Genomic DNA, 57,671 nt, shown 5'->3' with positions numbered 1-57,671 from the left:
CCGCAAGCCTTCTGAATTCACCGAGCGCTTTCCCCATGGAGCGCGCCAGTTCCGGCAGTTTGGCAGGACCGACGACAAGCAGGGCAACGATGACGATGATAACGAGTTCTGGTATACCTATACCAAACATGGCTAGAGTATTATAATTGCTCAGGCTCCAAAAGTAAATTGAGATGGTCCGTGGCCCGATATTTGCTTGTTATGCTACGGAGGTGCGTCCATGACTGGTGCAAACCGATTTGCCTGGAGACCCTTCATAGGCCTTCTTATGTTTGGAATTACGGCAGCTTGTGCCCTGAATATGGCTTCGTCGAAGCTCGCAGACAAAGACCGTATCTGGGTTTCGGGATTTCCTAAACGGGTGGGGGTTGCCACGATAGTGGGTAATCTCTCAGCCGGGCAGAATGCTACGGACCGTCTTTCCCGCGGCCTTGTTGATATGGGTTTTCACGTGGTGACAATTAACTGGGATGTAGACAAGATGCTGGGCCAATGGGGGCGCGGTGTCGATGAGAGCCTCCCTGAGACCACACGCAGAAGGCTGCAGGAACGGTACGGACTGGAGGGTCTATTTGTCGGAATGCTGTCGCAGGATAAGGGCAATTTCATCAACGATACCCGCCTGTCTCTCAGGCTGATTGGCGTGCCGGACGGGAAGCTCGTCTGGTCTGTCGACGTGAAGGGCGAAAGTCCTGCGAACTTAGGCGGCGGTGTCAAAGATACTGCGGTATCCGCTGTGGAGAAGGCTTTGCAGTCATTACAGAAGGATGTCTACAGGGATCACCCCAAAACCGCGCAGGAGGGCAACAGAACTTCTTCTTTCACGCAAGCGCAGAGAAACAGCCGGAACAGATCAGACTAAGATATCGAGTGCCGTACCCAGCATGCGATTTTGGGTTTGAAGAGCCTTGATATTCGCTTCATACCCTCTCTGCGCCACAATGCTCTGGGTCAGTTCTTCGGCGAGGTCCACGTTTGATTGTTCTGAAATCGTTCCGTCTGATTCCTGAACCAGGGGCCCCGGGGTGTCGATGCGCTTGAGGCTGAGCTCAGGCAACCCGGCGTCATCCTCCGTGATCACCGACTCGCTTTTCTTATAGTCCTTTGTGTTGCTGTTGGCGATGTTCTCTGCGGTGGCAGAAAGTTTTTTCTCGAAGGCTGCAACACCGGCCAGTGATGCTCCGATCCCGCTGATCATGTCTCATTATCGTCCCGATTTCTGAAATCTTGAGCCCCGGTCTGGCGCTTGACAATCGCCTATAAGGAATCGTATATTCATGGTGCCATGAAGGCGCGCTCGGTCTGAAGACCGCAGCCTTCGTGGTTTATTTTTTGCCGGGCCTGAAATGGCAGAGGAAGACAGGAAAACATTCTTTGATCGTCATGCAGCGTCGTGGGACAAACGGTTCCATGATGTCGGAGAGCATGCGCGGCTATCACAGCTGGTGGCTTCATTCGGGCTGGCTGTCGGAAATGCCGTGCTCGACGTGGGCACCGGCACAGGTGTTCTTCTTCCATTCCTTCGCGAGATTATCGGCTGGAACGGTCGCCTCGTTGCCATGGACTTCTCATTCAAGATGTTGCAACACGCCGCAGAACGAGGCCAATCTGCGGGTGCAGTGCTCTTGAATGCCAGTGTCGAATCGATACCTTTCTGTTCGCACCAGTTCGATTGTGTGACCTGCTTTGCTGCCTTCCCGCATTTTCCGGATAAAGAGAAGGCGCTTCTAGAGATGGTCAGGGTCCTGCGGCCGGGAGGGAAGGTGGGCATAGCCCATCTCAAGAGTGCCGAAGAGATAAACCGATTACATGGGCACATTGGCGGTGCAGTGGCCTGCGATCACCTGCCGCACGCTGAGGCGCTGCGGCTTCTCATGGAAAAATCTGGGCTCACCGGTATTTCACTCATCAACCAGCCAGGCCGCTTCCTCGCGGAAGGAAGGAAAGCCTGATGCATCATTCCATTGAGCTTTACGATATCCACGTGAAACTGGGAGACGCATGGGTGCTTTCGGGGGTGAGCGTTGAGGCAAAGCCCGACGAGTTCGTCGCGCTGGTGGGTGCCAACGGGACAGGCAAGACAACCCTTTTAAAAGTTGCCAACGGGATGCTCCGCCCGTCAAAGGGTATGGTAAAGATGCTGGGGCGGGAGTTGTGGCACGCAGCCAATGGAAATAACGGCGTACGAAAAGAAGTGGGATTCGTGCCGCAACGGTCTGCCTCCAGGCATTTCCCCATGCGCGTGGATGAGGCAGTGCTGATGGGGCGCTACGGCAAAATAGGGTTACTGCGTAAGCCATCCAGAGATGACCGGGACATAGCGCAAGAGGCTCTGGAAGTCGTCGGCATGCAGCGTTTCGCGGCTAAGCTGATCCACGAGCTTTCGGGAGGCGAGCAGCAGAAGGTGGCACTGGCGCGCGCGCTTGCACAGGAGCCCTCGATACTGCTTCTTGACGAGCCCACTACATATCTCGACGCCGATTCGCAGTCTGATATCATGGAGACGATCTACAGATTGCATAGGCAAAGGGGCCTCACCACCCTGCTCGTGACCCATGACTCCTACTGGGTCGAGCAGTACAGCAATAAGGTTTACCTTCTGAAAGACGGAAAGAGTCAGCTGATCAGGCAGAATACATGACCTGGTTCGGCTCGCTCAGCTTTCCTTTTATGCAGCACGCCCTTATGGGGGTCCTTTTTGCAGGGATAGCCTTTCCCCTGATCGGCGTATTTATCATCTCGCTCAACCTGATTCCGCTGCGTTTTGCCATGATGCACGTGGCGTTGCTCGGAGGAGCACTCGGCCTCTTTCTGAGGGTAGACCCCATGGTGGCAGGTCTGCTGCTCTGCGCACTTTCTGCACTGGCTCTGGGCCCGGTATCTGAAAAAACAAAGATAGGCCTGGGCACTATATCGGGTTATTTCATGACGTTGACCCTAGCCTTATCCTTCATATTGTTCTACAAAGGCAAGATCAACGTTATTCAGGCCTTCAGCATCCTCTGGGGTAACATCTTCGCGCTCACCGCCTGGGACCTCGTGGCCGTTGGGGGTGTGAGTCTCTTCGTTCTTTGCATCATCTTCCTCTTTTTTAAAGAGATACAGGCGATCCTCTACGACAGAGAGATAGCGCTCGCCGTAGGCATCCCCGAGAAGGCGCTTTACTATCTGATCGTTTTCATGCTGGGACTGACTATCGCAGTGTCGATGCGTATGATCGGCGCGCTGCTGGTTGATGCATTTGTGCTTTTGCCTGCAATGGCAGCGGGCATGATCGCCCGAAGCCTGAAACAGTCATTTATCCTTTCCTCGCTCTTCGGGCTTGTATCGGGTGTGAGCGGACTCTATGTATCCTTCCGCTTTGATATGCCCGCGAGTTCCACAATCATACTGGCGGCATCGCTCATCGTTGCTGTGTGTATGATCTTTGGCAGGGGGTTCAGCCATGCTTGATGCCGAGTCGTCTTTAACCGTATACCTTCGTTGCTGCTGCGTCGCCCGATCAAATCCGACTCGGCATCAACCTTCCACGAAATATTATAAAGGGCTTGCGCTCTTTTTCAGCGCGCTGGCTCTTCTTACGTTGTCAACCGTTGCGACGGCGGCGGGAGAGGTCGTCGTCGCCTCAACATCCCTCACCGGTGCAATTGCAAGGGCTGCAGGCGCGACTGAGGTGAGAGTGCTCACGCCTGCAAACGCGAGCCATCCGCCTGAATATGACCTGAAACCTTCAGATCTTTTGAAGCTTGAAGGCGCTCGTGTGGTTGTTTATGCAGGCTATGAAAGGATGGTGTCCCGGCTTGTCGAGACCGCTCGTGACAGAGGAATTATTGCCGTACAGGTCGATACGACTCTTTCGCCTGAAACATTGATCGCGCAGGTGCGAAACGTTGCGGCCGCCCTGAAAACAGAGAAGGAGGCAGGTTCGTGGGGAAAGGGTTTCCTTCAAGCACTTAGCGCACTTAAAGCAAAGCTGGCTCCGGTTGCCGGAAAGCGCGCCGTGGTGCACTGGCACGCCAGAGCTTTTTCTTCATGGGCCGGGCTTAACGTGGTTCAGGTTGTTCCTTTAGGAGAATTAACGCCAAAGGTCATAGCCGATTCAGTTGCCCAGAAGCCTGATGTCGTCGTGGATATCCTCCATTCGCCCGTCGCCAAAACGATCGCGGAGAACGCAAAATGCAAATACGTGCAGATAATAAATTTCCCGGGAGTGGAGAATACCGCAAGCCTCACGGACATATTCGAATACAATACGAACCAGATGCTGAAAGCCTTCGTTAGTAGCAAGTAAACAGTAAGCAGTAACAGCGAAAACGAACACTTAACCGATGTTTCGTTCTCCTACTGCCTACTGCCTACTGCTGACTGTTGACTAATGTTACTTTGCCGGGACCCACATCTGGTGGGACTGGACGTACTTGTCGCCCACCCACTGGCCGGGAACAGTCACCCATTCGCCTGGAGTAGACTGCTGGGTCTGTGCCTGAGGTACCTGCGCATAGGGCGAGGCCGGGCTTTGATACACGTAGCCCTGGGGCTGCTGAGGCGGATACGCATATACGGGTTGAGGATAAGCATAGACAGGCGCCGGATAAGCATAGACAGGCGCCGGCGGGTAATAATAGTACGGATAAGGATAGGGATAAGGACGGGAGATAGCAGCGCCGAACAGAGCACCGCCAAAGAAGGCCGCACCAGGCACCCACCAGTTGTTATAGTAATAGCTGTTAGCGTGGGCGCGTTGCGGCAAGCCTATGGAAAGAATAAGCGCAAGCACCAGCACGATAAGAATCGATTTCTTCATGCTAACCTCCCTGGCCGTCTCATCTGCCACTAACATAATAATCCGTCAGAGGGTTTGCCACTCTTCCAGAGCACGGTTGCATCGTCTCATTGGGCAAGCGATTTTGTATCTAAATATCGGTTGTCTCTTTCAGCGCGATAGCTGCGGTCCATCAGCACAAAGACGATACTTACCAGCAGAAAAACAGCCGCGAGTACCATGAACGAGAATTCGTCGTAATCGGTTCTTGTCGGATAAAAGAGGGGCCTTAGTTGACGCAGATTCACTGCCTGTACGAGCATGATGGCGAAACCCGCAGAGCAGAACCTCGCTACCCTTGCGCGTTCCTTCAACGTAACGCGGCTGAAAGAAAAACCCTGGAACAATCCTCTCCAACCCTTTAAAGAAGCTCTATCCGGAAACACCTGTGGAATATTGAAGCTGTCATCCTGAAATGAATCGCGATATTTAGAAGCGAGAAACTTTTCTTCGTTCCTTATGGTCGGCCCATACGCCCAGAAAAACAGAAGAGGATATGCTGCGATCAGGTAAGGATTGCCACTCAGAACACAGAAGCTTGAATCGATCAGGTAATTGGCAAGATAGTAAGGATGCCGGACTATGGCGTATATCCCCCTGTCGCAAAGAACCACATTGCGTATGAGCACGCCTTTGGCGACAATATGCAGAAAACAACCTATGGCAAGCAGGCAGAAACCGACAGCCTCAGCGGCGACACTAAGGTTGAAGATCGCAGATGATACGAAGGAACAGATAATAACTATATCCCGCAGGTTGCTCCTGGTAAGAAGATTCTTTTTGTCTTTCATAGGCAGCACCGTCCTAAATAGGGTTTGTTCTTGTCGAGCGTGTTAGAAGACCGCCCGTGGCACTCATTTGCCCAGGTAGACGAGATCGGTTGGGGCAAACTTGTCTCCCTTCTTCGATCTCGCCAACGACGCATCTGCGCCTACGAACTCTACGACCTCAATTTCTCCCCTGTAATCTCCCTTCATTTTTCCGAGGGAGGTCTTGGTTGTCGCGTCCACAACCTCACCACCGGACGCATAGACCTCGAGAGTGTCTCCTCTTTCCAGCCCGGACAACTTGCCTGCATTGATGAAAATTTTACCCTGTTGTGTCGAGGCAACACGTGCGTGCCAATCCAGCGAGGAGATGATTTTCGCAATATCCTGCGCTATCGGTTCGATGCCAAGGTCTATCACCTTGTTGCTCTCTGCAGGAGAAGTAGCGCCCTGCTCCTTTGTCAGGAAAGCGCCATTTCCCGTTAACTGCCTCAGAATCAACCCTGTTTCTGCATTGTAGATAGTAAATGAAATTTTCTTGTTCGCAGTGCCCGGCGTGTCAAAGACAGTGCCCTGCACGACGGCTTGTATACCCTGGACTTCATCAAGGCCCCTCATGGCTGTGGGTTGAGCAACGTCACCGCGAAACCCTATGGACTGGGGATCGATGCACAGGATGACGCCCGTGTTTTCCAGATTTACTATGAGTCTGGCGGTGACACGTTCAGCGATTTGTTGGGATTGAGGATCAGTCGCGCCAGCCATCGGTAAAACAAGCACGCGACGCTTCAATTTAGGAGCGGGATTGATCGAACCGGGCCGTGCGACTCCTCCAATTGAAGCAGTGCTGACGGAACCCGCCGCAGACCCTTTGGGCGGAGTTGGCTGCGAAGGTATCCCCATTTTCTTATTGTACTCGGCCTCAAGCTTGTCAAGCCTTGCTTTCAGGGCATTTTCCTTTTCTGAGGGAACCGGTGCCCGAAATGCAAAATCATCGAGTGTATCAGGTCCGTACTGATCTCTGCGCAGCCACACATACAACGGTTCCTGTGGATTTTGCATATACTTCGGGTTTTTACCGTAGATATACTCGACACCGTCTATGACCCGTACGTCACCCTTTTGAGGCTCTGGTGGAAAAGGGGTTTTGCAGGATACGAGAAGAAGAAGGGCAAGCAGTGGGATCAGAATGCGCCGGCGCTTCCCATTCCGGGACCCAACAAACGTCAACCAACCTGAACTGGTCATATGCAGCTCCTTGTCATGCTTTCGCCGGGCACCGCGGCCAACCGGCGCCCGGAAATTATTATAGCATATTACCGGTGCTGCATTTCGGGTGAAGCAGTTTATTCGCTGCGGCCTGGTCCCATACCGCCGTACCCCATATGCGGCGCCATCATTCCATGTCTCATTCCGTCACCCATTCCGCCTCCCATTCCATGATGGCCGGTTACGGGTAGAATACTGTCGAGTTTCTGAATCTGCTCCGCTGTAAGGATCTTTCTCCACTCGATCTTCATCTGCGCTCTTTTGTCCATGAGTTGTTGTGTCAGCGAGCTTATTTCTTTCTGCTTTGCCATGAGCGTCGCTTCGTTTACCTTAGGATCTGTAAAGAGTTTTCGCATCTCCGTTCTTTTTATAGCCAGATCATACCTCAGGTCGTGTGTTTCGTTCCGATAGCGGCCCCTCAGTTCCCGCATCTTGTTTATCTGTTCCGGCGTGAGGCCGAGGTAGGATACCATACGCTGCCGTGCTCCAAATCCAGGGCCGCGCCAGCCATGCATAGGCCCAGGCGGAGCTTTGGGGGTAGCGTATTGACCCACAGGAGCCTGGCCGGGAGGCGTCGGACCTGTATCAGTCGGCGCTGCAAAGACACCGGTCACAAAAAAAGTCGAGAATAGCACAGCCGCAATCAGAGACCACGTTTTCATGTTTCCCTCCTTATTTGAATTCCATCGTACGTTTTCTTCTCTTCCATCTTCCGAGCCTAAAGGACGGGCTTCCCCCCTTCGGGGACTTCGCATCTTCCAAGCGAGCGGTCTGCCCTCTTGGTCTCGAAGCCGGACGGCACGGGCGGTGACGGTATCGATAAGGGTTGGGGGGGTGTCACCGCCCGATTGCCGGAAGGGTCCGGTATGTGTAATCTCGGTGTTGAATATTGTCGCTCGTTGGACCATATACTTCATTAAGTCGTGGGCGATTAGAAAAAGGTTACAACCATGATTGGACGTACTGTTGTAACTTTTCTCTTTTGGTTTGCGACTTTAGGTTAGGACACACGTAATGTCACGTTGTGTAACGTTACATGACGAATGAGCCGGAATCTCGAGAAGATGGAAATCGCTTCAACTTTGATGACGGGACTCGTGGTTTGAAGCGTCAAACCGATTCAGATAGAATGGTTTAGACGGGGTTGTCATGGCTATGCCGTGCAGAGTCGAGGCGCCCTGCGATGAGACTGAAAGGTACGGCGTGGTGATAGACAGCCGCAGTCCGGATGATGATGAACTGATAATACGTCAGGTTGTCGCCGGCAACGTGAACGCTTTTGAGAGCCTGATGAAACGATACCAGCACATTGTTCTGGCCATCGTTAAGAAACATGTACCTTACGATGAGATAGAAGAGACGATGCAGGACGTATTCGTGAGGAGCTTCCAGTCATTGCCGACATTCAAGGGCAAAAGCTTCGGCCATTGGCTCTCTGTGATTGCGGTCAGGACCTGCTATGATTTCTGGCGTGAGCATTACAAGTCCCGCGAACTGCCGATGAGTTCCCTCACGGAAGAGCATGAAGCATGGTTGAATGCGGCTCTGTACGACAACTCAAGCCGGTCCTTCAATGAGGCGGGCCTGCAGAAGGAGGCTCGGGAAGTGTTGGACTGGGCCCTGGATAGATTGTCTGCTGAGGACAGAATGGTACTTGAGCTGGTCTATCTTGAGGGGCATTCTCTCAAGGAAGCTGCCATCCTTCTGGGCTGGAGCACGGCAAACGTGAAAGTGCGGTTATTTCGCTCCCGCAAGAAGCTGCGGGCGTTGCTCACGGGGGCGGCCAAACACAAAAGGAGTGATACATGAAACTCTCCGGAAAGGAGCTGGAGAAGCTCACAGGAATATTGCGGGAGGCATACCGGGCGAAGGAAAGATTGCCAGTGGGAGAGCAATGGCAGGACAGCGTCATGGTGCGCATCCGCCACATGGGTACCTGTAGCTCTGCGCCCGGGTATCTGCCCACCTTCGAGCATCTTGTCTGGCGGCTTGCGCCTGCCACCTCATTATTAATGGCAGTGCTCGCTGCTCTTTCATTCGCTATGAATGCGCTTTTTGAGTATGATATCGTGCAGTTGGTTCTAACGGCGGTGGAAGACTCAGCACTGGTGCACCTGTTCGGGGTATAAGGAGGGCGCATGAATAAAGGGAAGCTCATAGTCGGGGTAGCGCTCGTGTTCATCGTCGGTGTTCTGGTCGGCTCAGTAGGCACCCGGCTCTATTTCCAGCGTCACCATTCTTTCTTTCCGGGCGAGCACGGCAGCAGAACGGCTTTCATCATGAAAAGGCTCTCGAAGGATCTCAGCCTCACGGAGGAGCAGAAAGTCGCGGTGCAAAAAATTGTCGAGCAGACAGAAGAGAAGCTCCGTGAATACTTTCTCCAGAGACGACCGGAAATAGATAGCATTATGGATGACGGCTTCTCGCAAATCAGACAAGAGCTTAATGATGAGCAAAAGAAGAAGCTCGACGAACTGAGGGAACGATTCGAGAGACGTCGCCACGCGAGAGAGGGAGCGTTCCTCAAACCGCCCCGAGAAAAGGATAAGTTCTAAATCCTAATCTCGAAATCCTAAAGAATATCATCACAATCCAAGATGGAATATTGTGGAGTATACTGCCTATCGGGTGAAGGAGAGTGGCCATTTAGTCATCAGGGGTTTCTTGGATGATGGTCTCTCTCTGTTTCCCCACCCTGGGGATGAGCGAACTCAGTAAAATAAGACCTGCTGCTCCAAGCAATACCGCAGAGATCGGACGATACAAAAAGACCGAGAAATTGCCGCGAGAAGCAAGCAATGACTGGCGCAATGCTGTTTCCATGATCGGACCGATAACCATGGCAAAGAGCAGGGGGGCGGGCTCGAAACCCGTCTTGCGCATCACGTAGCCGATCACGCCGAAAATAAGCATGATCAGGATTTCATAGGCGTTGTTATTCACGGTGTAGACGCCTATCAAACAGAAGAGCAGGATCAGCGGGAAGAGTATGCCGTAGGGAATCTTAAGGAGCCGGACCCAGACGGGAATAAGCGGAAGGTTGAGCACCAGAAGAATAACATTCCCTACATACATGGACGTGATGACACCCCAGAAGACTTGCGGATGCTCACTGACCAGAAAGGCGTTCGGCTTGATGCCGTGGATCATCATCGCCCCTATCAAGAGGGCCATGATGACATTGGACGGAATACCCAGAGAAAGAAGCGGGATCATGGCGCCGCCCGTGGCCGCGTTGTTGGCGGTCTCAGGGCCTGCAACGCCGGCTATCGCTCCATTACCGAAAGTCTCGGGATGGCGGGAGATACGTTTCTCTGTGGCGTAGGAAGCGAAAGAGGCCATAATAGCGCCACCACCCGGAAGAATGCCCAGAAAGAAGCCCATCACAGAACCTCTCATGATAGGACCGAATGACTCGGCCCAATCCTTTCGTGTGGGCAGGAGACCTTTTATCTTGCTCTTGAAAATGTCGCGGACCTCTGTCTGTTCCAGGTTAACGAACACTTCGGTTACGCCGAACAATCCCATCGCAACAGGAACGAGGCCCACACCGTCCATCAGCGTCAGTGTGCCGTAAGTAAAACGTTGTACTCCGTAAATGGTGTCAATCCCTATTGTTCCTATAAAAAGTCCGAGTCCCGCTGAAATAAAACACTTCAGCATGGATCCTTTGGAAAGGAACGTCAGGATGACGATACCGAGGAACATGAGCGCGAAGTATTCGGGAGGACCGAACCTGAGAGCAAAACGCGCAAGCAAAGGGCCAAGCAGCATCAGACCCACGACGCTCAGTGTTCCACCTATAAACGAGCCGAAAGCAGAGATGCCCAGTGCAGGCCCTGCCCTGCCCTGACGTGCCATCTTGTAGCCATCGAGGCAGGTAACTACGGACGATGCCTCGCCGGGTATGTTGACGAGGATGGATGTGGTGGAGCCTCCGTACTGCGCGCCATAGTAAATCCCTGCGATCATGATTATTGCCGCTTCCGGTCTCAGGCTGAACGTGATGGGCAGCAGAAGCGCAATCGTCGCAGCAGGACCGAGGCCAGGCAGAACCCCCACCAGTGTTCCGAGAAGAACGCCAATAAAACAGAAAAGAAGGTTCACCGGAAGGAGCGTGACACTGAAACCGAGATAAAGGTTATGCAGCAACTCCATAGTCAGAACCCGAAAACGCCTCGCGGAAGATTACTCTTAAGAAGCACCTCAAAGAGAAGATATGCCAAGCCTATGCAGACGAAAGCCGACGAGAAGGCCAGATACCACCGCTGACGTCCCACCCAGAAGAACAGGAAAAACATGAGAAGGAAACTGACGATGACGAAGCCCAGATATTCCAGAAGGAGAAAATAGGCGACGAGCGAGGCAAAGAGCAGCAGCATCCTTAGGACGGCTGAAAAAGGAACAGCATCTTCCTCGCCTTCCTTTTTCCCTCCCCCGATCATCAATATAAGTGCGAGAAGGACGAGCACTCCGGCGATAAGCGCAGGGAAAAAGCCGGGCCCCGGCGCATGCAGCGTGCCAATGGAAAGGCTCCGGCCCTGCCAGAAGATCGCGAATCCGAGAAGAAAGACTACAAGTCCGCTTAGTCTGTTCACAGTAATTTTCAGATGTCCGTTATGTGAGCACGATGTTGAATACGCATTGCAGGTTTCGCTTTTATGATCCCCTCTGCAATTGGCTAAGCAGCCTGCGCACTTTATCCTCTTTTTACACATGCTTGTCAAGGAAAATGAGCGGCAAAACGGACACAGGGCGAATGTCCTGAAGGACACCTGCAACAAAATCCCTGCAACAAAATCCGTTGACTGAGTTGGGTCAGTATGCTACATTCGCTCGATATGCTGTGCCAGGAGGCATAGCGGTTCGCTGAAGCTCGGAGAAAGGAGACAAAGAAGATGCTGCAGGTTACAAAGAATCTTTATGTAGAGACAGGCATGACCGCATGCAACCTGGGGTTCGTGACCACCAAGGCAGGGGTGGTCATGATCGACACGCCGATGAAACCGACGGACGCGGTAAAATGGCGTAACGAGGCTGTCAGCAAGGGAGAGATACGCTATCTCATCAACACCGAAGAGCACCCCGATCACTGGCAGACCAGCCATTTCTTCCCCGGCGTCCTGATTACTTCCAAGGCAACGAGGGACAAACTCGCGGAGGTGCCTCTAGCCAGAGTGCTCGATACGGTCAAGAATATGGATCCGGCAGCTGCACCTCTCATGGAAGGATACCGGGTGAGGCTTGCGGATATTGCTATTACTGACAACACGGATCTTTATGTGGGTGATCATACGATAAAACTGTTTCGTCTGCCAGGCCATTCTGACGGTGGTATTGGCGTGTATATTCCTGAGGAGCGAGCGGTCTTTACCACGGATATCGTATTTCAGAAGAAGAAATCATGGCTGCACGAGTCTCAACCCGAACAGTGGATTGCATCTCTTAAAAAACTCGGCGAACTGGATGTAGAGGTTGTGGTCCCCGGGCACGGTGAGCTTTGCAAGAAAGACTACCTTAAGGAGCAGTCCGGTATTGTGGAGCAGTGGATTGAAGCGGTGAAATCGGCCATCAAGAAGGGCTGGAGCGTGGAAGAGGCCGGTGAGAGAATAAGCTCGCCTGACCCCTACCCGAAACAGCCTAATACACCAATGACAGAGCCGGAATTGAATAGGGCGATAGTAGCTCGACTCTATCACCTTTACTCGTAGGGTTAATTAGCCTTCACGTGCATACCGTCGTTGTCGCTATGTCGCTCTTTTCCTCGACGTACTTTAGTACGCCTGCGGCAAGCTCCTCGCTGCCGCACGGGGTATCCAGGCGAAGGCTGGGTCGGGCCCATGAATTCTAATTAACCCTAGATAGGCCACGTGTACAGGGATACGGGACAGGTATGCAGCGACGGCGTATCATTATACTTGGCATAGGACACCTGGCGACCGACATCAGCCAGGGGGCTCTGCCAGCCCTCCTTCCCTTCCTTATTGTGCAGTATCATCTTTCGTACAGTGCTGCTGCGGGTATCGTTTTTGCCGCCAACATTTTTTCTTCTCTCATGCAGCCGCTTTTTGGCCATTTTGCTGACCGGCTTTCGAAGATTTGGCTTATACCGGCGAGCATGCTGGTTACCGGTGCCGGGACCGCGCTGATCGGTGTAGCACCCAGTTACTGGTATATTTTTGCGGTTGTCGCAGTGGTCGGGATCGGGCTTGCGGCTTTCCATCCGGAAGCAGCCCGCCTCGTGAATCGAGTTGCCGGTAAGAACAAATCAAGCGGGATGGCCATATTTACCACGGGCGGGCAGCTCGGGTTTGCAGCCGGACCGCTACTCACCACCACCGTCGTTCTCGCGTGCGGTCTCAAGGGTACGCTTTTACTCATTCTTCCTGTAGTCATAGCTGCCATATTCCTGGTGCCCATGATCAGTCGTCTGTCGAAAGAGGACCTGAAAAGAGCTGAGGCAGGCGCTCTCCCGCTGCGGGCAGAAGAGGCAGACCAGTGGAAGGCCTTTACGATACTCATGATAGTGATTATTATCAGATCTGTTCTCTTTTACGGACTTAATACCTTCCTGCCGCTGTATTGGCTCAATGTCCTTCACCAATCCAACGCTGCTGCAGGTACCATACTCACCGTCTACTTTTCCTGTGGCGTGTTCGGTACTCTGCTCGGCGGCAGGCTGGGGGACCTGATCGGCTATCGCAGGATAGTCCTGATCAGCCTTATCGTCGTGACATTCGTGCTGCCTGTATTTCTGCTCCTGGGTGATGCGCGGCTGGCTACCATGGCAGTGATACCTATTGGCTTTATTCTTTTTCTCTCTTCCAGTACGGTGATCGTGATGGGGCAGTGGTACCTGCCCAATCATATCGGGTTCGCGTCGGGTGTAACCCTTGGCCTTTCCATCACTGCTGGCGGGACAGCAGCGCCTTTGCTCGGTAAAATAGCTGACCTCTACGGAATCCCATCGACCATGTGGACTCTTACCTGCCTGCCGGTGATCTGCGCTGTTCTCATGGCTCTTCTCCCGCGGTCAAAACCTTCGGTTGCCCATGGATAAATCCCCAGAGAAGCCTGTGTCGTTCGGCTTCAGAAAAGTCTCCGAAGCTAAAAAGCGAGAGCTTGTCGACAAGCACTTTGATTCTATCGCGTCCAAGTATGATTGGATGAATACCGTCTTGAGCTTTGGCCTGCATTACCTGTGGAAGAGGAGAGCAGTGCGTATGTCAGGGATAAAGGCGGGCGATTTCGTACTCGATGTCTGCGGCGGCACTGCAGACCTCGCACTCCTTGCAGCCAACATAGTCGGCAACGCAGGCCTCGTCACTGTCTACGACATCAACCGGGCGATGATGAAATTCGGACAGGTTAAGGTTGCAGCGCACGGTCTTTCCGGGCGCGTCTGCTTTGTCCAGGGAGATGCGGAGCGTATATCCTTTCCCGGCGATTCTTTTGATGCAGTCATGGTGGGCTTCGGGATACGCAATTTCGTCCACCTGGAGAAAGGCCTCGGGGAGATGCACCGTGTGCTCAAAAAAGGGGGCTGTTTTACTATCCTTGAGTTTTCCAGACCTGATCCTGCGTGGTTCAGGGCGCTTTACCATTTCTACTCCTTTGTCATAATGCCTCTCGCGGGACAGCTCCTGGCCGGGACGCGCCAGGCGTACACGTATCTGCCCGAATCTATCCGCCTTTTTCCGCTTCCTGATGAACTTTCGAGAATCCTGCGGAATATAGGTTTTTCGAACGTGACGTATAAGCGACTCACGAACGGTATAGCGGTAGTCCATCGCGCTGAGAAGGGACAATAATTTTATCGCAGATGTTCGCAGATGAAAGCAAAGAGAGATGTTCGCAGATGAGTATACCGTGGACAGCATTGCGATACTGCGGCAATGCTCTCCGCACTTCGTCGCTCCCGCGAGGTACCCCACACTCCCGCCGCGGCGGGATCGGGGTTGACCGGAGATGTCGTTCTATCACAGCTCCGGTCAAAAGGAACTATCCGCCTTTATCGCAGTTCTTATCCGCTCTTATCTGCGATAAAAATGAGGATTAGTTAAATGGGCAAAAGATGTTAACAGCCGAAGAGACATCGGCGAAGCTGAATTGGGGCGAGCGCCTTGCGGTGAATACTCCCCTACGCGTGCTGCAGCAGTACTTCGAAGTAAGCTGGATGGCGAAGGTGTGCTCTGCGAGAGGCTTTGCGCGGGCGCTGGAGGTGGGCTGCGGCCGCGGCGCAGGAGCGCGTCTCATAAGGAAGAGATTCGAACCAGCGGACCTTCACGTCACCGATCTGGATCTCGAGATGATGCAAAAGGCATCAACGTATCTCACGGAAGGGGAATTGGCGGGGATCCATCTCTGTGCAGCAGACCTGCTTGCGCTACCCTACCCCGCGGGTTCAATGGACGCTGTTTTCGGTTTCGGTGTTCTGCACCATATTCCCGATTGGCTCGCTGCCCTCAGAGAAGTGGCGCGCGTGCTGCATGCAGGCGGATTCTACTTTCTTGAAGAGCTTTACCCCACGCTCTATCAGAATTTTGTTACGCGCCATATCCTGGTTCATCCCCGCCGGAATCGTTTTGCAGGCGCTGATCTCAGGTTTGCCCTGGAAGAGGTGAAGCTGGCACTCATTGCAGAATGGGAAGTGAGGTATGTAGGCATCCTCGGCGTGGCACAAAAGATAGAATGAACACCACACCCATTTGCGGTCTAAAGTGGCCGCACTTCGTGAGCGTAACTCACTGGCCTTTGCAGGAAAAAACAAAGTTGCAATTCTTGACCTGAAATTAAAGGCTGCTGTACAATATTCAGAAGCGACAGAATCTCAGCATCCGGTGGAGGCATGATCATGGTCAGATCCAGAGAAAAAAATAGCCTGATACTGGCAGTGGCACTCTTATCGACTGCCCTGCTTCTGGGGAGCTGTACCAGCATCAAGTATTCCTATGAGCCGGCGATAGGTTTCTCCGGATTCAAAAGCTATATGTGGACACCGTCATCTGTATTTTATGGTGGACAGGACCTTCTCCTTGAAGCAAATGTACAGGTTCTTGCGGATCAGGTACTTGGCCAGAAAGGCCTTACCAGGGTGGCCGACCAGCCTGATCTGCTGATCGCCATCACTTACGAACCCGAGCTCGGTTACGCTCAGTATGGTTACCAGGTCCGGATGCTCACGTTGAACATGTACAAAGCAGACAAGAAGGAATTGGTCTGGCGGGGTACCGCTTCCGGCAGCATTCACACCGATGCCGCCTCCGGGGATCTGAAGCACGCTGTGCAGGGTATTCTTTCCAACTTCCCTCCCAAATAAGGTTTTAAATCTCTAGCGTCTGAAGCGCGACAGGCTGAGTACGCTTTTTTACCCGCGCGTCCCTAAGCGGACGTAGCTTCTTGAGGCCGGGATATGGTAGCTTGATATGTTTTGCTGGAAGAGGGCCGTCATAACCAAAAGTCTCATGTTTCCGCCGGAAAGGCGCTCCTGTGCGCTATTACAGGATTCTTCTGGTTTGCGCAGTATATCTACATCCCTTTTCTGACGCCCTATCTCTTCACGCTCTCTATGACAGGCACGGTAGTCGGCCTCATTGTAGGAGCCTATGGCATTACACAACTCGTCCTCAGGATCCCTCTGGGCATTACTGTCGACATGGTGAGAAATCACAAATTGTTCATCGTGATCGGTACGTTCCTCGCCGGGATCTCATCTCTGGGTATGATCATTTCGCCTTCACCGTTACTGCTTTTCGTTGCAAATGCCACCTCGGGAGCAGCCTCATCGACGTGGATATCCTTTACCGTCCTCTACGCGACCTATTATGAAAAATCAGAAGGCGCTAAAGCCATCGGAACAATAAATATCTTCACGAACGCCGGGAGATTTGCGGCATTTATCATCGGAGGCATTCTTTTTGAACGTGTCGGCATCCGCGGACTTTTTGTGGTGAGTTTTATTTCAGGCGTGATCGGCAGTGCTCTTGCGCTCTTCATCAAGCACGAACGGGAGGCAGCCCGTTTCAACATCAGCGTAGGAAGTCTGGTCACTGTCATGAAAGAGAAGAGGCTTCTTTTCTTCTCAGGAATGTGCGCTCTTGCGTACCTCGTGGTGTTCGGAACCGTGTACTCCTTTACGACCAGCACGGCGAAAAACCTTGGCGCCGCAGGAATGGAGCTTGCGTTATTCGCGGTGCTGTTCAGCGCCGCAGCCATGGCTGGTTCCTATTTTGTCGGGACGAGGACTGCCCGGAAGATGGGCGACGCATACGTGCTCCTGCTTGCCTTCCTGCTTCTGGGAATCTATTGCATCGGTATCGCCTTCTCCGCTTCCGTACTTCCTTTCTTTCCTCTCCAGGTCGTTGCCGGTCTGGCCAATGGGGTACTTATCTCTTCGCTCATGGCGAATGCGGTCAGGCATGTCGACGACAGCAGGAAATCGACCGCCATGGGTTTCTATCAGTCGGTATACTGCCTCGGGATAACCTTTGGCCCGGTTCTGATGGGCTTCCTGGTCGATCACGCTTCGACCCGTGCTTCATTCATGGTTATGGCTTTTATCCCTCTTGCCTGTGCTGCTCTGATTCCGCCGGCGTACAAATCACACTTGCTCGGTCGAAGCAAGGGTTGATGTACTCCAAGGCCAGTCGGAGGCCGGGCACGCGAGAAGCAGCAACAGATTCAAAGGTCGGCCCCATAACGAACGGAGGTATCACAATGAAGAAATCACTCGGTCCGAAAATCTTAGTGGGTGCAACGCCGGTGTGGGTTGTGGGTACATACGACAAAGAAGGCAGGCCGAACCTGATGACGGCGGCCTGGGCGGGAGTCTGCTGTTCTGATCCTCCCTGTGTCGGGATCTCGCTGAGGAAAGCAACCTATACACATGGAAGTCTTAAGGGGAGCAATGCCTTTACAGTGAGTCTTCCCTCAATGGCGTATGTGAAGGAAACCGATTATGTTGGTATCGCTTCCGGAAGGAATACCGACAAATGGCAGGTTGCCGGTCTGACTCCGGTGCGAAGCGACGTTGTTGATGCGCCTTACGTGGCAGAGTTCCCTCTCGTCTTTGAGTGCAAACTTCTTCATGTTCTCGAGCTGGGGCTCCACACGCACTTCATCGGCGAAGTCCTTGATGTCAAGGCTGAGGAATCGGTACTTACAGGAGAGGGAATACTGGAAATCGAGAAGGTAGAACCCTTTTTGTATATACCTGGTAACCGCACGTACTTCGGGATCGGCCGGTACCTCGGAAAGGCGCATTCCATTGGTGCAGGCCTGGCAAAAAAATGAGGTCGTGCGGAGCTATCTCTTCTCCACCGGAAATGTGAGTGTCCCGCCGAAATAGCCGATGGTTATGGCAAGCGGTCCGAGGGCAAAGACAAGAACCAAATAGAGTACCCCACTCCCTTGGAAACTGTTGAGAATAGCGGGGGCCGACAGGCGCCACACAAAGGTGACGACCGCGTCTGCAAGCATGATGCAGGAGAGAACTATCTTTATCGTTACCTGGCGTACAGGTTTGGCGAGGTAATTGAGCCACCAGGTAAAAAAGCCCGTTGCCATGGACAACAGCGAAAAAAGAATTCCGGCACCGGCACAATGAAGCGCCGTGGTCTCAAACGAAGGCACTCCGGTAACCAGGTAGAGCAGGTAGAATCCCGAAACTCCTGTCATGAACGCGACGGGGAAATGAACCGTGGCCGGATGCGGATGACGGCGAAGAATGGGATAGCGGGTAAGCAGGGTAACAAGGCACGCCGGCATTGGGCGTTGTGCCGGCGTGGCTGGTTTTAGAGAGCCGATCTCCGGATAGCGGTCCAACACGTCGAGGCCGTGCGGCGCTGCTTCTATCTCAGCAGTGAGATCAGCGCCGGCAGCGTGCCTCCCCATGTGGACGCCTGTTTGCCACAGCTTGCTTTTGCTGACGTCGATTACCCTGCCTTTGTAGGCTATGTAGACAGGGTTCCCCTCTTTGCCGTTGCTCCTGGAGAGTGTCTCTGCATCGATCTCTTTCATGGTGATCAGGATATCTGCCATGATATCATGTGCGCCAGCAGCACGGCAAGCAGGGAAAGGGGATAGAGGCTTGCTTTGGCAAAGAGCGTATCAACGTCTCTCATCGATTCGCTGCGGCAGGCCTGGTAAGCAGGCTCAGCAAGGAGAACCAGCCCGAACAGGAGACTGCCTCCTGCACAAAATATGGAAAATTGACCGGTGGCTGTGGAAAGCATGTACATGCCGAGAAGGACAGCGATGATCAGTGACATTAAAATAAGCGAAGACGTGACCCTGGAGCCGCATCTGACGGGGATGGTCTTGTGTCCCAGTTCAGAATCCTCGTCGATGTCGTGCCAGTCAGCGGGCAGGTTCTGGCCGCCGATTTCCCAGAAGAAGAGCCACAGGAAGAGGAGAAGGAGGAAGACAGGCGACGGTGTTGGGTCGACAGCGAATACAGCAGCTATGCCGCCGAGCGTTTTGACGAGACCGCTCACGAGCACGCGAAGATAACTTACCTTCAGCATGAGGCAGTAGGTCGCCTCCAGTACAACGCCTCCGAGGAAAAGCAGAGCGCATACAGGACCAAGCAGTGAGGCGCCTACCAGCGCTGTCAGCGCCCAGAAGGCAGCCCACACAAGCCCTTTCCGAAAGCTGAGCGCTCCTTGAGCCATAGGGTGGCGCAGGAAAACCGTGTCGAGATAATCGCGAGCATCCTTTATAACGCCAGTACGCACGCGTTCCATGTCGCTCCGATAATCGACAAGGTCATTGAGCGCATAGACAGCCGTGTATCCTGAAAAAGCAGTGAGAAGACCAACGGTCACGATCCAGGGAGAAGGAAACGCTCCGAGCCAGAGGAGAGCCGATAACGCTGGCGTGGCCAGGTCCAATAAACCGTGGGTCGTACGGGAGAGGGCCAGGAAGAGTTTTACATTCGATAGAAATGATCGTGACTGGAGAGTCTCTTTTTTCACGCTAATCTCCGCTCAGCGAAAAAAACAAAAGAACTGGTAAAAATAAATGACGGTAAAGCCGAAGAGAATATGGCCCGTGAGGCCCGCGATGAAGCCCCAAACGCCCATAATGTTGCTCATGTAGATTCCTGGAGCGGGAACAGCACCTGCGCGGATACCCGCGTGCACCGCAGGGGCTGCGCCTATCACAATCCCCGCGATCAGCCAGTGCACGATCCCAGCGATCAAACTATACAGGTAAAAATCGGATGGTCTTAAGCCCATATTCCAGACGGCTACGTAGATCAGCGCCAATACGCATCCGATGGCGAAATGGAGAAACCATCCCAGCGCTGCATTGGGTTCAGACGAGAACAGGGTGCTCAGGTAGCGAACGGTGTTCATAACATTGAGCGTTGAAAGTCTGGCAAAAACAGCGAAGATGCCGGCGGCTATGAGCCCCGCTATGATTGCCCCGTGAATGCTCGTGAATGTTTCAGCCATAACTTCCCCTCGTGCATTTTACGGCCTCGCTCCAGCTTTGCACTCTTGAGTGTAAATACTCTCAGTGCGTTCGCCGTTACCGTGAGGCTGCTTGCAAACATGGCGCACAGCGCAATAAGCGGGTTGAGCATACCGGCTGCCGCAACCGGCAATGCGCAGGCATTGTAGGCAAAAGCAAAGAACATGTTTTGCAGCAGTGCTCGCCATGCCCGTCTTGACAGATCGAAGAAGGAGATCAATGCAGCGGGATTGGTCGTGAGCAGAGTGACGTCGGATGCCTCCCGCGAAATATCGCTTGTGGAAGCAATGGAGAAGCCCACATCCGCCTGAGCGATTGCCGGTGCATCGTTGATACCGTCGCCAACCATGCCGATTCTGTGCCCCGCGCCCTGTAGCGCAACTATGAGGGACGCCTTTTCTGCCGGAAGCATTTCGCCTGCGCAGTGATCTGCTCCCAGCTGGTCCGAGAGCGCTTGCGTGGTGCCTGCGCCATCGCCTGAGACGATCCAGACAGCAATGCCCCTGGATTTCAGCCAGGCGATCGTTTCTCGAGCGTGAGATTTTACGCTGTCACCGAAAAGGAGAAGCCCTTGTGCTTGTGCGCGCCAACCGTACCAGACAGCAGTGAACCCTTCTTTCTCGGCCGCATCCGCGCGAAGCCGTAGTTCATCCGGCACATGTAAAGATTTCTCCTGCATCAATCGTTGATTGCCAATGCATATCTTCAGACCTTCTACGGCACCTGCCACGCCCATGCCTTCGAAACTTTCGAAATCATGTGCTTCCAGAAGAGGCACTTTTTTTTCGGCAGCCGCTCGCACTAGTTCCCGGGCAATGAGATGCGGTGAGAGGCGCTCAAGTGCTGCAAGCAGAGCGAGTGTTTCAGGTTCGGAGGCCGCGTTCACTGTTACGATTTGCTGGAGCTTGAATGTACCTTCCGTCAGAGTCCCGGTCTTATCAAAGAGTAGCATGTCGAGCTTGCGCACGCGTTCGATGGCATCAGGCTCACGAACGATGATGCCTTGGCGCCGGGCTGCACCAACGACAGCCACTTTTACGAGCGGCATGGCTATGCCTAACGAGCACGGACAAGCCACGAGCATAATGGTAAGCACACGCATGAGTACCTCTTGCGAAGAGAAGCCTTCAACCCAGAGTACTATTGCCGTACCTGTGGCGAGTGCGAAAACGGACGGAACAAAAAAGCGGGACAGCGCATCCGCGAGGAGTTCCTGGCGCATCCGGGATGTTATTGCGTGCTCGACGAGTGAAAGAATCTGACCGACAAAGCTATCCACTGCCGATCTTTTTTTCTGCAATATCAATGTGCCCGATCGAAGTGTGCTTCCCGAAAGAAGCTCGTCTCCGGAAGCTTTCATGACCGGCCGGGGCTCGCCGGTGATGATGGCCTGATCGACCATCGCTTTCCCTTCGATGATAACCGCGTCCACTGGTAATGTCTCGCCCACTGTCAGTTCAAACCATGAATCAAGCGTTAACGCATCGGGTGTTACCCATTGTTTATTACTGCCTGCGAGTCTGACCTTCTGCTGACCCAGCTCGTGAAGTGCGCGCAGATTCCTAAGTACTTTTTCGCGCAACCATGTTTCGATGTAACGGCCGAAGAGAACGAACGTAACCAGCATTGCGGCAGTATCGAAATAGAGATGGATGTTGTTCTGCAAGAGACGCACCATGCTGTAGAAAAATGCCGAAAGTGCCGCTACTGAAACGAGCGTGTCCATGGAAGGCGATCGGTTGACGAGGGCATACCAGCCTTTCTTGAGGATGGGGTAACCTGCCCAGAACACCACCGGTATGGTGAGAAGCAGGAGTGGCAACGAAAGATAACGCACATCACTGGTGCTGAAAGTGGTGAAGAAGCCTCCGTCGAGCACCATAGAGATCATCATGACCTCTGTAGTCACGATAGCCGAGAGAGAAAGCCGGATAATTGATTCCTTCTTATGCTTTCTCTCTTCTTCCTGATCGATTATGCGCCTGTACCCCAGCTTCTCGCTTATTCGTGCAATCTCTTCAAGCGTTATGACATGGGGAAGATATTTCCCCTGAATTACGTCGCTCGCAAAACTGACCGAAACTGCAGCAATTCCCGGAGAGCGCTTGAGCACTTCTTCCAGGACCCATGCGCACGAAGGGCACCACATGCCTTCGACCTTCATGGTGAAGGGTATCGGCGGGATGTCCTCATTCGATGGGGTATTTTGGTTGCGCCGCGCGTGCGGGTCAGGGATGATGCCCGCATTTACACAAGCCCGAAACAGATCGGTAGAGCGGAAGTCCTCCGGTAAAACGCCCGTCGCAGAAGAAAGCAGTATAAACACATGCCGGCAACCAGGACAGCAAAACGACAGAGATTGCCCATGCCCATTATGCCCATTTTCGACTATGCTCCCATGTCCCAGCGTGCGGCCACAGAGAGCGCATGCTGGTTCGCGGTCCGCATCCGCACGTTCCGCATTCACTTGAGCGATTACTTGAGTGCTAGCTGATAAAATGTTTCGCCCCTTTCCAAAGCAGGATAGCGCCCATGGCCACTATTGAAAGACCGGCCAGATGTTCACCGAAAAGTCTGGTGCGCACAGAGAGCATCGATGCTGATACACCTATAAGCAGAAGGGCCGGAACCGTTCCCAATCCAAAGAGTACCATAATGAAAAAGCCTTTCAGCATATCGCCGGTGGATGCAGCTTTGATAAGCATGGCCCACGGCAGCATGCAGGGCATGAAGCCGGCTCCCATCCCGAGGAGCCATTTTGAGGCGGGCCGTGCGGACGATATAAGGCGATGCACTAAAGCGCCGGTACCGCGGCTGGAAGGAGCCGGGGCAGACAGGCGAAGCGGAACAAGACGCATAACGGCAAGACCCAAAAGCAGCATGAGAGCTCCAGCGGTCACACTGACGATATTTCTGAAGCTGCCAAAGAAAGGAACAAGCCCGGCGCCGTAAACCATGCCCGCTGCGAGAGCGCCGAGGAATCCATAGCTCAGCAGTCTTCCGCAATGGAAAGCGAGATGGTGCGTGATGCCACTTTTCCATTCGTTTGATTCGCGAGCCGATGCTGAGAAATTGACTGAATAGGCCAGCACCAGCGGCCCGCACATCCCCAGGCAATGGAAACTGCCGAGAAAACCGACGATCAGGGGTCCCAGTACATTGATTGTATCGACCATTATTGTTTGGATGCTCCTCTCTTAAAAGCACGCATGTAGTTCACGACTGACCACGTATCTGTTTCCGAAATGGTGTCGAAGAGTGAGGGATGCCGATTGTAACCTATCCTGATCTTGTAGTACAGTTCCCCATCTGATTGTTCCAGGACGTCGCTCGACGTGAGATCGGCGGGCAATGGAGAGAAGCTCTGCCCGACGGTCCCAAAGCCGTTCAGTTCCACGCCGTGACACTGAATACAGAAATAGCTGTATGCCAATCTTCCGCGTTCGATCGTTTGTTGCGTCGCCGGTACCTGATTCTTCAGAGTTGAAGGATCTGCCGTATGCGCGAGGACCTCGTAGCCACCCGCCACCGGTATGGTGTTCTTAGGCATATCCGGCATCTTGTCTTCCCATGTTCGGACCGATTCCTGATCGCTCATGCGGGCATAGTCGCAGGAGACGAAGGTAACGAGCGTTGTCGTTAAAAGAATTACTATCAGCAATCGAACCATATATACACCTGATTTGTTAACTCACGTTCCAGGCCCGTATTCACCGCGCATGACTCCTTCCCCGGGGCCTTCATGCTCTGCTCCCTCAAACAGCTTTCCTGCTGTAGGAGGTGGTCCAATAAGATCGACGACAGCCTCCGAAGGCCTCTGGTTCACATGCTGCGGCTCGGGTTTCGCCGCTGTATCCCGAAATGGATGCGTGGAGTATTCTGATCCGCCGGGTATGTCCTGAACGCCGCCGAAGTCCCAGCCCGGAGGACCTTTATCCCCTATGGCGAAAAAAGCAAAAACGCCGTAAAGAGCAAAAGCCACTGACATACCGCAGATGATCAACCAGCCCCGAACAATAAGCTGTTTGAATTCGCGTTCGTCGCCTGTGGCCGTGCCGTGTTCTTTCTGCTCTTCTTTCTTCTCCATAAGAAACTCCACGTTCTTATATAGGCCCGCCTTTTATTCCGATGTAGATAACATAGATGATTGCCCACACCACAAAACCAATATAGAGAAAGAGAATAAAGGGCGTCGTCGGAAAGTTTTTGCCGATTATTCCATCGGGATAAACTTCCTCGGCCTTCTCGCCAGCGCGCCTGCTGGCGTAGCCGTAGCTCCGAAAAGCGAGGTACACAAGTATCGCAAGCACGATGCCGAGGAATACGGATAGCAGCCAATCCTGATAATCATGGAGAAAGAAAAAGCGCATGGCTTTACTCCTATCTATTCATCAGCGCCACAAGGAACGTTACCACGAAGGCGCACAGGGCACCGGCAAACAGTGCTGTCAGGGCATATCGCTCCCCGGCACTTTTTCGTTCGCTCTTTGTTGGCCGTGCCTCGCCTACGAGAGGCAGATAGCGCGCCCGCGCCTGCTCTGAGAACTGTCCTGACTGCAAAGCCCACAGAAATAAAAGGACGCTCGCAACGAGGCCGACCAACATGAGCAGTAGCCACGAGAAGTAATAGATCATGGCTTGACTCCCTGTTGCACTTCGTATGCTGCGGGTATGCCGGGCGATTTCCCTGCATCCGATTCGCCGATGAACGTCACCGCAACGTAATTGCCCACATCCCAAATCTTTTCGGATTCGAGATCCTTCTTGAAATACATCATCCCGGTGCCTGTTATTCCGTTCATGATCTGATAATAGAGGATCCCGCCGGTAACCCCTCTGCTGTTCAGAATAGTAAAATTGAGTGGTGGCGGATACAGGTATCTCGCGGCCGGTCCCATGCCGTCACCTATGGGGCCGTGGCATCCAATGCAGAAGCTCTCGTAAATTCGCTTCCCGCGGGTAAGAGATGCCTGCGATGTCGGATAGGGATTGGCGAGCTTTCGCCAGCCTTCAGGAACCTGCGCGTGAAGCCAGTCGACGTTCTTATCAGGGCCTGATTCGTATGCTGCCACGGCCAGCTTTTTCCAGTATCGTTGGCGTGTGATGCGCAGATCCGCAAGCTCCGACCCGAGTGACTGCTTGTATGCTATCAATGCTTTAATCTTCTCCATGCCGAGAAATTCAAATGAAGGCATCAGTGATTCAGGCCGCGTAAAACGAGGATTAATGAAATGTGCGAGGTGCCAATCATCAGGCCGCTCGCCGCCTTCCTGCGACAGATCGGGTCCTGTACGCTCTGTACCGAGGAGGTGCGGCTGGTCCTGTATGTAGTCACCGGCGCGTGCAATCCGCTGCGCACCATGATCCCAATCAATGGAACGCACGAATTGCGTGTGGCAAAACGTGCACCCGTTGCTGATGTAAATGAGACGGCCCTGCTCCTCAAGCGGAGTTCTCGCGCGGAAGATCTGCGAGGGCTGATCTACAGCAGTGATCCATGGGAGAATGACGCCGATACCGAGGACGGCCGCAAAGACAACCAGCCCGCCGATGACGAGGAGACCCAGGTTCATTCTCATAGTGGCGGCTCCTCGTCTTCTTTTTGCGTTGTGCGATAGAGGCTCATCCAAATGTTGTACAGACCGACAAAGGCTCCGATGAGGATCAACATCGCGAAGAGCAGACGGAATATAAAGTAGGGATGAAGCTCGGGCAACACTCGGTACACGGTCTCGCCGTTAAGCCACGCATTGCCCTGGATGAGGCCTGCCATGGTGAGAACGAAGAAGAAACCGGCGAGGCCTACCAGAAGGAACCAGTACTGGATGTCTGCGAGCTTCCTGCTGTACAAGGGGCGTCCGGTGACGCGAGGTATCAGGAAGTAGATGCCCCCGACTCCGATAAATCCTGCAAAGCCGAGCACTGCGATGTGAGAGTGGCCGATTACCCAGTTTGTGAGATGGGTAATGCGCTGTACAATAGGAAGAGCCTGAAACGGACCCTGCAGGCAGACAATCAGATACCAGACAAGACCGGCAAAAACCCATTTAGCGCCTATGTCTGCGTGGATAGCCTCAAACCTGCCCCTGCATGTCAGATACAGGTTTGAAAGCGCAACGAGCACCGGTATGAGCATGCCGATGGAGCCTGTCACCGCAACAACTTTGAGCCATGTAGGGATAGGGGTCTGCAGCAGGTGATGGCCCCCGATGTGCGGATAGAAGATCAGGAGCGACCAGAATCCAACCAGCGAGAGTGTGTGGCTGAACAAAGGGCCCCGGGTTGCGATCGGTATCACGTAATAGGCTAGCCCCACGGCAAGCGGTGTCAGGAAAAGGCCCACCACGCCATGGCCGTAAAACCAGGCTAGAATCCCATCGGGTACGCCCCCCTTGATTGCACCGGTACTCGGATTCCAGACTGCATTGCCGAAGAAATAGATCCAGAAGATGAAAATGAGAGATGCGAGCGCGTACCAGATGGAAACATAGAGTATCTTTTCGTTGCGCGCCCTGACTGTCATCAACATGTTGAAAAACGTGAGCGCAAATACGATAAGCACGCCGATGTCGATCGGCCAGATGTATTCTGCATATTCCCTGCTTTGACTGTAGCCGGCAAGCAGCGTAATGCTTCCTGCAACAACAGCCGCATTCCATAACCAGAGGCACAGCCTCGCAAGGGCCTTGCTGCGGAGAGGCGTTCTCGTGAGGTGCGGGATATAGTAGTACATGGCTCCCAAAAGTGCCGAGCCGACAAAGCCGAATATCATGCCATTCGTATGGACAGGCCGCACGCGACTGAATACGAGCCACGAAATGTTCTTGTAGAGGAAGAGCTCGGGAGCGATCATCCACGAGGCCAGTATAAACCCGCCGCTCGCGAAGATGACGAACCAGATCGCGGATGACAAAAAGAACCCCTTCACCACCTCGTGGCAATCCGCCTCCAAGCGTATACTTTCGTTGCCCTCACAGGATGCTGCGCCGTCGCTGCGTCGTTCTCCTCCTGCCACCCGTGGTTGGGCTGTTTGTGCCCGCTGGAAAGAGTCCGGACCACGGGTGCCCGGCGAAAGCAGATCGCTGCCGACTGGGGCACCCGGCCGAAGGCTGGGGCGGCCACTTGGATCCGAATTGCCACCGAGAGCTTCGTCTGCTGTTACGTCAATCCTGTCCATGCCTTAATCTACTCGCTTTCCCTGAGAGCTGTCTGTCTGCTCACTGCTTACTGCTCACTTCGATTCCCCAGTATCATCTGTGGCATGCCAGCCAGCAATCCAGGCGCGCCAGAAGCGGCCCCTCTTTCAACCGAGCCGGATCAGTCATCTTCCTGTGGCATGTTATGCAAAAGCCCATCTGGAACTCGACCGGTTGAAGCCGGTCCTGCGTCTCCACGTGTCCGTGACAGTTGCTGCAATCAAGCTTCTGCCAGAGTACATGCGGCTGATGCCTGAAAAAAACAAAATCTGGCGTGTAAAAAATTCGTTTCCACGGAACAGGGGTGTTTGTCCTCAGGTGCTGCTTTTCAACCCGGATTTGCGGATGATCAGGAATGATGTATTCATGGCAATAGAAACACTTCTGGACCGATGGAAGCCCCGCGTCTTGCGAACGCTCGACATTGGGATGGCAGAACCTGCAGTTGATCTGCTTCACCCCCGCATGTATGCGATGGCTGAAGTAAATTGGCTGAACGGGCCCGATCATTTGTTTGGGATAAATATAGCCGAAGAAAAGCATGAACGCGAACGCAAGCCCTCCAGCCGCTATCCAGACACGCCCGCTCTTCACTTTTCGACACCTGCCATATCGTTAAGGCTCCAGTTCTGTTTCCCCTTCTTCCTTGAATCTGGCAAAGAGAGGATCTGAGACGGGAAAAAGAGGCACCATCCTCAGGTACAGGGCCAGACACAGCGCTACCAGGCCCGCAAAGCCTATCGTAACCAGCACTTCCACAAAGCCCAGCGGCACCGAGGCAGTTTTCCACGTCGAGGGAACAACCAGGATAAAGCGCTCCAACCACATACCGATCAGAATGATGATGCTCAGCACGGCCATTGGTACGGGGTGCACCTTTATTCTGCGAGAGAGCAGCGTAAAAAAAGGAAGCAAAAAGATCGCCCCAAGAATGATCCACGCCAGTGTGTTGTAGGGTCCCAGCTTAACGCGCATGATGACGAACTTCACCTCGTCAGGCAAGTTTCCGTACCAGATCGTTAGAAATTGCGCATAGAAAAGGTAGCCGGTGAAAAGGCAGAAGCCGAGCATCATTTTGCCCATGTCGTGGAGCTGCCGTTCACGGATGAATCGCCCGATTCCGAATCGCGCGAGCGAGAGATAGAGCAAAAGAGCAATAGCCGCAAGCGCGATATAAAAGCTTGCAGTAAAGAAGTAGGCGCCGAAGAGCGTGCTGTACCAGTCAGGATCGAGCGACATGATGAGATCAAAACCGATGAGGCTCAGGCCATAGCAGTACACGATAGCGTATATCGGCGAAAGGATTATTTGCGCGCGCCAGCTGCCCTGCCATTTTGCGCCATCTGATGGATCTTTCAACCACTGCCGGTCAGAACGTACAGAGTAGTACATGAGCGCGAGTGCGAGCAAGATCATGGCAAGCAAAGCAAAGCCGTCCCTCGAAAAAACAAAGGGGGTGCTGAGCCACACAAGTCTTTTCGGGTGCGGGTTTAAAACCCAGTAAAAAATGCGGGAGCGACCGGCGTACACTACCCAGAAGAGCACAAAAGCAACAGGGAGAAAAGCGCCGAGAGACTCCGCGAGTCGTTTGAATGGCCGGGCCCACATCGCTTTTGAGAGGTTCAGAACAGCGACAAACAAAACCGAGCCGAGCGAGAGGCTGACCCAGAACAGGTAATTCACCAGGTATACCTGCCATGCCCTCTGTGCTGCATTGCCAGAGAGAGCGACGACAAAGGTGATCACGCCCACAACAACAGCAAGGGCAGAAATCGCGAGCCACACGGCTGGTATTTTCGCGAATTCAAGCTGCTGGTCGGGATTACGAGCCTGCACGCGAGTTCTCCGCTACAAGTACTGCTTTGCGTGGATCCGATGCGCTCACGTCACGGATTTCGTCAGCCTGTCCATCAGCGAGTATCCGATAAATCTCCTGCCGCTCTCCATCCGAGTAAGGCACCATAATGCCGAATTTGTGTCCCGAGAATATCTCATCGTAGCCGGCCGGCAGGTGTGGCGCAGGGAGTCTTCCCAGGAAGACCCACGCGACAAAACTGAAGAGGACGGAAAATAAGATGGTTCCTTCAAAACAGACAATTACCCAGGGTACCGGTGGAATGATCGGCTTGCCCCACGTGATCAGATGAAAACTGAGGTGGGCATACACAGCGAGCGAGATAAGACCAACACCGCCGGTAAGGCCGCCCAGCAACGTGAAGAATGCGACGTTGCTCCAACCTTTGCCAAGGGCGTCCTGCATCTCGCGGGAACGGGTTGGAGAGAAAACCCCATCGATACGGATCTTTTTCCGGCGCAACGTCTTGATGACGCCCACAACATCGTCCACGTAGCTGTAAATCGCCAGTAATCTGCGCTGGTCAGGTGATTCGCCTCTCACTCCATACTCCTCGGCTGTCATAGCGTTGGTTCCTTTTTTCCGCGCATGGGTTTGAGCGCCTCTTTCACCTCGGCGATGGAGATCGATGGCAGAAATTTCGCAAAGAGTGCAAACAACAGAAAGAAAAGACAGAAGGAGCCGAATGTGATACAGCTCTCCAGCCAGCCGGGCCAATAAAAGCCCCATTGGTAAGGCAGAAAGTCCTGAGACATTGAGCCGATGATAATGATGAAGCGCTCCAGGTACATGCCTATCAGTACCGCGACGCCCACAGTCATGAGCCAGAAGGGGCTGTAGCGGCAGCGCCTGATGAAGAAGACGAGCGGCACGATTGCGTTCAGGATCGTCATAATCCAGTACTCGGGAGAGTACCAGCCGACCATGCGGAACATAAACTGCTGGCGCTCAAAGATGTTGCCCGAGTACTCAGCCATGAAGTGCTCAGTTAAATACGTGTAGCTGATGACCAGAGCGAAAAGCAGATCGGTCTGTGCCAACAGGTCGAGCGTACGGTCAGTGATAATATTTTTCACGCGAAAGATTTTTCGAAGCGGCACGAGCAGCACCAGTACCATCGCGATACCCTGGTGGATAGCGCCTGCCACAAAGTAGGGCGGGAAAATGGTGCTGTGATATCCGGGGATAATAGCAAGCGCAAAATCCCAGGAGACAACGCTGTGGACGGAAATGACCAGCGGCGTGGCCAGACCTGCCATGAGCAGGATGGACGTACTGTAGTGATGCCACTGACGGTCGGTACCTGACCACCCCAGGGAAAAATAGCCGTAGATTTTTCGTTTTAAGCCGCGCACGCGGTCACGTATAGCGGCGATGTCCGGCACAAGTCCCGAATACCAGAAGACGAGACTGACGGTGAAATAGGTGGAGACCGCGAGGAGATCAAAAATCAGAGGTGATTGAAAATCAGGCCAGATCGTGCGGTGGTTCGGATAGGGCAGGATCCAGTAGAAAATCCAAACGCGGCCCAGATGAACAAAGGGAAACATGGCGGCAATGAAGACCGAGAAGATCGTCATGGCTTCAGTAGCGCGCGAAATCGGGGTGCGGAAACGGGCGCGGAAGAGGTAGAGGATCGCTGAGATAAATGTCCCGGAGTGGCCGATTGCGATCCAGTACACAAAGTTGACGATGTAAAGGATCCACATGACAGATGGACGGTAACCGGCCGAGCCCATCCCTGTCGCAATCTGGTAGCCCCACGGGATAGGCCAGAGCATAACACCGATTAATAGGAACCCGATGATCACCCAGAAGCTGCGAGGAGGCGGACCGAGAGTCCGCAGGATCTCGTCATTCACCTGGTCAAATCGCACATTCGTATCCGGATCAACGCCAGCCATGAATCACCTAAATACGGGGTCCAGGGACCAGTGAAAGCCGATGGACGTCCGTTCGCTCATGAGCGAACTTGGACGACCGTCCGCGGCAGCGGACTGGGACGACCGCGCTTTGCGCTCGGACGTGAAAAAAAGGGTGGCGGTACGCTGTACCTTAAACATTTTCTTTAAACCTGGTGGATAATTTTCTTTAAATAAAAGACTGCCGGTTTCGTGTTGAGGCCGCCCAGCAGTTGGTAAGTACGTGCCTGCCTGATCAACTGTGATACGCGGCTATTCGGATCTTTCAGGTTGCCGAATACGAGAACGTCAGCAGGGCACGTCTGCGCGCAGGCCGGCTGAAATTCAAGATCGCGAATGAGACGGTGCTCGCTGATGGCTTTTGTTCGCGCGTCAGAGATCCGCTGGATACAGAAGGAACACTTTTCCATCACACCTTTTTCCCGCACTGTCACATCCGGATTAAGCTGCCAGTTGAGAGGCTTATCATGATGAAAGGTAAACCAGTTGAACCTTCTCACCTTCCACGGGCAGTTCTGGTTACAGAACCGTGTTCCGAGGCAGCGGTTATACACCTGATTGTTGATTCCCTCCTCGCTGTGGTTGGGAGCGAACACAGGGCAGACCGATTCGCAGGGCGCCTCATCGCAGTGCTGACAGAGCACCGGAAGGAAGCGCACCAAGGGCTGATCCTGCTCAAAGTAGCGCTCGATGTGGATCCATGACATCTCACGCCCTTTGAGAAAATTCTTCTTGCCGACAATCCCCACATTGTTCTCAGCATAGCAGGCGACGACACATGCCTGGCACCCGATGCAGCGGTCCAGATCTACTGCCATACCCCAGCGGTAGTCGCCATGATGATGCTTCGGATAAAAATCAACATCTTCACGCCACCCTTCAGGAAGGGGCATCACAATATCAGGCTTCTCGCCTGTGGAATTTCTGAATTCATTCAATGAAATGTCACGTGCGAGACGCCTTTGGTGCTGATAGCCGCTGCCGTCAGCGCGGGCGAGGCCGATGAATCCGCCTTTCTTCTTCAGGCTAACCGGAGCTATGGACCAGACCAGGCCGCCGGCAGCATCAGTTTGAGAGGAGATCAACCGCAAAGGGTTGCCGATCTTATCGTCGGCAACATATCGGCCGAACGAATCGCTGTGCCCGCGGCCGAAAGGCATGGCGACAGCGTAATCGACAAGCCCGGGATAGATATATACAGGACCGTCAAGCGTGCCATTGCTCGATTGCACCGTGAGCATATCGCCTTGCTTCACGCCGAGCAACTCGGCTGTACGCGGACTGGCTTCGAGCCACCCTTCCCAGGGTACCATTGTCATAGGGTCGGGCATTTCTTCCAAAAACGGCCGGTTGGCCATTCTGCCATCGAAGAACTGGGTTGTCGGATACGTGATGAAAGCGCACGTTTTCAAAGAGCCTTCGGCAGGCATTTCAGGGAGTGCAGAGAATCGGAATTCGGCTGCGCCGCGGCCGGCTGCTGCAGCTTGAGCACCGGAGGACTCATCCTTACTGGTTGTCCATACTCCTCCTCGCTGCACGTACTCTTCCCACAAGGTGTCAGTATCGGCAGCTGCCTGTCCCTTCCCGCCTTTGCTCCAGAACTTCCGGACCAGATCATACGCGTCTTTTTCCGGAAATGCTTCATTACCCGAAAACTGTTTGCCTGTTGACAGGAGAATGTCCTCAAGGGACCTGGTCGCAAACATCGGGCCCATCACCGGCTGCAGCACGCCATTCACGCTGGAACGCGGACTGTAATTACCCCAGCTTTCGAGGAAGGTGTGGGTCGGCATGATGATATGTGCAAAAGAACTTGTCTCATCCGGATAGGAGGAAAAAGAGACGATGAGCGGGACGCGTTGAAGCGCCTTCTCAAAGCCCCACGATGCAGGCAGATGGAAGATCGGGTTCGCGCTATCGATGGCGAGAACGTCTATTTCGCCGCTTGCCATCCTGTCGGTAAGCTCCTTCATTTGCGCTGCATAGAGCACGTCACTGAGCGAGACGGGATCTCCCCAATCAATAGTGGTTCGTGACGGTGAGTTCGACTGCAGCATATTGGCAGCCACTGCTGTCTGGAACGCGTTCGGGTCCTGGAAAGTTGCACCTTCCGAAAGAATGAGCGGATTCTTTGCTTTGCTCAGCTCATTCGCTATGAATCTGAGCCGCTCGGGACTCACTCCTGTGTGCGTCTGAAGAAGATCAGGCGTTATCTCCTGACCTGGCCCAGTCCGTGCATGTTTTGCGGCCATGCCGAGCAGTGCTCGCGCCACGAGAGATTCCGTGCCTGCTGGCACGCCAAGCCAGTGGTCGGCGTTCGCCGCTGTCATTGAAAGACGAGGACCTACGTACACGAAGATATTTTTGACGCCGCCGGGCTTTGGTTCATGGAACTGGGCGAATTGACGGGTGAACTGCACATTTGAGATCCAGTATTCGAGAAAATTGGCGCCGAAGGAGAGGAGGAAATCGGCCTGATCAATACGATAGGTCGGGATGAGAGGTTTAGCGAATACAACCTGATTTGCTTTACGCAGCACTTCGTAGGCGATGGGCTCATACATCAGGTGCTCGCCGCCAAGTGCCGAAGACCATCGCCCGATCAGTTCTTTTCGGCTTCCTGTCACAAGGCCGGTAAGAAAAACAATCCGACCTTTCTTATTTGCCTGTTTCAACTGGATGAGTTTTTGCACGAGAATCTGCTCCGCATCTTTCCACGAAGCACGCGTCAGTTTGTTGCGCGAGTTTCTGGTGAAGGGTTGAGGATAGCGATCCGGATTATATATGCCCTGGACAGAGGCCTGCCCGCGCGGACATACTTTGCCCGTGTTCACCGGATGAGCGGGGTTGCCTTCTACTTTGATGATGTGGCCATCACGATTCTTCGCCAGTAAGCCGCAGCCCGCAGGACATTCGCGGCACGTGGTCGCGTACCACGTGGCCTCTCCCGGAACAATGTCTTCAGGTGCAGTCACGTAGGGGATCAGCCTTGTCGTCATGTCAGTGCAGCCGACGACGAGCGCGCTTGTTCCTGCGACGCAAGCTGCTTTAAGAAACTGACGGCGTGAGAGTTTGGACATGTCGCAGACTGCCTCTGCAGAAATGTAATCACTCTCGAAATCTATGTCATCGGGCAATGAGGGAAAGTGCAACACTGCGCGGGCCCGCAATTGTGTATGCGCGCAGGCCAAGGATGCCACCTAGTGTACGGGCTCTGCTGCGTGCGGTCGAGAAGATTTTGAGGTTAATCGAGTTTGTACTTCTTTGCCTTCGCGATGAGGTTGACTCTTGATATGCCAAGAATCTGCGACGCTTTTGTTTTGTTGCCGCTTGTATAGCTCAAAATTTTCTTGATGTGATTTTTCTCCACATCCTCCAATGTCTTGAGCGGCATTTCCATGGGACCTGCGTCGGAAAGCACCGACGAATCCTCGAGGAAGTAGTGGGGGAGCGATTTCTTTCTGATCTCATTCGTCGATTCAACAATAACCGCGCTGTTGATGATGTTCATCAGTTCCCGGACGTTTCCGGGATAATCGTAATTGGCAAGAAGCCGCATGGCAGGGTCGGTGATCTTATCTATTTTCTTATCGTTCAACAGGCAGAACTTCTTCAGAAAATGCATGCACAAAAGAGGAATGTCACCTTTTCTTTCCCTCAGCGGCGGCAGATAGACCGAATTCATGTTGAGGCGGTAAAAAAGGTCTTTTCTGAAATTCCCCTTTTTTATCTCTTCGTGCAGATTCTTGTTGGTGGCGGCGATAATTCTGACATCCACCTTCAGATTCTTTGTGGAGCCGAGGCGGAAAAATTCGCCTTCCTGCAAGACCCTGAGCAACTTCACCTGTATGGGGAGACCCAGTTCTCCGATCTCGTCCAGAAAGAGCGTTCCCCTGTCGGCCTCTTCCAGAAATCCTCTCTTGTTTGAATTTGCGCCGGTAAATGCGCCCTGGCTGTGGCCGAAAAACTCAGAAGCAAAGAGTTCGTTTGCAAACGTACCGGCATTCACCGCCACGAAGCCGTTCTTGCTTCTCTTGCTGATTTTATGGACAGCTCTTGCTATCAGCTCTTTGCCGGTGCCGCTTTCACCCCAGATCAGAATGCTGCTGTCCGTCTGGGCCATCTTTTCAACGATGGAGAAAATCTTGTTCAGTTTCTCATCCTGCGTCACGATGTCCTTGAAGGCATCCTTAAATTTGAGATCGGCGGAAACCGTGACTTCCTGGTCGATGATCTTGTGGCTTTTTCTTTTCTCCAGCACGCTGTTGATGAGCGAGAGCAGCCGGTCGTTATCAACCGGCTTTACAAGGTACTCGTGGGCCCCGAGCTTCATGGCCGAGACCGCGAGCTCGATATCTTCGACACCTGTCAACACGATTGTTTCAACGTCGATATTATTTTCCTGGACATTCTTGAGGATATCGATCCCGGTGACATCGGGCATGTCCATATCCAGAAGCAGGAGATCATAGCGGTTGGACTTGAGCAGGTCGTAAGCCCTGGTGCTGTTTGCGAGTGTTGTGACATCGAAAGAGCCTGTCTGCAGCAGGAAAATATTCAGGTAGTTGAGAACGGCCTGATCGTCGTCGATAACGAGAATCTTGTTCACGCTCGCCTCAGATGTTTCTGGGGATGTAGATGCTGAAGGTTGTTCCCATGCCTGCTTTGCTTTCCACCTCTATGCGGCCCTGATGCTCCTTGATGATTCCATACGCAATCGATAAACCGAGCCCTGTTCCGCCTTGGTGACGCTTTGTGGTGAAGAAGGGGTCAAAAATCTGTCTCAAGATGCGGTCATCCATTCCCTTGCCGTCGTCCTTTACTTTGAGCACCACTTCTTTGTCCGTAGACTGGGACATGACGTGAATCGTGCCGCGTTGCTTGTCGATGGCCTGGGAGGCGTTGATCAGTATGTTGACAATGACCTGCTGTAACTTTTGAGAGTTCCCCGTGATCGAAGGCAGGCCCGGGTCCAGGCTGACTTTCACATCGGCTGTTCTCCGAATCTGGTTGTCGGCAAGCCGCAGGCACGCTTCGGTGATGGTATTGATATTAACTGTTTCATTGAGGAGGCCCTCATCTTTTTTTGCGAATTTCCGCAGACCGTCCACAATACCCTTGATACGATTGGCGCCCTGCACCATATCTTCAATGAGAACAGGCACGCTTTGTCGGAAAATGTCATAATCCAGGCGAGCTATCCTGGCGTCCGGGTTCGATTTATGGTACTGGTCCAGGATAGGAAAAATGTCGTTCATCGCTTCCTGAATGATGTAGAGGTTGCCGCGGATGAAGGTGTTGGGGTTGTTGATCTCGTGGCCGATGCCTGAAACGAGCTGCCCCAGGGATGCGAGTTTGTCGGCCTGCAGAAGCTGCCGCTCAAGGTTCTTCTCTTTTGTGATCACACGGGAAATCTCAAGCGCTGCCTCAACATTGCCTTTTGCGTCGAGAATCGGGTATGCCTGTAACAGATAGTGTCCGTCGTCTATCTCTTTTTCCTGCCGGACAGAGGTTTTCTGTTCAAAAACCCGTGCCACAAGGCAATCGTCGCATGGCTGTTCCCTGTTAAAGACTTTCTTGTAGCATTTTCCCTTGTTCCCGATGTTTTTCTGGTTCGACATCAGGATATTCAGGTCGTGATCGATAACCGTCACCGCGTCCGTGATGGCATTGAAGAGAATCTGGACTCTGCTCTTGCTCTCCCTCAGTTTTTCAGTAAGCGTCATCAGCTCATGGTTCTTTCTGATCAGGAGGTCCTTCTGATTTTCGAGGTCAAGGGTCCGTGTCCGTACCATATTCTCCAGATTTTCGTTCTGCTCAATGAGCTTTTGTTCCAGCTCCTTACGCAGTCTAAGGTCTTTATAGACAGATTCCACGCAGCGCTCGCCGTCGATGTCGATAAAAATGTAAGAGCCTGCGACAGGAATGGGCGCCCCGTTACGATCGAGCAGCGCGAGTTCGAAGTTGTCGACTCTGCCCTGTTCCATGAGCTTCTTGTAAATGGTTTTCCTGGCCTCCATGTCTTCGTACAGCTTATCCTTGACGAAATTGAGATGGACAGAGCCGTCTTCGGGGTAATCAAACAACTGGTAGAAGGCTCTGTTGGCCTTTATGATATCCCCGTTGAATCTTGAAAAGAGCATAGGGACAGGAGCGTCCTCAAAAAGATCCTTATATCGCTTCTTGGACTTCTCCAACTCACTCGTCTTTTCCTCGACCAACTCCTCGAGTCTGCGCACATATTTTTGGAGTTCGGAGTGCAGTTCTTCTCTCTCAATCCATTTCGAAATCTTCCTGCTTACCTCATTGATCAGTTTTTTTTCCTCGGGAAGAAAATCGGCGTTTTTTGTGTAGCAGACTTCGACTCTCCCTCTATCCTTTCCCTCAACGAGGATGTCGGATGAGAAAACGTTAACGCTATCCTGGCACGTGGATGGGCCGTCTGCTGAGTACTCGATACCATCCAGCCAGATCGATGCTTTGGCGATTTCGGGATACTGGAGGCCCTTTAGGAGGTACCCAATAGAATTGGTGAGTCTGTCTTTGAGATCGGCGTTAGATTCGAGCTCGGGGCTTATGCGGTAGAGACACTCGAGCTCCTGGACGCGTTTCTGCAGATCGTAGTTGATTTCTTCAAGGCTTCGGGTAGCCTTCACGACTCTGCCCTCTTTTCGCGCCCTCATCTGCATGCGGCTACACTATACCATTTTGTGAATAAAGCCACAAGCCTACTTCCCGGCTTTAGGCTTGGCTCGTCAGCCTGCCCTTGACGTTCGTCCGGAAGTAGTTTTCTGACGAGACATACTGTTTCTTTTCGACACTGCACGGGGAAAGATCTATCTTAAGAATGCTGAACTTTGCTTTCCCGTCTGGCGTCATGAATCCTTTTTCAAAAATAGGCTGCCCCCAGAATAATCCTGACTTCGTAGCCCCGTAGGCAGGAATTGCAGAGCGAATTTCAGAGGCTACGTCTTTTGCCGATTTGTATTTAAAGGGGGTGCCCAGCCTGTTCGCGAGCCCCGTGATTATCTGCCAGCTCTCCATCCCGCTACGTGGCGCAAATATCGCCTTGGTTTCCTGCACCCTTCGGTCGCACGCAGTGAAAGAGCCGCCGGTCTCAATAGGTAGCGACGCGGGAAGCACCACGTCTGCTTCCATGGCGGTCGGCGTCATGAAATAATCGAGTACGAGCATAAATTCAATGCCGCCAGTGAGCCTCACGTTGCGGGCCGCAGCCAGAGGATCTTCCCCGAATACGAGAAGAGCCTTGATCCTGTCTCCTTCCAGCTGTTCTTTGAGGTCAGTAGGTGTGAAGATATGAGTCAGATCAACGCCCCACAACGAGGATAGATCCTTTACGCCTTTTGTATTTTCAGGGCGGATATGGCCGGGAAGATAACGAGGGTCTGCTCCCATATCGAAGAGCCCCTGGGAATTGGCATACTCTCTCAAGAGTATGAGTCCGTTGCCCGGCTTGCCGATTCGCCCGGTGAGCAAGAGGAAGTTGCCTATTGCTCTGAGATCGTTACTCGACTTCTCCCATAGCGAATCAATATTGTACACGACAATAATCTTCTGATCGGGCTTTGCTATGAGGTCATACAATTTCGTAATTCTTTCTTTGCTCACACCTGTGAGCTCGGAAACACCGCTGGTGTTCAGATTTGTAATCGATTCCTTGAATGCGTCAAAGCCCTCGGTTCTCTTCTTGATGTAATCGGTGTCTGCCAGCCCCTTGCCGATGACAGTGTTTGACATGCCTTGCAGCAGGGCTGTTACCGTGCCGCGTTTTGCATCAATCCAGAGATCCGCGAATTTGTTGAGCTCCACCTCCGAAGAACTGACCGTGACCAGCTGCGCGCCGTTCCTCTGTGCTGCCTTGATCTTAAGCTCAGCCACGAGACTTTCCTCCGACAGCTCCGCATTCACTACCAGGATCAGGTCTGCGCCCGCCAGATCATCTGTCGTGGCCGTGGAGGTAGTGATGCCGAACATGTCATCCAGCGCATCCTGCTCGACTCCATTCAGCAGGTTGCTGAAGCTGCCGATGTTGTTGGTCTTGAGCCCGACCCGCGCCATTTTCTGCAGGAGATAGAGCTCTTCATTTGTCATGCGCGGCGATCCGAGGACCGCGACCGATCCTGAACCGTAGGCTTCAATGATCCCTTTGACCTTGGTTGCGGCATAGTCGAGGGCTTCGTTCCACGTCACCTCTTTGTATTCACCTCTCTTCTTGATTTTGGGTTTCAGAAGACGGGATTCGTCGAGCATGTACCTGTAGCCGAACCTCCCCTTCGGGCAGAGGTAGCCTTTGTTGTGCGACGCGCCGTTTGTGGGCGCGATGGAAAAGAGGTGATCGTGGAATACCTTGTATTTGAGGTTGCAGCCGAGTGAGCAAAAGGAGCAGACGGATTCGATCTCCTCGGATGTCCATGGCCCGGGCTTGGCGAAAGGTACTTTTTCCGTTATGGCACCTGTGGGGCAGGCGCCGATACAATTCCCGCACGAAATGCAGTTAGTCTGGAGAAGCTTTTTCTCCATGGATGGCTTCACCACGGACTTAAACCCTCTATAGACGAAGCCGAGGGCGGAGATCTTGAGTATCTCCGAGCACGTCCTCACGCATCGGCCGCAGGAGATGCACTTGTTGGGATCGAGCGCTATAAACGGGTGATCCCGGTCAATTTTGTATTTCCTGACATCTCCTACGAACTTGGTAAGATCGACGCCAAAGTCGGTTGCATACTTTCTCAACGCGCAGTCGAAGTAGGCGGAGCAGCCGCACTCAAGGCAGCGGGACGCCTCGTTGTACGCCTGTGCCTCAGCAAAACCGACCTCAACCTCCGCCAGATTCCTTATACGCTCGGCAACTGGCAGTTCGGGCATCTTTTCTTTGGTGATTTTCGGGTACTGCACAAAATCGCTTTCGGCCAGGTCTCCGAAGCTCTCCTTGCGGCTCACGAATCCTGCGCTCTCCGTTTTAGCTTTTCCTTCCCGCATGTAGCCGTCGATTGCCTCGGCAGCCATCCTGCCATGTGCTATAGCGTCAATGGCCACAGCCGGTCCTGTGATTGCGTCGCCGCCTGCAAAGACCCCGGGTATCGACGTCTCGAATGTAGCCTTGTTGGTTTGAATGGCTTTCGACCGCGTTGTCTTCAACTGACCGTCGGCGGCGATAGTTCCGAGTTCAATATCCTGGCCTATTGCCGATACGACAAAATCACACTCCAGAAGGTATTCGGAGCCTTGAATGGGAACCGGGCTTCTGCGACCGCTCGCATCAGGTTCACCCAGCTCCATGCGGATACACTGCAGCCCGCGCAAGCGGCCATCTTTTGTGACGATGGCTGTTGGCGCTGAGAGAAAGACCATCTCGATCCCTTCATCGATGGCAGCCTCGATTTCCATCTCATTGGCAGGCATCTCCTTCTGGGTTCTCCGGTAGAGGATGGTCACCTTTGCGGCACCGAGGCGAAGCGATGTGCGCGCAGCGTCAATAGCGGTGTTGCCTCCGCCGACCACGACTACACGGCCGAATACTTTCGGCTTGCCTTCGTCTGTCGCTGCCTGCATGCTGCGCAGAAAGTCGGCGCCCCCTATCACGCCGGGAACTTTTGTTTCGCCGTCAAGACCCATACCCTTGGCCTTCTGCGCACCTATAGCTACGAAGATGGCATCGAAGCCGTTTTTCTTGAGGGACTCGATTGTGACATCCTTGCCGAGGGTAGTGTTGGTTTTTACGTCCACACCAAGGTCCGTAATCCACTTGATTTCCCTATCGAGCATCTTCTTCGGGAGTCGGTACTCGGGGATGCCGTAACGGAGCATGCCGCCCAATGCCGGCGACTGTTCGAAGATTGTGGGCGCATGTCCTTTCAGAGCAAGAAAGTAGGCGCAAGTAAGTCCGGCCGGCCCGCCCCCGATAATCGCAACTTTTCTCCCGCTGGAAGGTTGTGTTACGGGTACCCATGGATCTTCGATGTCTAAGTCTGAAGCGTACCGCTTCAGGTAATCGATGCCCACCCGTTCATCTACTAAGTTACGCCGGCACGCGTTCTCGCATTCCCTGACGCAGACCCTTCCGCAGACAAGGGGTAGGGGGTTCTTCTCCTTGATCAGCTTGACAGCTTCCCTGTATTTTCCTGCCGCGATCAGTGCGATGTAGCCCTGGACGTCTACACCTGCCGGGCAAGTCTGGGTGCAGGGACCAAGGCAGTCGGCGTAGTGATTGGAGAGAAGCAGTTCCAGTGCGGTTTTTCTCGATTGCTTGATCCGGGCGTTGTCTGTGTGAATCACCATTCCGTCAGAAACAGGACTCGCACAGGATGGAACGAGCTTCTCGAGTCCCTGTACTTCCACCACGCAGAGGTAGCACGAACCGTAAGGGGGGAGCTTAGGGTCATAGCAGAGCGTGGGGATGTCGTCGATCTGGTGCTCCCTCACAACCTCGAGGATAGTCTGACCGGGATTGGCCGAATATTCTTTACCATTGATCGTAACTTTTAGTTTCGCAGCCATATCATCCTTCTCCGTATTGGATTCTTACTCGTGCCCTTCATGTGTGCTCAAGCTCTCGTCTTTACCTCAAGCCTGGTTTAATCCTTAATCACTGCATCAAACTTGCACGTTTCATAGCACTTCCCGCACCTGACGCAAAGCTCCGGATTTATTTCGTGTGCCTTCTTCTTCTCTCCCTTAATGGCTTCGGAGGGGCAAGCCTTGACACACATGGCGCATCCCTTACAGGCAGTAGGGCTTATCGTGTAACTGACCAGCGCCGCGCAGCTGTGGGCCGGGCACTTCTTTTCGCGTATATGCGCCTCATATTCCTCAGGGAAGTATTTCAAGGTGGTGAGAACCGGGTTTGGCGCTGTCTGTCCGAGACCACAGATGGTATTATTCTTGATCTGATATGCAAGGTCTCTGAGCAGCTCTATGTCTTTTTCGTTGCCTTTTCCGTCGGTGATCCTCTCGAGTACCTCGAGCATGCGCTTTGTGCCGATTCTGCAGAAGGTACATTTGCCGCAGGATTCGTCCTGTGTGAAACGGAGGAAGAACTTGGCCATGTCGACCATGCACGTGGTCTCATCCATGACGACGAGGCCGCCGGAGCCCATGATGGCGCCTGTCTTGTTGATCTGTTGGTAGTCTATCTGCAGGTCGTCCATGGAAGCAGGGATGCATCCTCCCGAAGGTCCGCCCATCTGCACCGCCTTAAACTTCTTGCCGTCCTTTATGCCGCCGCCGATATCATAGACGATCTCTTTAATGGTGATGCCCATAGGAACTTCGGCCAGCCCGCCCCGTGCGATCTTCCCTGCGAGAGCGAACACTTTAGTGCCCTTGCTGTTCTCGGTTCCCATGGAGGCAAAGGCTTCTGCTCCGTTCATGATGATCCAGGGAACGTTGGCGAACGTCTCCACATTGTTGATGTTCGTGGGTTTGCCCCAAAGGCCTTTGTTTGCGGGGAAGGGGGGCCTGAACCGCGGCATGCCCCGTTTGCCTTCGATTGACGCGATGAGCGCGGTTTCTTCGCCACAGACGAAAGCACCAGCGCCCTCTTTGATTTTCACGGAGAAATTGAAATCAGAGCCGAAGATCTTCTTTCCGAGGAATCCTCTGCTGAGTGCTTCCCTGATGGAATGCTTCAGCCGCTGCACAGCCTTCGGGTATTCGGCTCTGACGTAGAAATAGCCCTCGTCGGCGCCGATGGCATAGGCGCAGATCATCATGCCTTCCAGTACCGAGTGAGGGTCGCTCTCCAGGGTACTGCGGTCCATGAAAGCTCCGGGGTCGCCCTCGTCCGCATTGCAGATGATGTACTTCTTGTCACCCGGTGATTGGCGGCAGAACTTCCATTTTACGCCGCTTAAGAATCCGCCGCCGCCCCTGCCGCGCAGGCCGGAGTTGGTGATGATTTCTATCACTTGTTCAGGCGTGTATTCTTTCAATACTTTTTGGATGGCCTCGTAGCCCCCGACAGCTATATACTCATCCAGGGAATTTGGGTCGATGACCCCGCAGTTTCTGAGAACGATCCTCCGCTGTTTTTGGAAAAAAGTGTCGTCCCCGGAAGGCCCCGAGTTCTGCACGACCCACTCTTTCACGGGTGTATTGCCGAGCACGTGTTCCGTCATGATGCGTTGCGCCTTTTCCGGCGTGACATCGCCGTACAGGAACGAGTGGTTGGACTCGTCGATCACTTCCACCAGCGGTTCGCGAAAACACATCCCGTTGCATCCTGTCTCCTTGAGCACGACCTGGATATTCTGCTTCTCTATCTCCAGTTTTACCGCTTCAAACGTCTTTTCGGCGCCGGCGGATACACCACAGGTGCCTAGGCCTACCTTGATCGTCTTCATTCTCGCTCTCCTGCGCTCATCTCTGGGTTCTTCTTTTTCTGGTCGCCGTCCGTCCCAGGACACGGGCTTCGCGCCTTTCTTCGTTGCTGCGTCACCGTGAATCCTCGGCGTACATCAGTACAGCCTGCGGTTCCCGGCTCCTTGCGCCTTGAAATCCATCGAATCCCGGCCTGGCACGTCCGACCGACACTCGCTGCGCTCGTGGTAAAAAAACTTCAATTCTTTCAGAGTCGACATCTGAATGTCTTTCATATGGTTGAAACTCAAATCAAGCCGCTAGTCTTTCGAGTCCTCGCGGTATTCTTTGAGCAGCTGTGTGACTTTTTTCGGTGTCAGCTTTCCGTGTGTTTCTTCGTTGATCATGAGCACGGGTGACAACGAGCAGCAACCCAGGCAGGCAACTTTCTGCACGGTGAAGAGCCCGTCTTCCGTTGTCTCGTCACCTTCGAGCTTCAACTCGTCTTCGACCGTTCGCAGTATGGCAGTGGATGCGTTTACGTGACAGGCAGTGCCATCACAAATCTTGATAATATTCTTTCCCATCGGTTTGAGCCGGAATTGGGAATAGAAGGTGATGACTCCGTAGATGTCAGCAGACGGAATACCCACGACCTCGCTGATGTGGTCGATGGCTGATTCCGGTATGTAGCCGTACGTTTCCTGGGCCGACTGCAGAAGCGGTATGAGGGCGCCCATTTCGCCCTGGTACTTCCACAGCTCAACTTTGAAATTGGAAAATCCGTTGCCGCTCTGTTCCTGTTTAGTCTGCTCTTTCGTCGCCATCAAGTATCTCCCTTACAACACAGATTGAGGCTGAGGCGAGGGAGGGCACCTCTCGCGGTGTCCTCGCTCGGCCTAGCCTTCGTCTTACTTCGGAGCTTGTGATTTATCTCACTTTACCCTATTTCTATCTCAACCTCAACAGTAACTTAGTCAACCTGTTTCTTTTCAGTGGCTTACATCTCAAGGAGCGTGATTATAGGCCATTCCTTCACTCTCAGCACGCCGTCCATCTGCTTGAACTTGTTCTTGACAATATTGCCGATCTCTGCGAAGCTCGTGCCTTTCATGAGCAGTACGATGTCGTATTTGCCCCTTGTGCAGTCGCAGTACACAACCTGGTCATCGAAGTAGAGGGATGGGTAGATGCTGGCGAGCTTCTCTTTTTCGATTTCGAGCAGCACATAGGATGACGTCCTGGTCCGGGCTGTCTGGTTCGAGTAAACTTCACCTTCTTCTTTTTCGCGGCCGAGAGCCTTATCAACAGAGCCGATGATATCGACCACATTTTCTCCGAACATGGGGGAATCCACATTGAGCATCGTTATATCGGTCACGCCTTTAACCATCTTTATTTTCGTATCGACAACTTCCCGAATCGCCTCGGGCGTTTCAGCCTGCAGGAGAAGCATCAGGTCGTGGTCTCCCCTGATGGCATCGCAGTACAGAACGTTCTCCTGGAAGTAGAGGGTCCGATATGCCTCAAGGATATCAGCCTTTGCATCGAGTGTCACCAGGGCGTACGCGCTGTACGACTGAACCGGGGCCGTCGTCTCTTCTTTCTTGGGCGCTGGCGCCGGTGTGGGTACCTGCTCGAGCAGCTCGGTCAGCTCTTCCATCGTGAACGGTTTTTCCAGGTAGCCATCAGCCCGCTCTGCTTTCACTGCCTCTTCTACTGCGGCGTCGCCGTGGCCGGTAATGATAATGACCGGCAGTTGCGGATAGTTCAGCTTTATCACCTTCAGTAGCTTGATACCGTCAATGTCAGGGAGCCTCACGTCAACTATGGCACAGTCCAGGGGGGTGTTCTTTCTCTTGAACATGTTGAGCGTCTCCAACCCCTTCATGCCATTCTCACACGGCTCGGTGTAGTATCCTTGTTGCATAAGACCCAGGGTCACGTGCCTTCTCAAAGATGCCTCGTCGTCGATTAGTAACACTTTCTTTTCCATGATATGCTCTCCTTTTTGGTTTTTTTCGTGTGTCATCATATGGAAAAGCTATAAAGCAATAAGAATGCCACAAGGTAAAAGTACATTATTTCAGCAACTTAGGTACATAGACCCAAAATCACGGGAGACGGACTACGATAACAAATTGTATACGGGAGGCTAAATAGGTAATTATTACAGTAAGTTACTATGCTGCTATTTTTATTTACATTTTACAATAAAGTGCCGGAAGCCCTATTTACAAGGCTTTCTCCAATGTAAAGGGATTATGTGTAAATATTTTTAGCGGATAAGCTGTGGGAGGATCGCTATTTCTTGTTCTCTCCCCCGGATTGGGGGTTCTGATTGGCTGGCTGCACTTCCTGCTTGGGACCGTTCTCGGAATCTTTCGGTCGGTTTTTCTGGCGCTCCGGGTCGTTGGGCCAGGCCTGATGAAGTCGGTCCGGCACTCCCAGGAGGATCCCGGTTGCCGTGTCGCAATCGCACGCCAATACAGGTGCTGCGGAAACGGCCATAAGCAGCAAACAAAAAAGAACAACTACTTGCTTCATGACAACCTTCCTTTGCTTTTCTTATTCGAAGCTCACGTACGAATAATATAAAGCATTTGTGTCGTGATTTCTCTTACCGGGAGCCCTTCGCTTCGGGTTCGCTTGTGGTGAGCTCGGGAAGTTCCGCAAGGTAAAGACAGAGGTGCAATTTCTGGTAGGCCGGCCGATCTGGATCCATTCTCACCCACTCGTCTTGAGCCGATGTTGTCGGTGTTGTTTTTTCTTCATCTTCCATTAAGACTATTCTAGCGCGGCAGCCATGGGCTGTCAAAGACATGCTTACCCGGGCGCCGAGGATCATGCACTTGTGCATGGATGAAGGCGTCCTCACGGAAATCTATTGACATGCCGACGAACTCTCTATCAAAATAAAGCTGCGCCACGTCGATGTACCCCACTGCGCATTTGCTTTTCTTGGAGGTTAGTATGGAACTTACATCGGAACAGAAAGATATCGTCAAGGCGGCCCGGGAGTTCGCAGAGGCGGAGTTCACGGATCGTGCAAAGGAATTTGATGAGAAGGAAGAGTTCGACCCTGCCATATGGAAACGTGCAGCCGAGAATGGTTTCATCGGAAGTTTTATCGAGGAAGAGTATGGTGGTTCAGGGTTGGGATTCCTTGAACACAGCCTCATTACAGAGCAGTTCTGGCGTGTGGACCCCGGTTGCGGGCAGAGCCTGTGCGCGCTCAGCTTCGGCTCCGAGATGATCCAGGCATTCGGAACAAAGGAACAGAAGAAGAAGTACCTGCCACCGATCCCCGCAGGTGAGGCGATCATCGGGTTTGCCATCACCGAGCCGGATGCAGGCAGTGATGTGACCATGATTAAGACCAGGGCAGAGAAAAAGGGAGACAAGTATGTGATCAACGGCTCCAAGATGTTCATCTCCAACGGCTGCACGGCGCATTTCATGCTCGTCTATGCTCTCACTCATCCCGAGGAACGGGATGTGCACAAGAGATTCAGTATTATTGTAATAGAGACGTCCATGCCCGGCTACGAGGCGACCAAGATACACGGCAAAATGGGTATAAGGGCTGCAAACACCGCGGAAGTCAATCTGACCGGCGTTGAAGTACCTGTAACAAATGTCATAGGGCAGGAAGGCCGTGGTTTCTATCAGCTCATGGATTTCTTTAATAAGACACGCAACCACGTGGCCGCTCAAGGAGTCGGCGTTGCCCAGGGAGCCCTCGAAAAAGCCATTTTTCATGTGAAACAGAGAAAGGCGTTCGGCGGCACGCTGGCACGGCTCCAGGGGGTGCAATTCAAGATCGCCGAAATGGCCACGAGGGTCGAGGCAGCGCGAGGCCTCTACTGGAGATCAGCCTATCTTCTGGATAAAGGTAAGGCCGACGCTGCTCTCATCTCGATGGCAAAATGGTATGCGGGAGACACTGCTGTTTACGTGACCAATGAAGCGCTGCAACTCCACGGAGGTTATGGGTATATCGCTGAGTACGATATCCAGCGATTCTACCGCGATGCCAAAATCGTTGAGATTTATGAGGGCTCCAAGGAAGTTGAAAAAGCAGTCATAGCGAGCGAACTTCTGAAGAGGGTCTTCTGAAAGGCATCCGGCCCTTAGGCATCCGGCCCTTACTTGACAGATAGCCCCACGGTCCCTATCTTACGTTACATAATATTTTCGACAATCAAGGAGCCGTGCCATGAAAAAGGCGACAGCCGGAATCGCTTTGGCGTTGGGTGCACTCATTCTTTTATCCCCGCATCTTTATGCAGCGGAACATCCGGGGAAGACGGTGGAACATCCCGGGTCAAAAGTCGAGCAGAAGGGAAAACCGATTACCGCCGACACCGTCAAGAAGGCCATTGAAGACCATGCCAGGGAGATGTCAAAAGCCCACGGCGGTTTCTTCATGGTCAGGGATGAGAAACTTAATAAGAACTGGCAACTCACGTTCGTGAAAGTTCACGATCCTGTGCGCACCTTCCAGAAAGACGGGCAGACGGTTTATTTTGCGTGCAGCGATTTTAAATCTGCCGACGGGAAGGACCTGCTCGACATAGATTTCTGGATGGTGCCGAAAGGGGATAAACTGGAAGTAATCGATACCAAGATCCACAAAGTGAACGGTGAACCGAGATACACCTACGAAGGAGTCGAGATAAAGGAGATTAAGTAGCACCAGAGGAAATTCTAAACTCCAATATCTAAATCGTAAACAATATCGAATGACCAAAATTCAAGACGCGCCGTGTTTTGTTGTTTGAGTTTGGAGAATTGGAATTTGTTTAGGATTTGAATATTGAATATTCGGATTTGCTTCAGAGCGGTGTAAGAAGGAAGGGTTTGATCTTCATTGTTACATCGCCGCGTGGACCGGAGAGGCCCATCACTTCCAGTTCGGCTTTATCCCTCGACCAGCGATAACTGGCGAAAATTCGGTCCCAGAAACTCAGTATAGTCGAAAAATTGGTATTGAAGCAGGCGCGGTAAAGTGCATGATGGCAGCGGTGCATCCTCGGAGTGACGATCAGCCTTTCCAACCTGTCTTGAAAGCGCATCGGTATGGCGACATTGCTGTGATGGAAGAGCGACGCGCTGTTGAGAAGAAGGTCGAAAGCCACCAATCCCCAGAGTGACGGCCCCCAAAAGAGAATCATCAGACATTTGGAGCAACCCGAGAGAATAAGCTCTCCGATGTGGAACCTCGCTGCCGTAGTCACATCCAGTTCCATATCACTGTGGTGGGCCCTGTGAAAGCGCCACATGAACGGCACCTTGTGGAACGCGCGATGCATCCAGTAATCCCAGATATCGAGGAGAATGACTGTTGCAACGATCTCGGTCCAGCCCCCGAGTCCCAGCAGGGACGCTATGCTTAGAGCATGGTGCTGTGAATACACGAGCGCGCCGACTGTGGGCCAGGTCATCACCAGGTAAAGGATTACGCTATTGGTGATGTTCAGTCCCAGGTGAAAGATGACCCTGAAAGACTTTTTTTGAGCGGTGGGTGCATAAGGTGCGATCTGCTCGATAAGGAGGAGACCAAAAAATAGTGTGAAAAAAGCTGTAGCTCTTATAAAAAATGGTAGACTACCCATACCGTATCCTTATCAAAGCCTTGCTCCGGTCACTATACCATGGAACGAACAGGAAACAGGATGAAGGCAAGGCGCAAGAGCTAGCAGCTTACGTGGAGATGGTAGCCGTAAGTCCTCTGCGATCAAGGAGAGTCTCATGTGCAATTGAGGATGCCGGCCTTGTGACATAATCGAGCCCAAAGCGCCCAATCAACAGAGGAGGAGAGGATGGACATAGGAAAAGGCGGAGCAGAACAGATACAGATCAACACGACCGACGAGTTGTCGAGAGGGCGATACGCCAACAGCATGATTGTGGGGCATGGGCCGGAGGAATTCACCATCGACTGGTTGCTTCAGTCACACAATGGGGCCCACCTTGTCTCGCGAATCATCGTGACCCCGGGGCACATGAAACGCATCGTGAAGGCTCTTGAAGAAAACCTCTTCAGGTACGAACAGAATTTCGGCGAGATCCGGATAGTGGAGCCGCCTCCAACAATGGTCCAATGAGGTCATCGCACTGTTACCTGCACCTGACCCGCGTTGCCACTCCTGTGATCCACCGCGACCAGGGTGACACGAACGCCCGGTTTTAATGAGCTGACGAGCTCGATGAAATTCTCGAGGCTGCTGATTGTTTGTCCTTCAATCTGAAGGATGAGATCCCCTGGTTCGAAACCAACCTCTCCCAGCGGCCCTTTCGCGTCGACCCGTGTGATCGCAACGCCCTGGTTGCTTTCAAGCCCGTACTTGCTCACTTCCTGGGGCGTGACAGCACGAAACTCAGCTCCCAAACGCTCTTTGAGCGAGGCAGCCAGAATCTTGGTCGCCTCCTGCAAGCTTCCGATGTGGATTGTAAGGTCATGTTTTTTGCCGGCGCGCAGAATAGTGACACGAGCGTCGCTGCCTATGGGTGTATTGGCCGCTTCGTTCCGGAGGGAACTCGCGTCCGCAATCTCCTTTCCCTGGTAAGCAACAACAATGTCGCCCTTTTTCAGACCGGCTCTTTCGGCCGGTCCTCCTTTGACGACCTCACTCACGTAGGCGCCCTTGAGAGTGTCGACACCTGCCGATTTGGCAAGTTCCTGAGTGAGATCCTGTACGCCAACCCCCAGCCAGCCTCGCTCGACTTTGCCATGCGCGATCAGTAGCTTGCTGATGTGTTGGGCTATGTTGCTCGGTATCGCGAAACCGATTCCCTCGGAACCTCCGGACTCCGATGCAATCGCAGCATTGACGCCGATCACTTCACCCCTCAAATTGAGAAGGGGGCCGCCGCTGTTCCCCGGGTTGATGGGGGCATCTGTCTGCAAAAAATCCTGATAGCTCGTCGGATCGGTAATGCCGCGGCGGTGCTTTGCGCTGATAATGCCCTGCGTCACGGTCTGATCCAGACCACGCGGGTGACCTATGGCCACCACCCATTCGCCGACTTCTACCTTGTCCGAATCTCCAAAGGTTACGTAAGGAAGCTGTTCCTTGGTTGGGATCTCTATGACTGCGAGGTCTGTTTTCGGGTCTCCTCCAACGAGCTTCGCCTGGTAGTGCTTTCCATTGGCAAGGACTACCTCAATCTTTGTCGCGCCGCCTGCCACGTGATAGTTGGTCAGGATATGGCCGCGAGCATCAATAATCATGCCGGTCCCCAGTCCCCTTACCTCGCGCTTGAATTTCTTGGGCATCTTGGGATTACCGAAAAAGTAGCGGAAAAAAGGGTCGCCCTCGAAGGGAAGAAAGGGGTTTGCCACTTCCTGGCGCTCGGTTACTTCGATATGGGCAACGGCAGGGATGGTCTTCTTTGCGATCTCCACGATGGCTGTACTCAGATCAACAGAAGGGGCTGCTTGCGAGGGACAGGGCGCTACCAGAAGAGCCGGTCCCCCCATGAACGTGACGACGAAGAAAAGCAGGATCAAAGAACGACCATTCAGAAGTAGAGAAAGTGACACGGTGCACCTCCTGTGCATCAAAGCATTCTACTTCAACTAATGTAAGACCGTGAAGGAAGATTTGCCAGAAACGACCGCTGCCCGATTATTATGCGCTCCCAGCAATGGCAAAGGAATGTAGTCTTCCGGTACTGGGTCGGAGAGTATCCCAAAATAGTCATCGGTTCAACGCTGCACGTCGTTTGATTTGCTCCCCTGTTGCCTGGCGATTGTGGTAACATAGCGGAGACGGACAAGACGGTAAGGAGGGTGGGTATATGAAGAAGCTATCCGGAGGATTGACTGTGGCTATCTTGGTGCAGTTAATCCTTGGCCTAAGCGCGCTGCGCGCTGGCGCGGCAGAGGACTCGGAAAGAAACTGGACCATGTACATGAGAGGGAGAGATGGAACGGAATATTACTATGATAAACAGGCGGTACTGGAAACACCTCAACGATACCTGCAGGTGTGGCGAAAAAGAGTATTCAAGAAAGGGGCAGCGCAAAAGGAGATCATAACCTTCGATCAGCTGGCCTGCGATTTTAGAGAAGAGTTTCGCACGTTGCAGATGACCGTGACCTATTGGGATGGCACCTCGAAGGTGTACAGCAACTTCACACAATGGGCGCACATTTACACAAACAGTCCTGAGCAATACCTCGTGGACGAGCACTGCAAAGGAACATACAAGGTGGTACCCGAAAAGTGACTCCAAATCATGAATAAAAGCTTGGCGGATGGAGATGCTGTACGAGCTACTTGTGTTGCCAGTATTTCCAGACATCGGCCTGGGCTACTCCTGGTATTCTATCGATAACAGCATTGACCAGCTTTCCGTCCTTTTTTTCCACTTTCAGTATGTACATGGTCATGATCCTCTGGTGATACTTGTCAAAAGCAAGCGGACCCGCAGGGGTTTCGATCTTAGGCGCTATCTGCATGACCTCCTTGGCTACGCGGGTGGGATCCTGAACATCGCCTTTGAGGGACGCAATTGCTGCTCCGATTACATTCGCAGCGGTGTAACCGTACTCAGCATACCTGGAAGGGGGCTCACCGTATTTGGCGGTGTACGCCTTTACGAACGCCCGGCTTTTGGGAGTATCCAGGGCTGCGGAGTAATGGCCGATCGTGATGATACCGAGAGCAGGGTCTCCAATGCTTGCCAGATAGGGATCATCGGTCAGGACGTTGTGACCGAGAAGGGGAAGCCTTTTCTTTAGCCCGAACTCCTCATACTGTTGCACGAAGCGTACAGCATCTGTGCCGGTATAGAACGTATACACCGCGTCCGCACCCTTGACATCAATGACGCTCAAGAAGGGCGCGAAATCCATGGTGCCCATCTTGGGATACACTTCTTTCAGGATCTTCCCTCCGGCCTCCGTAAAGCCCGCCTTAAATGCGTCCAGCGAATCATGTCCTGCCGCCCAGTCAGCGGACGAAAGCACCATATTGCGGTAGGCGGTATTCTTGTAGACCCATTTTCCCATGGTAAAACTGCTCTGGTCGGCTGTCTCGCACACGCGGAAAACGTTTTCGCTCGCTTTATCCGGGGAGGTCAATTCTTTCGCGGTGGCAACAGGGTTTATCTGGACTACTTTCTGCCTGCGGATGTAATCGTGAATGGCTAGACCTACGGCACTGCTGAGAGGGCCTATGATGAAGTTAACTTTTTGTTCTTCAACCAGACGCCGCACTTTCGTCAAGCCAACAGTCGGGTTAAGCTCGGTATCCTCCTTGACTATCTGGATGGTGCGCCCGCCTGCCTTTCTGCCGATCTCGTCGAAGTATAACTCTGCACCGTCATTCGTCAGCTTCGCTGCCAGCGCGTTCACGCCGGTATAGGGGAGGAGTATCCCTACTCTAATCGGCGGCTGCTCGGCGGCCGATGCGTTTGCGCTCCAAAGAAAAAAGAGACCAATGCATAAAGCAAGACCAATCCACACCGATTTACTGCTCCCAGGCCTCATAGTTGTGCCCCCTTGTCTCGCAATGTGTTTTTTGGAATTACGTTCCAATGTAGTTTAAAGTTAGTGAAGGTGTCAATGAAAATAACGAACATCAGTGCCACGGTTGCCACCCGGAACGAGGCTGTGCCTGACGTATAATTTTTTAGGTGACATTGGAGTATTTTAGGTTATATATATGCCGAATACCTTGCAAACTGTTGAGGATAGGTTTGGGTGATGTCAAAGAGTGAAGAGAGATGAGGAAAAAACCTATGAAGCAGGTGCTGTCGATATGTATGATGCTGTCGGTTTTGATTGCAGTTGCCGTGGGAGATCTTGCTGCTGCTCCGTATTACGAGGGTAAAGTAATCCGGATCACGGTGGGCACAACCCCGGGGGGCGGTTACGATGCGTGGGCCCGTATTGTCGCCAGGCATTGGGGCAACCACATCCCGGGAAAGCCGACCATCGTTGTCGAAAACATCCCGGGAGCCGGGGGGCTTATCCAAATCAAGAATTTGTATTCGGCGACCAAGCCTGACGGCCTCACAATCGGCCACATCCTCGGTGGTTTCATATTAGGACAGTTCCTGGGAGAGCCTGGTTATGACTTTGACGGTGAGAAGTTCAATTTCATCGGTGCCTCTTACAAGGACAACGTCGTACTAGTACTTAGCAAGAAGAGCGGCATCACTTCCGCGGAGAAACTGCGGGCCTCACCCGTGCCCGTCAAAGTGGGTGGCCTGTCAAAGGGGAACTCCTCCGAGGGTGCCCTGCGAATGGCGAAGTACATCGGCTTCCCACTCCAGATCGTCTCCGGTTACAAAGGCACTACCGAAATCCGCATTGCCATGGAGAGCGGAGAGGTTGCAGGAGGACCTCCAGGCTGGGACAGCGCGAAAACCAGCTGGCTCAAACCCGATTCAGACGAGGTGTTCGTGGCACTGCAGTTTGTTCCGAAGCCCATCAAAGAACTTCCAAAGGTTCCGAGGTTGATAGAGTTCGCCAAGACAGATGAGCAGAAAAAGGTCGTAGAGGTCGGAGTTCATGCTGTGAATGACTTCGCTCGGCCTTTCGTTGCGCCTCCGGGCGTCCCTAGGGAGCGCGTGGCAATGCTGCGCAAGGCCTTCGACGACATGGTGAGGGACCCGGCATTCCTCGCCGATGCCGCGAAAATGAAGGTCACGGTAGACCCGGCGACTGGTGACGAACTGGCCGCTGAGATTGCTGCGGTCGCCAAGGCAGACAAGGCGATCCTCGCGAAGATCAAGACGATTCTCTTCGAATGACCTGCGGCCTTATATGAAGAAGGTGGTGCTGAGAAACCAGTAGAGGCGGTCTATCGCTGGGGCTCGGCGTCGCCCCCTCCAGTGGCAAAGCCATCACCCGCAAGCGGGTACCCGGCCTCCCCCTCTCGCGAGCCGTGCTCGCTGGATAGATTCCTTACGGGCGGCGCGAGCCAGCAGAGCACCACGCTTTGAACGTGGGCGAATGTATGCAATGTTTGCGCGAACGCATATCGTAAGTACCAGAGCTTGCCCGTGGGAATCTATTCCGGAGGCGACTGACACTCAGCGCGATAATTCCTGGATCGCCTGGTCAGATGTCATGACCCTTCCCCAGAGTCTTCCAAAATTAGTCAGCAATTCCTTGACGTAAGGCTCCGAAGCATCGGTGGAGATTGCATCAGAAATAAGCACGGCGTTATAGCCATTATTGAAAGCGCCTTTGCCTGTCGAATCCACGCAGATCTGCGTTACGGTCCCGGTGACCAGTACTGTCCGGATTCCGTTCGCCTTGAGGGTGATATCCAGGTTTGTCCCTTGGAACGCGTCGAAGAGATCCTTGTCGATGACAGTGTCCCCTTTTGCGGGGTAGATCTCGTCCACCACATCCGCCGAATCGAGCTCCTTCTGCACGTCCGGGTAGAACCTCTTGAACCCCGGAACAATGGCGTTTGCTTTTAACGCATCCGGGCGCCCAACCTTCATGAGACGGACTCTTTGATTGTCGTTAACATCGACAAGTCTCGTGTAGATAACCGGCATCTTGTTGGCGTGAAAGTAGTCTATGAGTTTCTTGTTGGCACCCAATGTGGCCTTCGCTGCTTTGGTTTGGAGGATACCGCCGTCCCTCACGAAGTCATTCTGCATATCAACCACGATGAGGGCCGTCTTGCCTTTCTCCGGAACGAATGCAGGCGGCGGTGCGGCGTAAGCGGCTGTCTGGAAACAGCAGATCAAAACAGCAAACAACAAAACTGTGATTTTCATCTCTCCCTCCCGATACATCTTCGTTGTGATAACAGCGCTCAATGATTCGATGGTAACAGCTATGGCCAGAGGTGTCAATGCAACACTTACCTCCTTACCAGAGCAAGCTGCCGCCTCGGTCGATCGAAGCGGCAGCTTGTTGTTAATGGGCTTATCGACGCGCGCATCTGTAAGTGATCGGTGCGCACTTATTTCAGCTTCGTCGTGACCATCTGAGAATAGAGCTGTGCCGTAGCATAGTCGGTAAGTGCAGTACTCCAGAGAGATACTTGCCCTTTGTCGCGACCGTGAGAGGTGTTTTCCGCGGCCGCTTCTGCCATTCTGCCTTTCCACCATGCCTCAGTCGCCTCACTGAGCAAATCCGTGAGCTCCTTTCGAGTAGCAGCATTTAATCCAGAAGCCTTACGAGTGAAAGCAGACCAAGCGGCCTGCAACATTTCCCAGGCGTCATCGGATGCAGCGCCGGCTACTTTATCAATAGAATTCTTTAGCTGCCACTTCGTGTATTCGCCGGTCGGTTTGGGATCGTCCGGCCAGTAATATTTGATTGACGTGCCCGCCGGTCCCCCGGATTGGAGATAGGTTGTATTTCGCACGGGAAATTGGATCACCTGGCCCTCGCCGCCCTCGCAGTTATTGCCGGGAACGTAGCAGACGAAGGAGGTAGGGGGATCGGTAGTCATGTCAAGCTGAGAGAAGTCGTTGGGGACTACAGTGTTCCATTGCTTTTTTGCGGCATCGTACCACTTGTTGGACAACCATGCGGCTTTGGCAAAGTCCAGGCCGATAGTTCCACGTGGAGCATTAGAGAGTTCCTTGAAAATGGTGTTGTACCGCACGTAAGTGTCCGGGAACCAGTCCGCAGGGATTCTGTAGGGTATCATCGCAGGGCTGTTGTAATCATTTGTAGTGGCAACGAAGTCTTTGTTCTCTCCGAGATCGCCCGGTTTCCTTTTCAGGCAGCCGCAATAGCTGCATTCGTATGCAAACACATCACCCGATTTGTCCGCAAAAAGAAAGATGCCTGTCACACCTCCTTTGGGAGTTGCGTCCAGATACTTCATTGCGTCCGCGGGCGATTTAGCATACTGCAGCATATAGTGAAAGTAGACTTCTGAAGTGACTCCCCAGTTTGTGGCGCAGGGTGTCCTGGGATCGGTTACCGAAGCCGTCATGATCCAGGCAAACTTGTCATTCATACCGGTGTTGCTTGCAATCCTACCAGCCATGGTCAAATCTATAAAACGCTCGCCCTCATCTGGAAACGCGATAAGAATAACAAACGATTTTATGTCTTCGATGAATCCGGTTGTAAGGGAGACCATTGACTGATGGTCCTGCGTGGCGTTTCCGGTCGCTGCGAAGGAAGTGCAGGAAGCCTGCGCGCGATTACCGGTGCGCGCCTTGGCCAGAGCCGTCGCCTTCTCGTTCTGCAGGGAAGCCACGCCGGTTTCTGAGGGATACGGTGCGCCCGGGCGAGCCCATAGTTCCTGGGGTAAAACCATGAGCGCTATAAGGTCAACGTAGCTGATATGGACGCCCTTGTTCTTGCATCCCTTTGATATCCCGCGGAGCCATTCCTTCATCTGAGGGTCATACTTCTCAATGTAGTAGGTCCAGACTTGTATGTCTTTGAGTACCCCGTCGTGACCCAGGAGCGGGCCGCCTTTGAAGACGGTTACTTCATTGTCGAGTATCTGCCAGGTTACGTCCCGATTGGCAGCGATAAGGTCCGCTGCCTGCTCGCCATACTGCACGCCCATCTCGTAATTACTGCCGGACACGACAACGACTCTTATGGGTGCTGACGTATCTGGTGCGGCAAAAAGCGTGGCGCAATGAAAAAAGACCAGACCAAAAACAGCCATTACAGCGATTGCGCAAATCGTTTTCTTCATATGATTGCTCCTTTCATTAGACATTCCATTATCCAGGCAAACCATAGTTGCCCATCCGCTGACGAAATCGCATTCACCTCCTTTTCGATTTAGATCCAAATGCGAAACAGAACCTGAATCGATAGTAACGGAAAGAGGCACCGGCTTTCAATAATCGCCAGTCGTTTTTTGTGTAGAATTATGTCATCCGAGTTGTAGTCGTCCGACTACAAAAAAGAGGCTTTTCTATTTTCAATCAACAAGGCCGTGCTTTGCAGCATATCGTGCCAATTCGGCATTAGATTTCATTTTCATCTTCTGGAGAATACGCGTGCGGTAGGTGCTTATGGTTGGGCGGGCAAGCGAGAGTTGGTGGCTGATCTCTTTGATCGATTTGCCGTTAACGATCAACGAG

The 57,671-nt window shown here is 53.1% G+C and carries 56 protein-coding genes (1 of these 56 running past the window's edge); 20 read left to right on the top strand and 36 right to left on the bottom strand.

All coding sequences use genetic code 11. From position 1 onward, the window contains the following. A protein-coding gene (gene tatB / locus VMT71_08570) for a Sec-independent protein translocase protein TatB (GenBank protein HVN24013.1) crosses the window boundary here: on the bottom strand, positions 1–130 show its beginning. The gene continues 353 nt to the left of window position 1, outside the view; the window shows 130 of its 483 coding nt (coding positions 1–130); its start codon is at positions 128–130; the stop codon falls past the left edge of the window. A gap of 90 nt (positions 131–220) precedes the next feature. Here tatB and VMT71_08565 point away from each other — a divergent pair, with 90 nt between their 5' ends. Continuing rightward, positions 221–862, top strand: a complete 642-nt coding sequence (locus VMT71_08565; protein ID HVN24012.1) for a hypothetical protein — start codon at positions 221–223, stop codon at positions 860–862. On the opposite strand, the gene VMT71_08560 is transcribed toward VMT71_08565, so the two are convergent. Further along, positions 854–1,198 carry a flagellar basal body rod C-terminal domain-containing protein gene (locus VMT71_08560; GenBank protein ID HVN24011.1) on the bottom strand — a complete coding sequence of 115 codons (345 nt, stop codon included), beginning with the start codon at positions 1,196–1,198 and terminating at the stop codon, positions 854–856. The genes VMT71_08565 and VMT71_08560 overlap by 9 nt on opposite strands. A gap of 148 nt (positions 1,199–1,346) precedes the next feature. Between VMT71_08560 and VMT71_08555 the strand changes: the two genes are divergently transcribed. From VMT71_08555 to VMT71_08540, 4 genes are read left to right on the top strand one after another with little or no spacing between them, the layout of a single operon-like run. Next, positions 1,347–1,952, top strand: a complete 606-nt coding sequence (locus VMT71_08555; GenBank protein HVN24010.1) for a methyltransferase domain-containing protein — start codon at positions 1,347–1,349, stop codon at positions 1,950–1,952. After that, complete coding sequence (locus VMT71_08550; GenBank protein HVN24009.1) at positions 1,952–2,641, top strand: ABC transporter ATP-binding protein; 690 nt, start codon at positions 1,952–1,954, stop codon at positions 2,639–2,641. Before VMT71_08555 ends, VMT71_08550 begins: the two co-directional genes overlap by 1 nt. Further along, on the top strand, positions 2,638–3,453 hold the full coding sequence (locus tag VMT71_08545; protein HVN24008.1) for a metal ABC transporter permease: 816 nt from the start codon (positions 2,638–2,640) through the stop codon (positions 3,451–3,453). Before VMT71_08550 ends, VMT71_08545 begins: the two co-directional genes overlap by 4 nt. Then, positions 3,446–4,291, top strand: a complete 846-nt coding sequence (locus VMT71_08540) for a metal ABC transporter substrate-binding protein (protein ID HVN24007.1) — start codon at positions 3,446–3,448, stop codon at positions 4,289–4,291. Before VMT71_08545 ends, VMT71_08540 begins: the two co-directional genes overlap by 8 nt. An 87-nt stretch (positions 4,292–4,378) precedes the next feature. Here VMT71_08540 and VMT71_08535 read toward each other — a convergent pair whose 3' ends face one another. The 4 genes from VMT71_08535 to VMT71_08520 all read right to left on the bottom strand — a co-directional run bounded on the left by VMT71_08535 (position 4,379) and on the right by VMT71_08520 (position 7,520). After that, entirely contained in the window at positions 4,379–4,804 is a 426-nt protein-coding gene (locus VMT71_08535) for a hypothetical protein (GenBank protein HVN24006.1), read from the bottom strand. 86 nt (positions 4,805–4,890) lie between these two features. Continuing rightward, entirely contained in the window at positions 4,891–5,613 is a 723-nt protein-coding gene (locus VMT71_08530; GenBank protein ID HVN24005.1) for an isoprenylcysteine carboxylmethyltransferase family protein, read from the bottom strand. Between the two features lie 63 nt (positions 5,614–5,676). Then, positions 5,677–6,837 (bottom strand): hypothetical protein, encoded by a 1,161-nt coding sequence (locus VMT71_08525; GenBank protein HVN24004.1) that lies wholly within the window; start codon positions 6,835–6,837, stop codon positions 5,677–5,679. A 98-nt stretch (positions 6,838–6,935) separates the two neighbouring features. Beyond that, positions 6,936–7,520 (bottom strand): Spy/CpxP family protein refolding chaperone, encoded by a 585-nt coding sequence (locus VMT71_08520; GenBank protein ID HVN24003.1) that lies wholly within the window; start codon positions 7,518–7,520, stop codon positions 6,936–6,938. Positions 7,521–8,007: 487 nt separating this feature from the next. On the opposite strand from VMT71_08520, the gene VMT71_08515 reads away from it, so the two are divergent. From VMT71_08515 to VMT71_08505, 3 genes are read left to right on the top strand one after another with little or no spacing between them, the layout of a single operon-like run. After that, positions 8,008–8,667 (top strand): RNA polymerase sigma factor, encoded by a 660-nt coding sequence (locus tag VMT71_08515; protein HVN24002.1) that lies wholly within the window; start codon positions 8,008–8,010, stop codon positions 8,665–8,667. Beyond that, a complete protein-coding gene (locus VMT71_08510) occupies positions 8,664–8,987 on the top strand; it encodes a hypothetical protein (protein ID HVN24001.1) in 324 nt (107 codons plus the stop codon). Before VMT71_08515 ends, VMT71_08510 begins: the two co-directional genes overlap by 4 nt. A gap of 9 nt (positions 8,988–8,996) precedes the next feature. Beyond that, positions 8,997–9,413, top strand: a complete 417-nt coding sequence (locus VMT71_08505) for a hypothetical protein (protein ID HVN24000.1) — start codon at positions 8,997–8,999, stop codon at positions 9,411–9,413. A gap of 91 nt (positions 9,414–9,504) precedes the next feature. Here VMT71_08505 and VMT71_08500 read toward each other — a convergent pair whose 3' ends face one another. Further along, on the bottom strand, positions 9,505–11,016 hold the full coding sequence (locus tag VMT71_08500) for a tripartite tricarboxylate transporter permease (GenBank protein HVN23999.1): 1,512 nt from the start codon (positions 11,014–11,016) through the stop codon (positions 9,505–9,507). A 2-nt stretch (positions 11,017–11,018) separates the two neighbouring features. Further along, positions 11,019–11,456: a tripartite tricarboxylate transporter TctB family protein gene (locus tag VMT71_08495; protein HVN23998.1), complete on the bottom strand. Its 438-nt coding sequence runs from the start codon at positions 11,454–11,456 to the stop codon at positions 11,019–11,021. A 300-nt stretch (positions 11,457–11,756) separates the two neighbouring features. Between VMT71_08495 and VMT71_08490 the strand changes: the two genes are divergently transcribed. The 7 genes from VMT71_08490 to VMT71_08460 all read left to right on the top strand — a co-directional run bounded on the left by VMT71_08490 (position 11,757) and on the right by VMT71_08460 (position 18,150). Then, positions 11,757–12,569, top strand: coding sequence for an MBL fold metallo-hydrolase (locus VMT71_08490; protein HVN23997.1), 813 nt, complete (start codon positions 11,757–11,759; stop codon positions 12,567–12,569). A gap of 182 nt (positions 12,570–12,751) precedes the next feature. After that, positions 12,752–13,918: an MFS transporter gene (locus VMT71_08485; GenBank protein ID HVN23996.1), complete on the top strand. Its 1,167-nt coding sequence runs from the start codon at positions 12,752–12,754 to the stop codon at positions 13,916–13,918. Beyond that, positions 13,911–14,669, top strand: coding sequence for a bifunctional demethylmenaquinone methyltransferase/2-methoxy-6-polyprenyl-1,4-benzoquinol methylase UbiE (gene ubiE, locus VMT71_08480; protein HVN23995.1), 759 nt, complete (start codon positions 13,911–13,913; stop codon positions 14,667–14,669). Before VMT71_08485 ends, ubiE begins: the two co-directional genes overlap by 8 nt. 263 nt (positions 14,670–14,932) lie before the next feature. After that, positions 14,933–15,553, top strand: a complete 621-nt coding sequence (locus VMT71_08475) for a class I SAM-dependent methyltransferase (GenBank protein HVN23994.1) — start codon at positions 14,933–14,935, stop codon at positions 15,551–15,553. Between the two features lie 159 nt (positions 15,554–15,712). Further along, positions 15,713–16,177, top strand: a complete 465-nt coding sequence (locus VMT71_08470; GenBank protein ID HVN23993.1) for a DUF4136 domain-containing protein — start codon at positions 15,713–15,715, stop codon at positions 16,175–16,177. 111 nt (positions 16,178–16,288) lie between these two features. After that, on the top strand, positions 16,289–17,488 hold the full coding sequence (locus VMT71_08465) for an MFS transporter (protein HVN23992.1): 1,200 nt from the start codon (positions 16,289–16,291) through the stop codon (positions 17,486–17,488). A gap of 86 nt (positions 17,489–17,574) precedes the next feature. Continuing rightward, the gene (locus VMT71_08460; GenBank protein HVN23991.1) at positions 17,575–18,150 is read left to right on the top strand and encodes a flavin reductase family protein; all 576 of its coding nucleotides are present in this window, start codon (positions 17,575–17,577) and stop codon (positions 18,148–18,150) included. Positions 18,151–18,162: 12 nt separating this feature from the next. Here VMT71_08460 and VMT71_08455 read toward each other — a convergent pair whose 3' ends face one another. The 23 genes from VMT71_08455 to VMT71_08345 form a co-directional block, all read right to left on the bottom strand. Further along, positions 18,163–18,897 (bottom strand): DUF2231 domain-containing protein, encoded by a 735-nt coding sequence (locus VMT71_08455; GenBank protein ID HVN23990.1) that lies wholly within the window; start codon positions 18,895–18,897, stop codon positions 18,163–18,165. Continuing rightward, complete coding sequence (locus VMT71_08450) at positions 18,882–19,832, bottom strand: UbiA family prenyltransferase (GenBank protein ID HVN23989.1); 951 nt, start codon at positions 19,830–19,832, stop codon at positions 18,882–18,884. The genes VMT71_08455 and VMT71_08450 overlap by 16 nt, the downstream gene beginning before the upstream one ends. Before the next feature lie 12 nt (positions 19,833–19,844). Beyond that, positions 19,845–20,315, bottom strand: a complete 471-nt coding sequence (locus tag VMT71_08445; GenBank protein HVN23988.1) for a hypothetical protein — start codon at positions 20,313–20,315, stop codon at positions 19,845–19,847. Continuing rightward, positions 20,276–22,660 carry a cation-translocating P-type ATPase gene (locus tag VMT71_08440; protein ID HVN23987.1) on the bottom strand — a complete coding sequence of 795 codons (2,385 nt, stop codon included), beginning with the start codon at positions 22,658–22,660 and terminating at the stop codon, positions 20,276–20,278. Before VMT71_08440 ends, VMT71_08445 begins: the two co-directional genes overlap by 40 nt. 160 nt (positions 22,661–22,820) lie before the next feature. Beyond that, positions 22,821–23,510 carry a sulfite exporter TauE/SafE family protein gene (locus VMT71_08435; GenBank protein ID HVN23986.1) on the bottom strand — a complete coding sequence of 230 codons (690 nt, stop codon included), beginning with the start codon at positions 23,508–23,510 and terminating at the stop codon, positions 22,821–22,823. Further along, on the bottom strand, positions 23,510–24,004 hold the full coding sequence (locus VMT71_08430; protein HVN23985.1) for a cytochrome c: 495 nt from the start codon (positions 24,002–24,004) through the stop codon (positions 23,510–23,512). Before VMT71_08430 ends, VMT71_08435 begins: the two co-directional genes overlap by 1 nt. Positions 24,005–24,025: 21 nt before the next feature. Then, positions 24,026–24,421: a hypothetical protein gene (locus VMT71_08425; protein HVN23984.1), complete on the bottom strand. Its 396-nt coding sequence runs from the start codon at positions 24,419–24,421 to the stop codon at positions 24,026–24,028. A 16-nt stretch (positions 24,422–24,437) separates the two neighbouring features. Next, positions 24,438–24,704, bottom strand: a complete 267-nt coding sequence (locus VMT71_08420) for a hypothetical protein (GenBank protein HVN23983.1) — start codon at positions 24,702–24,704, stop codon at positions 24,438–24,440. Positions 24,705–24,714: 10 nt separating this feature from the next. Further along, positions 24,715–24,969, bottom strand: a complete 255-nt coding sequence (locus VMT71_08415) for a hypothetical protein (protein ID HVN23982.1) — start codon at positions 24,967–24,969, stop codon at positions 24,715–24,717. After that, complete coding sequence (locus VMT71_08410; GenBank protein HVN23981.1) at positions 24,966–25,913, bottom strand: cbb3-type cytochrome c oxidase subunit II; 948 nt, start codon at positions 25,911–25,913, stop codon at positions 24,966–24,968. The genes VMT71_08415 and VMT71_08410 overlap by 4 nt, the downstream gene beginning before the upstream one ends. Continuing rightward, positions 25,910–27,511 (bottom strand): cbb3-type cytochrome c oxidase subunit I, encoded by a 1,602-nt coding sequence (locus VMT71_08405; protein ID HVN23980.1) that lies wholly within the window; start codon positions 27,509–27,511, stop codon positions 25,910–25,912. The genes VMT71_08410 and VMT71_08405 overlap by 4 nt, the downstream gene beginning before the upstream one ends. 73 nt (positions 27,512–27,584) lie before the next feature. Continuing rightward, entirely contained in the window at positions 27,585–28,124 is a 540-nt protein-coding gene (locus VMT71_08400) for a cytochrome c3 family protein (protein HVN23979.1), read from the bottom strand. A 21-nt stretch (positions 28,125–28,145) separates the two neighbouring features. Next, entirely contained in the window at positions 28,146–29,366 is a 1,221-nt protein-coding gene (locus VMT71_08395) for a hypothetical protein (GenBank protein HVN23978.1), read from the bottom strand. Next, on the bottom strand, positions 29,353–29,928 hold the full coding sequence (locus tag VMT71_08390) for a quinol:electron acceptor oxidoreductase subunit ActD (GenBank protein HVN23977.1): 576 nt from the start codon (positions 29,926–29,928) through the stop codon (positions 29,353–29,355). The genes VMT71_08395 and VMT71_08390 overlap by 14 nt, the downstream gene beginning before the upstream one ends. Positions 29,929–29,945: 17 nt before the next feature. After that, positions 29,946–31,289 carry an NrfD/PsrC family molybdoenzyme membrane anchor subunit gene (gene nrfD / locus VMT71_08385; GenBank protein HVN23976.1) on the bottom strand — a complete coding sequence of 448 codons (1,344 nt, stop codon included), beginning with the start codon at positions 31,287–31,289 and terminating at the stop codon, positions 29,946–29,948. A 164-nt stretch (positions 31,290–31,453) separates the two neighbouring features. After that, a complete protein-coding gene (locus VMT71_08380) occupies positions 31,454–34,387 on the bottom strand; it encodes a molybdopterin-dependent oxidoreductase (protein ID HVN23975.1) in 2,934 nt (977 codons plus the stop codon). 164 nt (positions 34,388–34,551) lie between these two features. Beyond that, positions 34,552–35,916, bottom strand: a complete 1,365-nt coding sequence (locus VMT71_08375; protein ID HVN23974.1) for a sigma-54 dependent transcriptional regulator — start codon at positions 35,914–35,916, stop codon at positions 34,552–34,554. A gap of 7 nt (positions 35,917–35,923) precedes the next feature. Beyond that, entirely contained in the window at positions 35,924–37,963 is a 2,040-nt protein-coding gene (locus VMT71_08370; protein HVN23973.1) for an ATP-binding protein, read from the bottom strand. An 85-nt stretch (positions 37,964–38,048) separates the two neighbouring features. Continuing rightward, complete coding sequence (locus tag VMT71_08365) at positions 38,049–41,825, bottom strand: molybdopterin-dependent oxidoreductase (GenBank protein ID HVN23972.1); 3,777 nt, start codon at positions 41,823–41,825, stop codon at positions 38,049–38,051. A 77-nt stretch (positions 41,826–41,902) separates the two neighbouring features. Next, on the bottom strand, positions 41,903–43,669 hold the full coding sequence (gene nuoF, locus VMT71_08360; protein HVN23971.1) for an NADH-quinone oxidoreductase subunit NuoF: 1,767 nt from the start codon (positions 43,667–43,669) through the stop codon (positions 41,903–41,905). Between the two features lie 276 nt (positions 43,670–43,945). After that, positions 43,946–44,452, bottom strand: a complete 507-nt coding sequence (nuoE, locus tag VMT71_08355) for an NADH-quinone oxidoreductase subunit NuoE (GenBank protein ID HVN23970.1) — start codon at positions 44,450–44,452, stop codon at positions 43,946–43,948. Between the two features lie 173 nt (positions 44,453–44,625). Continuing rightward, positions 44,626–45,621, bottom strand: coding sequence for a response regulator (locus tag VMT71_08350; GenBank protein ID HVN23969.1), 996 nt, complete (start codon positions 45,619–45,621; stop codon positions 44,626–44,628). 308 nt (positions 45,622–45,929) lie between these two features. Then, the gene (locus tag VMT71_08345; GenBank protein HVN23968.1) at positions 45,930–46,172 is read right to left on the bottom strand and encodes a hypothetical protein; all 243 of its coding nucleotides are present in this window, start codon (positions 46,170–46,172) and stop codon (positions 45,930–45,932) included. Between the two features lie 426 nt (positions 46,173–46,598). On the opposite strand from VMT71_08345, the gene VMT71_08340 reads away from it, so the two are divergent. Next, positions 46,599–47,744, top strand: a complete 1,146-nt coding sequence (locus VMT71_08340) for an acyl-CoA dehydrogenase family protein (GenBank protein HVN23967.1) — start codon at positions 46,599–46,601, stop codon at positions 47,742–47,744. 100 nt (positions 47,745–47,844) lie between these two features. Next, complete coding sequence (locus tag VMT71_08335; protein HVN23966.1) at positions 47,845–48,321, top strand: hypothetical protein; 477 nt, start codon at positions 47,845–47,847, stop codon at positions 48,319–48,321. A gap of 142 nt (positions 48,322–48,463) precedes the next feature. Here the strand turns inward: VMT71_08335 and VMT71_08330 are convergent, their stop codons facing one another. Beyond that, a complete protein-coding gene (locus tag VMT71_08330) occupies positions 48,464–49,243 on the bottom strand; it encodes a sterol desaturase family protein (GenBank protein ID HVN23965.1) in 780 nt (259 codons plus the stop codon). Positions 49,244–49,450: 207 nt separating this feature from the next. Here VMT71_08330 and VMT71_08325 point away from each other — a divergent pair, with 207 nt between their 5' ends. Continuing rightward, positions 49,451–49,735 carry a DUF3467 domain-containing protein gene (locus tag VMT71_08325; protein ID HVN23964.1) on the top strand — a complete coding sequence of 95 codons (285 nt, stop codon included), beginning with the start codon at positions 49,451–49,453 and terminating at the stop codon, positions 49,733–49,735. Between the two features lie 2 nt (positions 49,736–49,737). On the opposite strand, the gene VMT71_08320 is transcribed toward VMT71_08325, so the two are convergent. Next, a complete protein-coding gene (locus VMT71_08320; protein ID HVN23963.1) occupies positions 49,738–51,174 on the bottom strand; it encodes a trypsin-like peptidase domain-containing protein in 1,437 nt (478 codons plus the stop codon). Between the two features lie 257 nt (positions 51,175–51,431). Here VMT71_08320 and VMT71_08315 point away from each other — a divergent pair, with 257 nt between their 5' ends. Further along, complete coding sequence (locus VMT71_08315) at positions 51,432–51,863, top strand: hypothetical protein (protein HVN23962.1); 432 nt, start codon at positions 51,432–51,434, stop codon at positions 51,861–51,863. A gap of 46 nt (positions 51,864–51,909) precedes the next feature. On the opposite strand, the gene VMT71_08310 is transcribed toward VMT71_08315, so the two are convergent. Continuing rightward, positions 51,910–53,127 carry an ABC transporter substrate-binding protein gene (locus tag VMT71_08310; GenBank protein ID HVN23961.1) on the bottom strand — a complete coding sequence of 406 codons (1,218 nt, stop codon included), beginning with the start codon at positions 53,125–53,127 and terminating at the stop codon, positions 51,910–51,912. Positions 53,128–53,363: 236 nt separating this feature from the next. Between VMT71_08310 and VMT71_08305 the strand changes: the two genes are divergently transcribed. Then, the gene (locus VMT71_08305) at positions 53,364–54,395 is read left to right on the top strand and encodes a tripartite tricarboxylate transporter substrate-binding protein (GenBank protein ID HVN23960.1); all 1,032 of its coding nucleotides are present in this window, start codon (positions 53,364–53,366) and stop codon (positions 54,393–54,395) included. Positions 54,396–54,677: 282 nt separating this feature from the next. On the opposite strand, the gene VMT71_08300 is transcribed toward VMT71_08305, so the two are convergent. Beyond that, on the bottom strand, positions 54,678–55,379 hold the full coding sequence (locus tag VMT71_08300; protein ID HVN23959.1) for an isochorismatase family cysteine hydrolase: 702 nt from the start codon (positions 55,377–55,379) through the stop codon (positions 54,678–54,680). A gap of 188 nt (positions 55,380–55,567) precedes the next feature. Beyond that, positions 55,568–57,277 (bottom strand): C45 family autoproteolytic acyltransferase/hydrolase, encoded by a 1,710-nt coding sequence (locus VMT71_08295; GenBank protein ID HVN23958.1) that lies wholly within the window; start codon positions 57,275–57,277, stop codon positions 55,568–55,570. Between the last annotated feature and the right edge of the window lie 394 nt (positions 57,278–57,671).

This window comes from Syntrophorhabdales bacterium, assembly GCA_035541455.1.
Classification (GTDB): domain Bacteria; phylum Desulfobacterota; class Syntrophorhabdia; order Syntrophorhabdales; family WCHB1-27; genus JADGQN01.
The sequence above is the reverse complement of the archived record's forward strand: the minus strand, read 5'-3'. Positions and strand labels throughout refer to the sequence as shown.

What these genes read in the sequence shown, in the direction of transcription:
- VMT71_08565 (HVN24012.1), top strand. Translation starts at nt 221, where the DNA reads ATGACTGGTGCAAACCGATTTGCCTGGAGACCCTTCATAGGCCTTCTT.
- VMT71_08560 (HVN24011.1), bottom strand. Translation starts at nt 1,198, where the DNA reads ATGATCAGCGGGATCGGAGCATCACTGGCCGGTGTTGCAGCCTTCGAG.
- VMT71_08555 (HVN24010.1), top strand. Translation starts at nt 1,347, where the DNA reads ATGGCAGAGGAAGACAGGAAAACATTCTTTGATCGTCATGCAGCGTCG.
- VMT71_08550 (HVN24009.1), top strand. Translation starts at nt 1,952, where the DNA reads ATGCATCATTCCATTGAGCTTTACGATATCCACGTGAAACTGGGAGAC.
- VMT71_08545 (HVN24008.1), top strand. Translation starts at nt 2,638, where the DNA reads ATGACCTGGTTCGGCTCGCTCAGCTTTCCTTTTATGCAGCACGCCCTT.
- VMT71_08540 (HVN24007.1), top strand. Translation starts at nt 3,446, where the DNA reads ATGCTTGATGCCGAGTCGTCTTTAACCGTATACCTTCGTTGCTGCTGC.
- VMT71_08535 (HVN24006.1), bottom strand. Translation starts at nt 4,804, where the DNA reads ATGAAGAAATCGATTCTTATCGTGCTGGTGCTTGCGCTTATTCTTTCC.
- VMT71_08530 (HVN24005.1), bottom strand. Translation starts at nt 5,613, where the DNA reads ATGAAAGACAAAAAGAATCTTCTTACCAGGAGCAACCTGCGGGATATA.
- VMT71_08525 (HVN24004.1), bottom strand. Translation starts at nt 6,837, where the DNA reads ATGACCAGTTCAGGTTGGTTGACGTTTGTTGGGTCCCGGAATGGGAAG.
- VMT71_08520 (HVN24003.1), bottom strand. Translation starts at nt 7,520, where the DNA reads ATGAAAACGTGGTCTCTGATTGCGGCTGTGCTATTCTCGACTTTTTTT.
- VMT71_08515 (HVN24002.1), top strand. Translation starts at nt 8,008, where the DNA reads ATGGCTATGCCGTGCAGAGTCGAGGCGCCCTGCGATGAGACTGAAAGG.
- VMT71_08510 (HVN24001.1), top strand. Translation starts at nt 8,664, where the DNA reads ATGAAACTCTCCGGAAAGGAGCTGGAGAAGCTCACAGGAATATTGCGG.
- VMT71_08505 (HVN24000.1), top strand. Translation starts at nt 8,997, where the DNA reads ATGAATAAAGGGAAGCTCATAGTCGGGGTAGCGCTCGTGTTCATCGTC.
- VMT71_08500 (HVN23999.1), bottom strand. Translation starts at nt 11,016, where the DNA reads ATGGAGTTGCTGCATAACCTTTATCTCGGTTTCAGTGTCACGCTCCTT.
- VMT71_08490 (HVN23997.1), top strand. Translation starts at nt 11,757, where the DNA reads ATGCTGCAGGTTACAAAGAATCTTTATGTAGAGACAGGCATGACCGCA.
- VMT71_08485 (HVN23996.1), top strand. Translation starts at nt 12,752, where the DNA reads ATGCAGCGACGGCGTATCATTATACTTGGCATAGGACACCTGGCGACC.
- ubiE (HVN23995.1), top strand. Translation starts at nt 13,911, where the DNA reads ATGGATAAATCCCCAGAGAAGCCTGTGTCGTTCGGCTTCAGAAAAGTC.
- VMT71_08475 (HVN23994.1), top strand. Translation starts at nt 14,933, where the DNA reads ATGTTAACAGCCGAAGAGACATCGGCGAAGCTGAATTGGGGCGAGCGC.
- VMT71_08470 (HVN23993.1), top strand. Translation starts at nt 15,713, where the DNA reads ATGGTCAGATCCAGAGAAAAAAATAGCCTGATACTGGCAGTGGCACTC.
- VMT71_08460 (HVN23991.1), top strand. Translation starts at nt 17,575, where the DNA reads ATGAAGAAATCACTCGGTCCGAAAATCTTAGTGGGTGCAACGCCGGTG.
- VMT71_08455 (HVN23990.1), bottom strand. Translation starts at nt 18,897, where the DNA reads ATGGCAGATATCCTGATCACCATGAAAGAGATCGATGCAGAGACACTC.
- VMT71_08445 (HVN23988.1), bottom strand. Translation starts at nt 20,315, where the DNA reads ATGGCTGAAACATTCACGAGCATTCACGGGGCAATCATAGCGGGGCTC.
- VMT71_08435 (HVN23986.1), bottom strand. Translation starts at nt 23,510, where the DNA reads ATGGTCGATACAATCAATGTACTGGGACCCCTGATCGTCGGTTTTCTC.
- VMT71_08430 (HVN23985.1), bottom strand. Translation starts at nt 24,004, where the DNA reads ATGGTTCGATTGCTGATAGTAATTCTTTTAACGACAACGCTCGTTACC.
- VMT71_08425 (HVN23984.1), bottom strand. Translation starts at nt 24,421, where the DNA reads ATGGAGAAGAAAGAAGAGCAGAAAGAACACGGCACGGCCACAGGCGAC.
- VMT71_08420 (HVN23983.1), bottom strand. Translation starts at nt 24,704, where the DNA reads ATGCGCTTTTTCTTTCTCCATGATTATCAGGATTGGCTGCTATCCGTA.
- VMT71_08415 (HVN23982.1), bottom strand. Translation starts at nt 24,969, where the DNA reads ATGATCTATTACTTCTCGTGGCTACTGCTCATGTTGGTCGGCCTCGTT.
- VMT71_08410 (HVN23981.1), bottom strand. Translation starts at nt 25,913, where the DNA reads ATGAGAATGAACCTGGGTCTCCTCGTCATCGGCGGGCTGGTTGTCTTT.
- VMT71_08405 (HVN23980.1), bottom strand. Translation starts at nt 27,511, where the DNA reads ATGGACAGGATTGACGTAACAGCAGACGAAGCTCTCGGTGGCAATTCG.
- nrfD (HVN23976.1), bottom strand. Translation starts at nt 31,289, where the DNA reads ATGGCTGGCGTTGATCCGGATACGAATGTGCGATTTGACCAGGTGAAT.
- VMT71_08380 (HVN23975.1), bottom strand. Translation starts at nt 34,387, where the DNA reads ATGTCCAAACTCTCACGCCGTCAGTTTCTTAAAGCAGCTTGCGTCGCA.
- VMT71_08365 (HVN23972.1), bottom strand. Translation starts at nt 41,825, where the DNA reads ATGGCTGCGAAACTAAAAGTTACGATCAATGGTAAAGAATATTCGGCC.
- nuoF (HVN23971.1), bottom strand. Translation starts at nt 43,669, where the DNA reads ATGAAGACGATCAAGGTAGGCCTAGGCACCTGTGGTGTATCCGCCGGC.
- nuoE (HVN23970.1), bottom strand. Translation starts at nt 44,452, where the DNA reads ATGGCGACGAAAGAGCAGACTAAACAGGAACAGAGCGGCAACGGATTT.
- VMT71_08350 (HVN23969.1), bottom strand. Translation starts at nt 45,621, where the DNA reads ATGGAAAAGAAAGTGTTACTAATCGACGACGAGGCATCTTTGAGAAGG.
- VMT71_08345 (HVN23968.1), bottom strand. Translation starts at nt 46,172, where the DNA reads ATGAAGCAAGTAGTTGTTCTTTTTTGTTTGCTGCTTATGGCCGTTTCC.
- VMT71_08340 (HVN23967.1), top strand. Translation starts at nt 46,599, where the DNA reads ATGGAACTTACATCGGAACAGAAAGATATCGTCAAGGCGGCCCGGGAG.
- VMT71_08335 (HVN23966.1), top strand. Translation starts at nt 47,845, where the DNA reads ATGAAAAAGGCGACAGCCGGAATCGCTTTGGCGTTGGGTGCACTCATT.
- VMT71_08330 (HVN23965.1), bottom strand. Translation starts at nt 49,243, where the DNA reads ATGGGTAGTCTACCATTTTTTATAAGAGCTACAGCTTTTTTCACACTA.
- VMT71_08325 (HVN23964.1), top strand. Translation starts at nt 49,451, where the DNA reads ATGGACATAGGAAAAGGCGGAGCAGAACAGATACAGATCAACACGACC.
- VMT71_08315 (HVN23962.1), top strand. Translation starts at nt 51,432, where the DNA reads ATGAAGAAGCTATCCGGAGGATTGACTGTGGCTATCTTGGTGCAGTTA.
- VMT71_08310 (HVN23961.1), bottom strand. Translation starts at nt 53,127, where the DNA reads ATGAGGCCTGGGAGCAGTAAATCGGTGTGGATTGGTCTTGCTTTATGC.
- VMT71_08305 (HVN23960.1), top strand. Translation starts at nt 53,364, where the DNA reads ATGAGGAAAAAACCTATGAAGCAGGTGCTGTCGATATGTATGATGCTG.
- VMT71_08300 (HVN23959.1), bottom strand. Translation starts at nt 55,379, where the DNA reads ATGAAAATCACAGTTTTGTTGTTTGCTGTTTTGATCTGCTGTTTCCAG.
- VMT71_08295 (HVN23958.1), bottom strand. Translation starts at nt 57,277, where the DNA reads ATGAAGAAAACGATTTGCGCAATCGCTGTAATGGCTGTTTTTGGTCTG.